The sequence below is a fragment of the Tunturiibacter empetritectus genome, from assembly GCF_013410875.1.
Taxonomy (GTDB): domain Bacteria; phylum Acidobacteriota; class Terriglobia; order Terriglobales; family Acidobacteriaceae; genus Edaphobacter; species Edaphobacter empetritectus.
In genome coordinates this window covers 861395-919065 of record NZ_JACCCU010000002.1, presented here as the reverse complement: position 1 = coordinate 919065, position 57671 = coordinate 861395, and the positions used below count along the sequence as shown (strand labels likewise).

The window sequence follows — 57671 nt, the reverse complement described above, 5'->3', positions numbered from 1 at the left end:
GACGGTGACGGGTAGCCATGCCCACAGGATTGGTGGGACGGCTTCGGGCTCCTGGGTTGGCCCGGCAGAGGTGGAAGGGGTGATAGAGCGGGAGAGGTCACCTAGCGCTTTGCCGAGTTTGCCGAAGGGGATGAGGCCGAGGAGAAATCCGGTGGCTGCGAAGATGGGCAGAAAGTAGCTCAGTACGTATCCGACACGATTCAGGCTGGTCCAGTGCATGGTGGTAGCCAGTTGCCATACTGGCGTCGTGACCCATGAGAATCGGATCGCGGCGATCGCGACCAAGAGGTACAGAAACAAACATTTGGCGCACCAGGTGGCGACTTTCAACATGGCCTAGATGTAGCACAGGCGCATCTTTTGTGGTGCAGAATTGTTGACGGCTGGTGTGGCTAAGGGGCTATACTGCGTGAAATGGCGCGGTCCGACGGACCTGGAGCGCCGGCGAGTGAGGTGAGTCTTCAGCGATTGCTTGAATGACAATGCGCTCGGGATTGGTTCCGGGGGCCCCCCCGGTGTTCCGCCTGGCGGCGGGGTAGAAGGGCACGCGATCTCTCGCTGGTGGCGTGGGCCGGGACGGGTGGTTCGGACAGCGCTGGATGATCTGGTTACTACGTTGTATCCGACCGATTGCAGGGCTTGTGGTGGGCCTCTGCTGACAGCTGGGCTGTCTCCTGTATGTGACAGATGTGTAGAGGGGGTTGAGGCGCAGTCGATGACGCTGTGCGTGCGTTGCGGCGAGGCGCTCGACATGGAAGGCGTGCGGTTCGCGGGGCAGTTTCCTGTGGAGGGGCTGGTGTGTTCGCCCTGCAGGATGGCGCCGCCGGAGTTCGAGCGAGCTGTGGCCTATGCGGTGTATCAGGATGAGCTGCGGGAGATGATTCACCTGCTGAAGTATGAGCGGATGGCTTCTATGGCTAGGCCGCTGGGGAGGTTCCTCGCGCGGGCGATTGAGATGCTTGAGGGCCAGGCTGGTGATGAGTTGCTGGTTGTTGCGGTGCCGTTGTTTCCCTCCAAGGAGCGCGAGCGAGGCTACAACCAGGCGGTTTTGATGGCGGATGCTGCGCTTGTGGAGTTGAAGAGGACTCGTCCGCAGTGGAAGCTGCGTTCGGCCCATGAGGTGATTCGCCGGGTGAAGGATACGCGGAGCCAGTTTGAGTTGACTCCGAAGGGGCGGAGACGAAATCTGCAGGGCGCGTTCAAGGTAGACGATCGCGCGGCGCTGGCTGGGCGCGAAGTTTTGCTGGTGGATGACATATATACAACTGGGGCTACAGCTCGGGCTTGTGCGCAGGTTTTGCGGCGGGCCGGGGCTAGCAAGGTTTGGGTGGCGACGGCATCGCGAGCCCAGGCGGAGATGGTCGCTTCCTGGGATTCCTCGGTTTCGTGGGCTTCGGCTTCGGCGGACGCGGGTTCTGGGGTTGCTGGCTCTGGCGTTGCGGCTTGGGATGCGGGTTAGTGGAGTTGAAGTGGTAGAGAAGCTTCGCGCGGAGTGCTAACAGTAGCTGGAACCGGAGGGCTTTGAGATGCAATCGGGGAAGATGCGGAAGCAGGGGCTGGGTGGAAAACGACACGCGGGGCACGGGGCTGGACACGCTTCCGGACGGGTTACGACGGAGCGCGAGGTGCGGGTTGGCGTGTTTCGTCAGCCGGCGATGCAGACCCCGGTGCTGGTGCTGAATGCTTCGTACGAGCCGATCAACATCTGCGGGGCGCGACGGGCGCTGGTGCTGGTGTTGAAGGGCGTTGCCAGGACCGAGGAGGAGCAGGGTGCGGTGCTGCATGCGGCGCGGATGCGGGTGGCGATGCCGAGCGTGATTCGGCTGCTGGAGTACCGCCGGATTCCGCACCAGACGCGGGCGCTAAGCCGCAAGAACATTCTTCTGCGCGACCGCAACTCGTGCCAGTACTGCAGCGTCATCCTGACCGCGGGGGAGTTGACGCTGGATCATGTCATTCCGCGGTCGCGTGGCGGGCTTTCGACGTGGGAGAATCTCGTTGCCTGCTGCCACAACTGCAACCGGCGCAAGGGCAACCAGATGCTGCATGAGCTGACGGACATGAAGCTGCAGCGGGAGCCAAGGCCGTTTTCTCTGCATACCTCCCGGCACATTATGCGCATGATCGGAAGCGCGGACGCGGCGTGGCGGAAGTACCTTTACTTCGAGGCTGAGCCGGCGGCCTAAGGTTGTAGCGTTGTCAGTTCTCCGTTTCCTTGTTACTTAGTCGATGTCAGGTCCCCCCTCCCCCCTTGGGGGTATCTTGCGACTAAAGTTATTGCAATCAATAATTTACACTGGATACCCGTCTGTAAAATATTGACGACAAAGTAGTTGTGGCTAAAATACTTGTAATCAATGGCTTAGCGGCTCTTTTCGAGTTGCGCAAAGAGGCCCCGAAGTATCATATCCGGGGCTTTTTCTTGCTTTGATTCCATTATAGTTGTTTCGATATAACTCATACGCCAAGCGGAAGTACTTGTTTTGTATGGGTTTGCAGTGTTTAGGACTTGACAACATTCCTGGGTCCGCATGATAGGTCACAAGGCCTATCGATGTTATGAAATCCGTTATCACTCCCGCTTGCACTTCCCGGGAAGGTTTTTTAGAGGAGTGCTCGGATAAGCGCAAATGACGATGATGCTGTTTCACTTACTCCTGAGTGCCGGACTAGTCAGGACGGTTTCCACTTCGATTGGGGCGGGGCACCCGGGCGGAGTAGGGTACTGCTTTGCACCTGTGCGCTCTATCCAGTTCGTTCAGTTCTTCTTCTAGTTTGCTTACGCCGACGGTTCTCAAGCAGGTGAGGCATATCGATTGAAGGTTGCCATCCTGGATGCGCCGGTGGGGGAAAAATGGTTCAGTTTTCTTATCCATCGTGTCTCCTGACTTCAAGAACGCGATGGGTGGGTGGTTCAGATTTCACTGTTTTTCCCAATTAATCTGCTGTTTTCGGGATATTTTCGGACTTCGGCAGGCGGACATCCCGGTAAAGCAGATGCACATCTTAGCGATGTTTGCGGTTGATTCAGGCACAGAGAAAGTGCATCCGCAAGGACGGAATGCGGGGGTCTCTCCACTGCGTCGCGCGATGAGACTGCGCGACTCTGGTCGAGATGACGTGGTTTGGGGGTGTCCCGTCTGGGGGCTGCCCGTTGAAACGGGGATGTGATAGTTTCAGCGGCAGGAGTTCGAATGTCTTATATCGAGAGTTATCAGTGCGACGTGTGCGGGGATAAGAAGGGCGAGGGTGGGGACTGGTGGCTGGCCTGGGTGGATTGTTTTCCGGGGGAGAAGCCGGAGGAGGATCAGCCTCTGATCAAGCTGACGCGGTGGCAACATCACCATGCGCACTCGGCTGGGGTGAAGCATTTGTGCGGTGCGCGGTGCGCGGGCACGCTGATGGATCGGTGGATGACGCAGCAGCATGCGGACCCTGATGCTCACTGCGAGACTTAGGCGGTTTTTTCCTCTAACTCGTGCGCCGTCTTGTCACGGAGTGTAGTGCGTCTTTGCGTTGATGTCGACGGTATGTGGAGCAAAACGGAATGCGGGGTCTCTCCACTGCGTCGCGCGACGATACTGCGCGGCTTCGGTTGAGATGACGGATCTTGGGGATGGGACGAGATAGCGATGGGTTGCTTCGGTTGGCTTTTCGGGTGGGGGAAGAACGGTATCGGCTGGAGTGTTGGGTTGAAAGGTTCGAACGGTATGGGTGGGTGGAAAGTATCGGGATCCTTCCCCTTCGGCTTCGCTCAGGGTCAGGATGACGACTTTAACTTTCGTTTTGATATCGACGGGTTTACTAAGAGCAAAAACGGAATGCGGGGGTCTCTCCACTGCGCCGCGTGATGAGGCTGCGTGGCTCCGGTCGAGATGACGAATTCTGGGGATGGGTCGAGATGATGAATCTTGAGGATGGGTCGAGGTGACGGATTGTAGGGCGGTCTTTGGATTGGGGGGAGATGGCGGCGGCTATTTTATTGGCCGATGGGCTCGTAGCCGGAGTTGGTGGTGGTGACCTGGAGTTTTTTTGCGGTGGCGTCGAGGACTGACCGCTCGACGTAGTTGGTGTTGTCGGGCAGGCTGGCAAAGCGTACGGCGAGGGTCACGACGTCCTTCGGTTCGTCCATGTAGGTGTTTACGTTCAGGGCGCTGATCTTCTTGTCCGAAGTGTCGAAGGAGATGGTCATCTGGTCGCCGGGTTGAGCGTAGTCCTTGAAGACGATCTTAGCGATGCCTGAGTCCGGGGAGGGGTTGATGGAGACTTTTCCTTCCTGAAAGGCCTGCTGCATGCGTTGGGCGTCGGGCGGCACGTACATGGCGAGCAGGATCTTGACCTGCCCCATGTAGTCCTTCATCTCTTCCTTCTTCTTGGCGATGATTCGTTGTTTGAAGCGTCCTCCGCTGGGGGCCTCCTGACGCTGGGGGCTCATGGGGGCCTTCTCCACCTTTCCGTCAGGACCGTACTGGCACATGGCCTGGGTGGCGGGTTTGGCTTCGCCCTTGAGCGTGAGCTGAGTGGTCTCGAGCCAGCGGTAGTGATGCAGCTTCTGCTGGTTTTCGGCGGTGGACTGCTTGAGGGCCGCCATCTTCGCCTGCAGATCGCCAAGGGCCTGGCCGTTTGCGGCGGTGGCGGAGAGAAGAGAGGCGAGCAGCGCTGCTGTGACGAGTACGGCCGGGTGACGATGCGATGGAGTGCCTGCGGTTGACCGGTTCATCGAGCACCTAATGGTTTACTTGGTCGCGGTTTTTTTGACGTGGGGAATGCGGGTGACTGAGCCGTCGGGCATGACGATGTATTTGTCGCCGGTAGCGTCTTCGATGTAGGCGTTCTTGCTGCCGGGGGCGAGAGTGACCTCGCGGGCGTCGGTCTGTCCGGGTGCGGTGAGGACGAAGTGTTTGCCGTCGCCTTCATCGACTACGGGGGATTTGGTGGGGAGCGGAGCCGGGGCGACCATGGCTGCGGGGGCTGGGCCAGGGGTGGGCGCGGGTGCGGCGGAGCTGGTGGGGGGCGCGCCGGTGTAGGCGGTCATCTGGCCGGTCTGGCGGAAGTGGACGTACTCTGGCCCCTTGATGCCGTTGACGCACTGCTGGTAGGCGTCGACGCCGACGGTCTGGCTGGTGGCGGTGGTGCTGGCGACGGCCTGGCTGTTGCGGTCGGTGCGCTGGGTGGCTCCGGTGGCGGCGGCGGTCTGGGCGCCGTTATTGTTGCCGCCCCACCAGCCGTAGTTGTTCTTGCGGGAGATGGCGCTGGTAGCTGCGCCGGTGATTCCGGTGATGCCGCCCTGGGCCATCTTGTCTTTATCTTGACCATGTTCACGGTCGTGAAGGGTTTTTTGTTCGTCGGTGAGCTGGCTGGAGGCCTGTTGGCGGCACTGGGTAAGCTGCTCCTGAGTGATGGGCATCATGTCCATGGTGATGCCGTCGGCGGGGCCAGCTGCGGGTGGCGCGGGTGCGGGCGCTGTCTGGGCGAGGGCGTAGCCCAGGGAGAGGGTGGCGATGCAGGTGGTTTTGAGAAGGAATTTGATTGGCACGGTGACCTCCCGGTGTGCGATCGTTCCCGACGATCAGACGCTGCAGGGGCCCGTGAATCAAAGGATACGGGAACAGAGTGATAGTAAACTCGGCGCGGTTGGTGGGCAAGCGAATCTTCGGTAACTTTGATTAATTCTTGTCCTGCCGGACGGGCCCACTTCGCGTGGGGCGGTCACTTCGCGACTTGTATACCCCTTCGGTTGGCGCTCCCGTTGGTCGCGAGAGATCCTGTGCCGACCATCGGGAGGCTTGGGCGGAGCTGGTATACAAGTCACGAAGTGACCGCTGCCCGCGCAGGGCGCTCGTCGGCAGGACATGCGTTATGGTTTAGGGTTCTGCGGGGGATTGGCGGGGGGCTGTGTGGTGTCCTTCTTGTCGGTAATGTCTTCGCCGTTGTAGATGATGCGCGCGGTGGCGTGGTACTGCTTGTAGTCGCTGTATTTGACGACGTTGCGCAGGTGGACGTCCTGCGAGAGGGCGCCCTCCTGGGCGACGAAGTGGAGGTTGCCCTCGGCCTTGGTGTAGGTGGGGAACCAGTACTTGCCGTCGATCTGCTCGTAGTAGGTGGTGAAAGGCGGGGATAGATCTTCGTGGCCCTTGCGCTTGTCCTGGGGAACGGTGATGCCGTTGACGAGGACGATCTGGAAGTCCTGCTGGTCGACCCAGACTTTGCCCTGGAAGTAGCGCTTGCCTTTTTCGAAGGTCTTGGGGGCGGCGGAGAAGACGTAGGTTTCGAGCTCGTCAATGTGCTGGCGGCCGAGGTAGGTGATGTCGTACTGGGGCAGGTCTTCGGTGGTGAGGATGAAGGGGAGGCGGTGCTCGATCTCTTCGAAGTCGGCGGGGGTCATTAGGACGCGCTCGAGGGTGTTCTGGGGGGCGAAGACGACGTGCTCGGCGCGCTTGCCGTCCTTGTCGAAGGTGATGTCGGTGACCTGCTGGTACTCGCCGTCGATGCGGTTGGTGTCTTCGGCGAGGGTGTCGACTTTGACGGTCTGGCGGAAGGTGTAGTTCTGGCGGGCGAGCTTGAAGAGGGTCTCTCGGGCGGCGAACTTGTCGATGATCTGCTGGGGGGTCATGCCGGCGGGGGGCGCGGGGTCAAGCTGGCCAAAGCCGGAGGGTTCCTGGGAGGCGGTGGAGGCGGGGGCGGCTCCGTCTGGATTTGCGACAGCTGCGATGGCTGCGGTGGACGGGGCCGATAGCAAGAGGGATAAGACGCTTGCAGCAAGAAAGTGATGGGTCGCGGAGGCAGAGGCGCGGCTGGGCTTCATGTGGAGAACTCCATGGGCGGGGCTGTCTGTTGTGTCGCCTGCGCTGCCCCGCACGCTTACTAAGACGCACGCTACTAAGAATAGACGCGATTTGGGGAGGTTTGGTGATGTGGCCTGGAGCGAGGGAGATGAGCGGGTTGATTGTGGTGAGGTGGGTGGAGCTTTCGCTGGCGGGCGGAGGCTTGTGGGCACTGTGGTGTCGCATGCAGGCTCGGGTGGCGGAGGGCAGGCGGGAGCGGCGGGAGCAGGAGGAGCTGCGCGCTTATGCAGGGCTGGATGTTCGGCTGGGGGCGGATGCGGAGATGCCTGAGCTGGCGGTGCGGGTGAGCCGGTTGATGGCGGAGAAGAGCGTCTTTCGCAGGACGGCGGTTCTGGTTCGTGATGCGGCGGGAGTGCTGGCGGTGGCGGCCAACGCGGGAATGGAGGAGACGACGGTGGGGTCGCTGAATGCGTGGGCGGAGGGGGTGGTGGAGGCGGAGCGCAGGGGTGGGATTGGCACACGGCGTGGGGAGGGCGGCCTGGGACGGCGGGTGAAGAACAATGCGTTTGCGGTGGTGTTTGAAGGGGGAAGGGGGCAGAGTGCGCGATTGGGGGAGGAGGCGCGGGGGGCGATCGTGGTTCCGCTGTGGACAACGAGCGGGAGAATGATGGGAGCGCTGGCGGTGGGGGCGGATGGGTTGCTGAGCGTGAGGCAGAGGGAGCTGGAAGAGGTGTTGTGGCCGCTGGAGGCGCTGGGAGTGAAGGTGGCGCGGGCGATGGAGAACGTTGCGCTGGCCGAGAAGCTGATGCGTGCGGAGAGGCTTGCGGGGGTGGGGATGCTGGCTGGAGGGATGGCGCATGCGCTGAGTAATCCGTTGACTGCGGTGCTGGGGTTTGCGGAGCTGATTGCGGGATCGACTGGCGAGGCGCGGGTGAAGGAGGATGCGGAGATCATCGTGCGGGAGGCGCTGCGGATGCGGCAGACGGTGGAGACGCTACTGGAGTTCTGGAAGCCGGTGGGGCAGGGCAATGAGCTGGTCGATCTGATGGAGCTGGTGCGGGAGCTGGCGGCGGCGTGTGGAGAGAAGCTTGAGGGCAGGGGGATTCGGCTGGTGGTGCAGGCCGATGGCGAGGTGCCCGAGGTGCGGGGGAACCGGCACAGGCTGCGGCAGTTGCTGGAACATCTGCTGAATAATGCGGCGCAGGCGCTGGCCGGGGTGCGGGGCGTGAAGCCGGAGGAGGAGATGGTGATCCGGATGTCCTTGAATTGTTCGGGGAACTCTTCGGGGGGATATTCAGGGAGCGGGTCGGGGAGCTTTTCAGGGGTTTCCTCCGGCGAGGTTTCCGAGGAGGCATCGGGGTTGGATGGGCGGAGGGTTCACTTGATTGTGAGTGATACAGGGCCGGGTTTTCGGGAACCGGGGAGGATCTTCGATCCGATTAATACGATGCAGGAGGCGGGCGATGGTGCGGGGATGGGCCTGAGTCTCTGCTACTCGATTGTGCAGGAGCATGGCGGGGAGATCAGCGCGTTCAATATGCATCCGCATGGGGCGGGGGTGGCGGTGGAGCTGCCGGTGAGGATGGGAAAAAAATCTGTGGTGGCGGAGGAGACGATTCGCCGCGCCGCTGTTGGGGGATAGCCTGTTTTGCCTGTGGTTTTTTGTGGTGCAGAACGTGGTGGGATGCGTGGTGGACGTGGTATCGACGTGGTGTTTTGCGTGGCGAATTTTGGGGTTGAAAAAGTGCCAGGTTTTCTGAATTTATTTTTTGGCGGGGTGTGAAAACTTTGATGGGGATTTTCTTCCGTGGTTCCCCTTTCGGTTCGATCTTTGAGTTGCGGCGTTAGACTGGCGCGATGAAGAAGTGTGCGGTTCGGGCGGGTGTTCCGGCTCTGTCGGGTGTTCTGGCTCTGGCAGTGGTTGGGATTTGGGGCTGGTGCGGTGGCAGGATGTTGGCGCAGGGATTTGGTCCTGACTCTGATTCACTGCCGGGTAGTGCTGCGGGAAGACGGCCGATGACGTTTGCGGATCTGCAACGGATGAAGCGGGTGAGCGATCCGCAGGTTTCGCCGTCGGGCAAGTGGGTGATGTTTTCTGCGACCGACGTTGATCTTGAGAAGAACACGAAGGTGAATCATCTGTGGGTGGTGCCGATGGCGGCTCCTGCTGCGGCTTCGGGAAAGAGTGAGGGCGCGGGTGTGGTTGCGAAAGAGCGGCAGGTCACGTTCTGGAAGGACGGCGAGTCGGGGGGACGATTCTCGCCGGATGGGAGACAGGTTGCGTTTGTGGCGACCGAAAGCACGACGGGGTTGTCGCAGATCTTTCTGGCGGCGTGGGATGACGCGACGGGGACGCTGGGGACGCCGAAGCGGCTGACGAATGTGAGCACGGAGGCGGATGGGCCGGTATGGTCGCCGAACTCGCAGCGGATCTTGTTTGCGTCGCGAGTGTATCCGGAGTGTAGTGATGAGGCCTCGTGGGTGGATGAGGATCTTTGCAACAAGAAGAAGGACGATGCGGCGGCGGCGAGTCCGGTGAAGGCCCAGGTCTTTGAGCATCTGCTGTACCGGCACTGGAACAGTTACCTCGGTCCGAAGCGGAGCCATGTGCTGGTAGTGTCTGCAGCCGATGGAAATGCTATTCGAGACCTGACTCCGCGGAGGGATATTGGAGAGGCGGAGTCGCCGACGTTTACCCTTGGCGGTCCGATGGGATACGCCTGGGCTCCAGGCTCGGAGGAGATTGCTTATGTAACTAATGTTGATCTTGTTCGGGCGGCGAGCACAAATAACGATGTGTTTACGCTGTTGCTGGATGACGCGAATGCGAAGCCGCGCCGGATTTCGGCATCGTTTGGTAGTGACGATGGGCCGTCTTACTCGCCGGATGGAAAGTACATTGCATTTCGCTCGCAGGAGCGGGCGGGGTATGAGAGCGATCGGTTTCGGCTGATGCTGTTTGACCGGCTGGCGGGGAAGGCGAAAGAGTTGCTGCCTAAGTTCGATCGTTGGATTGATGAGTACACCTGGGGGCCGGACTCGACCATCTACTTTGTCAGTGGGAACGCAGGCGAGGCGAGGATCTTTTGGACATCGCTGACGATCGGCGAGATTTCAGTGATTCGCGGGAGTGGTGAATATGGCGAGCTCAGTGTCAGGAAAGATTCTGGCAGCAGAGGGTTTTATCTGATTGCTACCAAGATGAAGGCGGACGCTCCAGCCACGCTTGTGCGAGTGCAGCCTGAAGATGGCGGCACAACTAACCCAAGTACATTTACAAGTCTCGGTGTGAGTTCTGAGGAATTTGCCACGGAGCGGGTTTTGATCTCCATGAATCAGCAGATTCTCTCCGGGCTCGAACTGCCGAAGATGAACTCGTTCTGGTTTACGGGTGCCGAGGGGGCTAAGGTACAGGGGTTTGTCATTCGGCCGCCGAACTTTAATGCTTCGCGGAAGTATCCGTTGAAGTTTTTGATTCATGGGGGGCCGCAGGGGGCGTGGGGAGATATGTGGAGCTACCGGTGGAATGCGGAGCTGATGGCGGCGAGTGGATATGTGGTGGTGATGGTGAATCCTCGCGGGTCGACCGGGTATGGGCAGGCGTTTATTGATGGTGTCAATGGCGATTGGGGTGGGAAGGCTTATGTCGATCTGATGAAGGGGCTGGACTATGCGGAGGCGCACTACTCCTTTATCGATAAGCGGCGGGAGTGTGCGTTGGGCGCGAGCTACGGCGGGTTTATGGCGAACTGGATTTTGACGCACACGAATCGGTTTGCCTGCATTGTGACGCATGATGGGATGTTCAATCCGGAGAGCGCGTACGGGACGACGGAGGAGCTTTGGTTTAACGAGTGGGAGTTCCGGCGACCAGAGGAGATTGCGCCGGGCCAGCCATGGAGGTATGCGGCGGGGCCGGTGGCGAACGATCCTTTCAGGAGATGGTCGCCGATGCTTGCGATTGAGAACGCGAAGACGCCTACGCTGGTGATTCACTCGCAGCGAGACTATCGGCTGGATGTGTCAGAGGGGTTTCAACTCTTTACGGCGCTGCAGCGGCTGAATGTTCCGAGCAGGATGCTTTATTTTCCGGATGAAGGGCACTGGGTGTTGAAGCCGCAGAACTCGAAGCTCTGGTATGAGACGGTGGGGGAGTGGTGCGACCGGTGGACGAAGACGAATCTGTATGCGGATTTAGTGCCAGACACAGAAGCACCGGTTGCGCCTGCCAAGGCAAAGGGAACGACGCGTGCGACGGCGGTTCCAGCGAACCCAACTACGCACTCTGCGCCTGTGGCTGCTGGGCCGGGGGTGGAGGATCTGCCGCAACGTGCTGTAGGCTCTGAGGATTTTACGGTTGCGATTGGCGCTCCGCAGGATGAGGTGAAGGCGGGGACGGATGCGAAGGTGACGATTGCGCTGAGGAATGTCTCGAATCACCAGATTGCGTTTGCGCACAAGCCTGGGGCGAACAATCCGGAGTTTTCTTACCGGATCGAGGTGAAGGACGCGAAGGGCCATGAGGTGGAGGGGACTGCGTATGGCCGGGAGGCGTTGCAGCACCAGCAGGAGGAGACGCGCATGGTGGAGTATGTGCAGCCTGGGAAGGCGGCGGTGCAGACGGCGCATCTGGAGAGGCTGGTGAATATGAATCGGCCGGGGCGATATACGGTGGTGGTGTTTCGCAAGGATGCGAAGAATGGTGCGGTGGTGCGGTCGAATGAGCTGACGATGAACGTGGTTCCCTGAAGGACAGTTCGCCTTTCGAAAAGGGTAGAGAGAGGCATACCCCAGGGGCTAAAGCCCGGTTCTGAGGCAGGGTGAGAGACCCAAGGCTGAAGCCTTGGGGTACCTCAAAGCAACGGCAAGTGCTCCGTTCTTCGATCAGGGTGTCAGAGAACGAAATCTTAAGATCGATGGATTTGCTTCGTGGTGTAGGGAGTGCAAACGCAGATTCCCTTCGGGAATGACAAACAAGGACGGCAAAGGCAAAGGCAATGCAACAGCGAGAGCTGAATACGGGGGTCTCTCCACTCCGCTTCACTCCGGTCAAGATGACGTTTTTCGGGCGGTTGAGTTTTTAATGGTAGAGGGAAGATGGAGTGATTGAGTTGGTGGAGAATGAGTTGAGGGGATTCGCGAATGGCGTTTGTGCGGCCGAAGAAGCGGGAGCCGGTGGGTGAGGCTGGGTTGTTCGAGTATGCGGTGGGGGCGCTGGCGCGGCGGATGCGGACGGTGCGGGATCTGCGGCGGTTGATGAAGGCTCGCGCGGAGGAGGGTGAGGCGGGCGAGCGGGCGATGGATGCGGTGATGGTGCGGCTGAAGGAGCTCGGCTATGTGAGTGACGAGAAGTTTGCGGAGGGCTATGCGCGGGTGCGGAAGGAGAACGAGAAGTTCGGGAAGAGGCGGGTGCAGCAGGATCTGATGATGAAGGGTGTGGAGAAGGAGTTGGTGGCCTCGACGCTGGAGTCGGCTTATGGCGAGGTGGATGAAGTGGAGCTGGCTCGGGAGTATATTTCGCGGAAGCGGATGAAGAAGCCTGGTGGGGAGAACGCTCAGAAGGAGACGGTGCGGACGATGAATCGGCTGATGCGGGCTGGGTTTTCTTCGAGTGCGATCTTTAAGGTGCTGCGGGAGTGGGATCTGCCGGAGGAGGCTCTGGCTGGAGTGGAGGAGGAGATGGATTGAAATGACAGGTCCTGCCGGACGGGCGCCCTGCGCGGGCGGCGGTCACTTCGTGACTTGTATACCGCTTCGCTTGGTGCTCCCGTTGGTCGCAAGCTGAATTTTGTGCCGACCAACGGGAGGAGGGAGTGTCTCATTCTGTCACGACAAGGTATACCCGTCACGAAGTGACCGCGCTCCGCGCAGGAGGCCCGTCCGGCAGGACCTATCTTTAATAGTCGCCGCGGAAGCTGTGGATGAGGCGCCGGTCGCGCTTGCTGGGGCGCTTGGAGGGGGCGGTGTAGGCGATGGGGCCGAGAAGTTTGCGCTCTTCGGCGGCTTTGCGGCGCGCCTCTTTACTGTCTTCGGTTTCGCGGTAGAGGGTTTGGGCTACGGCTGCAGAGCCGCGCTGCTGGCTTAGGGCGAGGACTTCTACTTCGAACTCGCCGCCTTCATTTTTGATACGGAGCATGTCGCCGATGCGGACTTCACGTGCAGGCTTGGCGGAGAGGTTGTTCGAGGTGATGCGGTTGAGGTCGCAGGCTTTGGAGGCTTGCTCGCGGGTCTTGAAGAAGCGGGCGGCCCAGAGCCACTTGTCGATACGGGTGCCAGTCATGGATCTATTTTCTTCTACTTCTGCAGGCAGGTGTTAGATGGCGCGGAGCATTCGCACGGGGAGATAGAAGAGCGCGGCGATGAGCTCGAAGGTGCCACCGACAACGATGCCGATGAGGCGGAAGGGTAGGAGGATCAGCCAGATTAGCGGATAGAGGAGGAGTGCCGCGAGGGCGAGGGGCCAGCAGACGATCATGAGGATCAAAAAGAGTAGAAGGTTGAGCATTGGTGTTTCTCTCCTGGGAGATTAAACGTGGTTCGTTGGGGAAAAGTTCCCTTGGGTAGATGATAGGAGGATGGCGGAGAGCGGGCTCGAGCGGGTGGTGGGGGTGGATTGGTCGGGCGATAAGGGGCCGGGGCAGCGGAGGAAGATCTGGGCTGGGGTTTGGACGGCTTCCTCTACGGGCGGCCGGGTGACGCTGGAGAGTGGGCGAACGCGGGAGGAGTTGGTGGCGTGGCTGGTGGAGATGAGCCGCGAGACTCCGCGGATGGTGGTGGGATTTGATTTTTCGTTTAGTTATCCGGAGTGGTTTTTGCGGGAGCTGGGGATTGGGTCGGCGCCTGAGTTCTGGGAGCTGGTGGCGAGTGGACGCGGGGAGGAGTGGCTGCATCGGGAGTGCGCGGATGTGCGGTTCTGGGGGAGGGTGGGGTCGAGGCGGCATGGGAAGAAGCCGGCGGAGTTCAGCGGAGAGCATGCGCACAGGATGTTGCGGAGGGCGGAGACGGTGTTGAAGGTGAGGGCGGAGATGACAGACCCGCTGCAGGTAGCGAAGATTGCGGGGATCGCGCCGAAGTCGGTGTTTCAGATTGGCGGGGCGGGGGCGGTAGGGACGGCTTCGCTGCGGGGGATGCCGGGGTTGCTGGTGTTGCGGGCGGCTGGGTTTCGGATCTGGCCTTATGATGAGCCTTCAGTGCGGAGTGCTCCTTTGGTGGTGGAGATTTATACGCGGTTGATGACGGGGGCGGTGACGAAGAGCTCGGAGGTGGCGCGGACGGCTTATCTCGCGAAGAAGCGGAGGGAGAGTGCGCTGTATGCGGGGCTGCCGCGGGGGGTGGTGGCGAAGGCGCGGGCTTTGGAGGATGCGTTCGACGCGCTGGTGACGGCGCTGGTGATGACGGAGCATCGCGGGGAGTTTGCGGAGCTGAGGAAGACGGAGGATGAGGTGTTTCGGATGGAGGGGCAGACGTGGGTGCCGGGGTTGGTCGGCTAGCGTTAGTGCTTGTGGTGGAGAGCGGTTCGCGCGTGGCGCGAATGCCTACATCTCAGAATCGAGATATGGGGCACCCTGCACCCGGTCGCGGCTACACTGAAGGCCAGCACTGAAGGGGCTGGGACTGGTATGAAAGCAAATCTGCTGACGCTTGCTGTCGTTATCTTTACGCTTGGTCTCCTTCTGGCTCATCCGTCGGAGGTGATCTGGAGTACGGCGAAGGTGATTGGAGCAGTGATCGCTGGGATATCGTTTCCGTTGTTTGTGCTGGCGCGGTGGCAGCTCGGCAGTTCGTTTTCGATCAAGGCGAAGGCTAGCCGGCTGGTAACGACGGGGCTGTACTCGCGGATTCGGAATCCGATTTATCTGTTTGGGGGATTGTTTACGGTGGGGGTCTCGCTCTTCTTTTCTGTATGGGGTCCGGTGGTGGTGGCGTTGGTGCTTGTGCCGATGCAGGTGGTGAGGGCTCGCAGGGAAGAACGGGTTTTGGCGGGGGCGTTTGGGGAGGAGTACGCGCGGTACAAGAGCAGGACGTGGTTTTGAGGCGCGGGCTCGCTGGTAGACTTTAAGGTCTATGACGAATCGTTCGGGCAGCCAGCGTTTTTTTTCGGGAACGCAAATCAGGGAAGATTTTTTGCGGTTTTTTGAGGGTAAGGTGTCGGATGCGACCGGACAGGGGCACCGGCGGGTGCACTCTTCTTCGCTGGTGCCGGTGAACGATCCTACGCTGCTGTTTACCAACGCGGGGATGAATCAGTTTAAGGATGTTTTTCTTGGGAACGAGAAGCGGGATTACACCCGGGCGGTGAGTTCGCAGAAGTGTGTGCGTGCGGGGGGCAAGCACAACGACCTGGAGAACGTCGGGTTTACTCGGCGTCACCATACGTTCTTTGAGATGCTGGGGAATTTTTCCTTTGGGGATTACTTCAAGAAAGATGCGATTGCTTATGCGTGGGAGCTGCTGACTTCGAATCACGATCATTGTTTTGGGATCGATCCTGCGCGGCTTTACGTGACGATCTTTGAAGGGGACGCGAAGGTTCCGCGGGATGATGAGGCGGAGAGGTTCTGGATTGAGATTGGGGTGCCGAAGGAGAGGATCTTTGGGATGGGGGCCAAGGATAACTTTTGGCAGATGGGGGATACGGGGCCTTGTGGGCCTTGTAGTGAGATCTTTTACGACATGGGGATGGGGGCTGCGGAGGAGGCGGGGGTTGATATGCCGTTTCCGCAGGATGAGCAGCGGTATGTCGAGGTTTGGAATCTGGTGTTCATGCAGTTTGACCGGAGTAGCGATGGGACGCTGACTCCGCTGCCTAAGCCTTCGATCGATACCGGGATGGGGCTGGAGCGAATTGCGGCGGTGTTGCAGGGTGTGCTGTCGAACTTTGAAACGGATCTGTTTACTCCGCTGATTGCTCGGGCGGAGGAGCTGACCGGGCATAAGGTCGAGCCGGAGCATGCTGTCGATGAGCGGTCGCGTGCGAGCTTGAGGATTATTGCGGACCATGCGCGGGCGGCTACGTTTTTGATCTCGGACGGTGTGCTGCCGGCGAATGAGGGCAGAGGGTATGTGCTGCGGAAGATTCTGCGGCGTGGGATTCGGCATGGACGGCTGCTGGGGCAGGAGAAGCCGTTTATGTATCAGATGGTGTTTGCGGTTCGGGATGAGATGCAGACGGCTTATCCGGAGTTGAAGGAGTCGGCTGAGCGGGCTAGCAAGGTTGTGCTGGCGGAGGAGGAGCAGTTTGCTCGGGTGATGGATGGTGCATCCCGTCGATTTAATGATTTGATCATCGAAACAAAGAAAGATGTATTGATTCCGATACTGTCGACTGCACCATATAAAGGCTTTCTTTACCACCAATACGAACTTTCGATTGCGAATCTGCACGCGGATCCGATAGCGGCTTTCAAATTAGAGCAAGACAAAGTTGCATTGAATGATCGTGATGCAATCAACTTGCTATATGACGTTGCCTTGAAGGCTTCTGAGAATCCAACCAACCTAATATCGATCAGCAGAAATATAGATGGCGCCAAAGCTTTTTCTATTTTTGAAACTTATGGTCTCCCCTTCGATTTCATGGTCGACGCCGCTCGAGACGCGATGATGTACATCGATCTGGTTGGGTTTGATGCGGCTAAGGAAGTGGAGCAGCAGCGGGCGCGGGCGAGTTGGAAGGGTGGGTCGCAGAAGTCGGCGGCGCCGGTTTATCGGGAGTTGCCGAAGACGGAGTTTGAAGGGTACTCGACGCTAAGGGTGGATGGGGCGAAGGTGTTGGCGCTGGTGAAAGACGGCGTTGGTGTGCCGGAGTTGAAGGGTGGCGAGACGGGTGAGGTGGTGCTCGATACTACGAGTTTCTATGCGGACTCGGGTGGGCAGGTTGGGGATGTGGGGTGGTTGTATTCGGGAGACCACAACCTGGTGGTGGCTGAGGTGAGTGGCGCGACCAAGCCGGTGCAGGGGGTGTTTGCGCATAAGGTGAGGGCGAATCAGACGATTGCGGCGGGCGATATGGTGGACACGGTTGTCGATGCGGCGACGCGGGCGGCTACGATACGGAACCATACGGGGACGCACCTGTTGCATGCGGCGTTGCGCGAGGTGCTGGGCAAGCATGTGAAGCAGGCGGGGTCGTTGAATGATGCGGCCAGATTGCGGTTTGATTTCTCGCACTTTACGGGTGTGGCCGAGGAGGAGCTGCGCGAGGTGGAGGAGATTGTGAATCGGCAGGTGATGGGGAATACGAAGGTGGAGACGCTGGTGGATGTGCCGATCGACGTGGCGGTGAATGAGTTGGGGGCGATGGCGCTGTTTGGCGAGAAGTATGGCGAGAAGGTTAGGGTGGTGAAGATCGGCGACTTTTCGACGGAGCTTTGCGGCGGGATTCATACGGGGGCTACGGGCGAGATTGGCGTGATCAAGGTGGTAGGGGAGGGGTCGGTGTCTTCGGGCGTGCGGCGGGTGGAGGCGGTGTCGGGTACGGGGGCGTTGGATGAGTTTCGGCGAGACTTCGATGTGGCGAAGGTGGTGGGGGCTTTCGTGGGTTCGGGGGTGGGGAGCTCGTCTGAGGGTGTTACGCCGGCGGAGGCTCTGCGTGCGCGGATTGCGGCGCAGGAGGAGGAGATGAAGAAGCTGCGGCGGGAGCTGGATACGGTTCGGATGAAGGCGGCGAGTTCATCTTTATCTGACGCTGGCGCGTCTGCCGTGGAGATGAAGGGCGTGAAGGTGCTGGCGCAGCGGGTGGATGGTGTGGAGAAGGCGCAGATGCGGGAGCTGGTGGATTCGCTGCGGATCAAGTTGGGAAGTGGCGTGGTCGTGCTGGGTGCGGCGGATTCTGCTGCAGGGAAGGTTTCGCTGATTGTGGGTGTGACGAAGGATCTGACGGCGCGGGTGCAGGCGGGGAAGATTGTTGGGTTGCTGGCGGCTCAGGTTGGTGGGAAGGGTGGCGGGCGGCCTGATCTGGCGGAGGCCGGCGGGAGCGATGTGGGGTCGCTTGATGCGGCGTTGAAGGGTGCGGCGGAGGTGGTGGGCGGGTTGCTGGGGTAAATCTCTGTGTCCTGCCAGACGGGCCCACTACGCGTGGGGCGGTCACTTCGTGACGCGTATACCTTGTCTCGGTGGGACAGGACCTGCTGGTCCTTCCTTCGGTCGGTGGTTAATGGTGGTGGAAGGTTTCTATGAGGAACCAGATGTTTAGTCCGGCTATGAGGAATGCTACGGCGTAGCTTAGGATTCTGGTTCGCGCGTGATTGACGAAGGGGCCCATTTTCACTGGGTTGCTGGTGAAAGTTACTAGTGGAAAGACGGCGAAGCTCAACTGCAGACTGAGGATGACCTGGCTTAGAAGTAACAGTTTTGTGACACCTCTGTCGCCGTAGAAGTAAGTGACGATGATGGTGGGGATGATCGCGAGAGACCGGGTGATGAGCCGGCGCAGCCAGGGAGCGAGGCGGATGTGGAGGAAGCCCTCCATGACGATCTGGCCGGCGAGGGTTCCGGTGATGGTGGAGTTTTGACCGGAGGCGAGGAGGGCGAGAGCGAACATGGTGCTGGCTCCGGCGAAGCCCAGCATGGGGGTGAGGAGCTTGTAGGCGTCGCCTATCTCGGCGACCTCGTAGTGGCCTGCGCGATGGAAGACGGCGGCGGCGAGGATGAGGATGGCAGCGTTGACGAAGAGGGCGAGCATGAGGGCGGTGGCGGAGTCGATGTTGGCAAAGCGGATGGCTTCGCGTTTGCCCTGCTCGGTGCGCGGATAGTTACGCGTCTGGACGATGGAGGAGTGGAGATAGAGGTTGTGCGGCATGACGGTGGCGCCGAGGATTCCGATGGCGATGTAGAGCATGTCGGGGTTGGTGATGATGGCGCGGGAGGGGATGAAGAGGTTGTGGGCGATGGGGAGCAGCTCTGGACGCGAGAGCAGGACTTCGACGCCGAAGAGAGCGGCGATGGTGCCGATGAGGGTGATGACGAGCGCTTCGAGATAGCGGAAGCCTCGGTTTTGCAGGAGCAGGATGAGTAGGACGTCGGCGCCGGTGATGAGGACGCCGAGGAGGAGTGGGATGTGGAAGAGGAGTTGGAGGGCGATGGCGGAGCCGATGACTTCGGCCAGGTCGCAGGCGGCTATTGCGATCTCGGCGAAGAGCCAGAGGAGGATGTTGGTGGGGCGGCTGTAGGTTTCGCGGCATGCCTGGGCGAGGTCGCGTTCGGTGGCGATGCCGAGTTTGAGGGAGAGGCTTTGGAGGAGGATCGCCATCAGGTTGGAGAGCATGATGACGAAGAGGAGGGTGTATCCGTACTTGGAGCCTCCGGCGAGGTCGGTGGCCCAGTTGCCGGGGTCCATGTAGCCGACGGAGATGAGAAAGCCGGGACCGAGAAAGCCGAAGAGGCGGCGCCAGAAACCGGGCGATTGCGTGAGGCGCACTGAGGAGAATGCCTCTGGGAGGGACGGACGCAGATCGCGGTCAGGTTCTTTGAGGGAGGGCATAGGCGGCATCGGTACGTGCGGTCTTATATGCAGTATGCCACATTGAGTTAACCGAGGTTACCTTTTTTTACGTCGCCTTGGTTCATGCGCTTCTTTGGATCCTGAGCTTGGCCGTACCCAGACCCTGATGGCGGCGGATTGGCCGAGGGTCACGGAGCCGTTGGGGGTCTTTAGTTGCATGGTGTTGTCGTAGTTGCGTTTCTGTACGCGGACGGCGACTTTGGGTCCGATTCCGAGCTCGTGAAGAAATTCGAGGAGGCTGGAGTCTCGTTCGTAGAGACTGGCGACGACGTAGTCGGTGTTCTCGGTGGCTTCGGAGAGGGCGACGAGGCCTCGGCGTTTGATCTGCGCGGGGGTCTCGGGGAGGACCTTGTTGCCGTGGGGGCAGTCGCCTTCTTCGCCGAGTCTTTCGATTAGCTTGGCTTCGAAGGCGGGGGAGATGGCGTGTTCGAGGCGCTCGGCTTCGGCGTGGATCTGGTGCCACTCCATGCCGAACATCTCGGAGAGCATGCGTTCGACGAGGTGATGACGGAGGGCGGTGCGGTGTGCCGCTTCGCGGCCCTTGGTGGTGAGTTTGAGGGCGCCTTCGCGGCCAGCTTCGATGTAGCCGTCTTCGCGGAGGCGCTTTACGGCCTTGGTGACGGCGGGTGCGGAGACCTCCAGCCACTGGGCGAGCAGGGCAGCGATGACGATGTGACCTTCGCTCTCGGCTTCAATGATTGCCTTGAGGTAGTCTTCTTTCGAGACTGTGATTTCCTGCGACATGATTGCAAGTTAACCATGGTAAGGGCGATTTGTCATCGCAGGAGATGACGCCTGGGGTGGGAATAACGGCAAACTGTGGGTGTTTGGTTTGGAAGGTTTGAACGGCATGGGTAGGTGGAAGACGTCGGGATCCTTCACTCCGTTCAGGATGACGGCAAGAACAGACTACGGGCCTTCCCGTTCGACTCGCTCAGGGTCAGGTGCTCAGGGGCATTGGCTATTTTGATTCTTGCTCGTCTTCGAGAAGCTGTCTGGCTTCTTCGAGGTTGAGGAGATTGCCGTCTACGACGATTTCGTAGACGCCTGCGTTATCCGGGACTGAGAAGACGCTTTCGACAGTGTGGCCGCGTTTGCGAATCGCTTCGACGAGAAGATCGATGTCTACCATGGGTGGAAGTTTACAGGATTCAAGTTCAGACGGGCAGGCGTTGTAAAGAACTAGGTTTCGGGTGCGCTAGAATTTGTCGCAGGGTGGAGCGGATGTTTGCTTGCTCAGACCTTGGCAACGGAGATTCGCGGTACTGGAGGGGACTTTGGATGTACATGCTCCGCATGAACCGATACATGGCGTGAAGGATTTTCTGCTGCATCTGTTGACGATTACGGTGGGGCTATTGATTGCGGTGGGGATCGAAGGCTGCGTAGAGCGGCATCGCGAGCACAAGCTGGCGAATGAGGCGCGGGCGACGATGCGGGAGGAGATTGAAGACAACTCGAAGGTGATGGAGGGCGCAGTAGCGGACGTGCAGAAGGAGAAGAGTCTGATGCAGAAGAATATGGATCTGCTGTCGCGGATTCAGGTGAACCCGAAGGATCAAGAGTCCGATGGGCCTAGTATCAATGCTTCGTTTTCGAATAAGAGTTTGAAAGGGACTGCGTGGAAGACGGCCCAGACGACCGGGGCGCTTGGTTATATGCCATACGCCGAGGCGCAGCGGTATGCAGACATCTATCAGGCGCAGGATGCGTTTCTAGCGGCGCAGGACAAGAACTGGGAAGATCAGTCGCAGTTACTGGGTGTGATTGGAAAGACGAACTTAGGTCACGGGCCTGTGACGCGGGAGCAGGCCAGTCTGATGATGGAGCGATTCGGGATATGGAAGGGACACCTGATGTATCTCGACTTGATGGCAAAGCTTACCTCTTTGAGTGATAAGGCTTTTCTGGAGGGGAAGGAGGGGCCGAAGTCGTTGCATGAGGATTTTGGCGGCGGGAAGTAGTGCTCCTTGGTGAAGGCTGAAAGCTGAAGACTTTTCTAAGGTCTGGGGGTATCGGGGGGTGTACCGGGCTTCTTTTCACGGGCGTTGCGGGGTGGGTTCTCTTAAACTTAGGCAGTCTGTCGATTTTTTGAAAAGACTATGGGCCTGAGAAAGACAAGGCGTGGTGTCTGGTGGGGTGCGGGTTGCGCGGTGGTGCTGAGCTGCGTGATGGTACAGGTTCTGCCTGCGAAGGCGGCGCGGCAGCGGCATGCGGAGTTGACGCTGTGGGAGCAGGCTGAGCGCGGGCGCGAGACGCTGGAGGCGATGCCGACGGGCACGCGGACCAGGGCAGATTATGCGCGGGCGATGGATGGATTTCGTGCGGTGTACCACGAGGCTCCGGGAGATGTGCATGCTCCCGACAGTGTGAATTCGGTGGCGGAGCTGCTGGCTGAGCAGGGGCGCGGGTTGCATGATGCGAAGAGTCTGAAGGCGGCGGTGGGGCAGTATGAGTTTTTGCGGACGCAGTATCCGGGCAGCTCGCTGCGGGTGGGGGCGTTGCTGGCGGAGGGGCAGATCTATGAGAACGATCTGCAGGATGCGGGCGCGGCGCGGGAGAGATATGCGCTGCTGGTGAAGCAGTATCCGCGGAATGAGATGGCGGAGGAGGCGAGGGCTGGGCTGGCTTCGTTGGAGCAGGGGATAGGGCGTAGGGATCAGGGTGTAGTGGGTGCGGCTCGGGGTGGGTCTTTCGGGACTTTCGGATCTTCCGGGACTTCGGTTTCTTCGGTTGCGAAGGAGGCTGGGGTCGGCGGGATGCTAGCGACGGATAGTGCGTCTGATGGGAGTGATGCCAAGGTTTTGGGTACAGGTTCTGGTACAGGTTCTGCGGGGCAGGCGGGAGTTGGGGAGAGACAGGGGGGCGCAGGTCAGGGGTTTGCGGCGCCGGGATTAGCTGCTGAGGATGGGGCGGTTGATGCTGCTTCGGGTTTGGCTTCGGGCTCCGATGCGGGAGCGCAGAGTGGGGCGCCGATGCATGTGGCGAAGGTTGTGCGGCGGGGACACATGGCGCAGGTGACGGGGATTCGTCACTGGTCCACGCCGAACTACACGCGGGTGGCGATTGATCTGGGTGACGATGTGACTTATGAAGCGGCGCGGGTGCCGCATCCGGATCGTATCTACTTTGATCTGCATGGAACGCGTCTGGCGCAGGAGCTGGTGGGTAAGAGTTTTGCGGTGACCGATGATGGTTTTCTGAAGAAGATTCGAGCGGCGCAGTTTTCAAACGATATGACGCGGGTGGTGCTGGATGTTAATGATGTGACGGAGTATTCGGCGTTTCTGCTGCCGAATCCTTATCGCTTAATTATTGATATCCATGGTGGGAGCAAGGCGGAGCCGGGTGCTCCGGCGGTGAGCGTGCCAATGCAGAGGGCGGCGGCTCCTGCGCCTTCGGTTCCGAATACGACGGCGGTGAGGTCGGGGAGTTCGTTCGATGTGGCGGCGGTGAGTGCACAGCCGGGCAGGGTGGAGGCGACGACGCAGCCTACGTCGCAGCCTATCTCGGCGGTGGTGTCGGATAGGAGTCAGTCAGATAGGGCTCAGGGTTCAGGGCTTGGTGTTCCGGGTGCTTCGGGGACGGGTACTTCAACTATGCCAGCAACAAGCTCTGCTGATGTGGCGGTGCCTGTGCCGAGCACCAAGAAGCTGCGGCACGGCAAAGGTGTGAGGGATGCCGATGCGGTTCCGGCGCGGGCGGCGTTGCCTACGGCGGATGGCGAGACCTCGATGGTTCGGGCGCTGGGGTTGAAGGTTGGGCGGATCGTGATCGATGCCGGGCATGGGGGGCATGACTCGGGGACGCTGGGCGTGGATGGGATTGAAGAAAAGGACGTGGTGCTGGATGTGGCGCTGCGGCTGGGGAAGCTGCTGCATGAGCGGCTGGGGTCGGAGATTATCTATACGCGATCGGATGATACGTTTATTCCGCTTGAGACGCGGACGGCGATTGCGAATAAGGCGCAGGCGGATCTATTTCTTTCGATCCATGCGAACTCGTCGGCGGATGCGAGTGCGCGGGGGGTGGAGACTTACTACTTGAACTTCTCTTCGTCGCCCGATGCGCTGGAGACGGCGGCGCGCGAGAATGCGGTGTCGGATCAGTCGATTCATCAACTGAGTGATTTGGTGAAGAAGATTGCGCTGAAGGACAAGATTGCGGAGTCGCGGGAGTTTGCAGGAGATGTAGAGCAGAGTCTGTATGGCGGACTGCAGAGGGGCAATGCGGGGCTGAAGGATCGCGGGGTGAAGAAGGCTCCGTTTGTGGTGCTGATCGGGGCGAATATGCCTTCGATTCTGGCGGAGATCTCGTTTGTGACGAATGCGAAGGATGCGCGGCAGCTACAGCAGCCGGAGTATCGGGAGCGGGTGGCGGAGAGTCTGTACAAGGGTGTCGCGAGGTATGCGGGTGGGTTGAGTGGGGCGAAGACGCCGACGGAGCGGGCTAGCGGGAACTAGGACGATTGCTGCATGGGGTAGAGAGTGCAAACGCAGATTCCCCATTCGGGAATGACAAACCAAAAGCTAGACGACTTCAACAACTGTGGTATTGCTTAGGGCTTGTTATTCGTCGCGCAGGGTCTTAGCAGGATCGATTCCGGCGATGCGCAGCGTTGGGACGGTGGTGGCGAGAAGTGTTATCGCGATGAGGGTGAAGACTACGGTGAGGAGGGTGGGCGCGTCGTAGACGTCAACTCCGTAGAGCACACTGTGCATGGCCCGCAAGGCTGCTGCGGAGAAGATTAAGCCCAGGAGGAGGCCTAATGCAGAGGCTCTTATACCAGGTGCGCCGATGTGGACCATGGCCTGGCGGATGGTGGAACCGAGAGCGATGCGGATGCCGATCTCGCGGGTTCGCTGCACGACGATGTTGGAGACAAGGGCAAAGATTCCTACGGCGCTGAGCAGCAAAGCGAGAGCCGACATGGTGCTGAGGAGGGCGACTTCGACGCGCTGGGTTGCGAGGGTTTTTGCGAGCAGGTCGCGCATGCTGTAGAAGCCGGAGAAGGGGAGGTTGGGATCGGCGCTGGCGAGGGCCTGCTGCATCTGCGCGGTGAGGCCTTCGATTGGGTAGGCGGTGCGGACGATCCAACTGGGTTGAAACCAGACGTGGACCATCGCGAGTTGTCTGGCTTCGATCTGTGCGGCAGGAACGTACATCGTCTCTTCGCCGGTGAGGGGCGCGACGGGATCGACTCCCGGCGCCATGGATACACTCTCCACCACTCCGACGATCCTTGTGTCTTTATTAAGGTAGCGGCCAACCGGATTTGCGCCATGGAAGAACTTGCGTGCGAACTCCTGGTTGACGATGGCCACATGCTGCGACTCGGCACGGTCTGCTTCGGTGAAGGATCGTCCTGCCATGACTGGAATCTGCAAGGCGGCGAAGTAATCAGGGGTGACATAGACCTCGTCGGCCATAGCCTTTTGGCCGGCTTCCTTGCCATCGCTCAGGGTAATCCCTCCCATAATCAGCGAGCGTTCATAGGGCAGGCTGAGGCCGACGGCGGCATGTTGCACGCCGGGAATCTGGCGCATGGCGGAGGTGCTTTCCTGAAGCAACTTTTGGAAGGCGGCCGCGTCGTGATAGTGGACGTCGTCGAGCGATGCCTTGGCGGTCATGACTCCCGTGGGGTTGAATCCGGGGGGCAGGGTCTGGAGGTGGACGAGGGTGCGGATGAGAAGGCCGGAGGCGGCGAGCAAGACTACGGTGAGGGCGACCTCGGCCACGATGAGGGCTTGACGGAGGCCGATGCGGTCGCCGCCGGTGGCGGAGCGGCTGGCGATGGCGGAGCGCAGATCGAGCTTTCGCATGACAAGGGCGGGAAGCATGCCGAAGAGCACGCTGGTGAACAGGGAGAGGAGAAGGGTGAAGGCGAGGACGCGGCCATCGAGGGGAATGCGGGCGACGGGCAAGAAGTGTTCGGGGAGGAGCAGGAGGAGGCCGCGGAGGGCGACGAAGCCGACAGCGACGCCTACGGCTCCGCCGATGAAGGCGAGGAGGAGATTTTCCACCCAGAGCTGCCGTTGAATCTGCCAGCGCGAGGCTCCGAGGGCGAGACGGGTTGCGACTTCGGGGGTGCGGCGCAGCATGCGGACCAGGGATAGGCCGGCGAGGTTGGCACAGGCGATGAGCAGGATGAATCCGGCGGCGAGCATGAGCGCCAGGACCTGCGGACGCAGGGTTGCGGTCTGTCCCTGTTGCAATGGCACGGAGTAGTAGGTCACCTGTGCGCCGGGGTTGTCGGCCAGTTCGTAGCGGTTGGAGCGGAGGGACCAGGCGCGACTAATCTCGGCATCGGCCTGCTGCCAAGTTGCGCCGTCGCGGAGGCGGGTGATGGCCTCGAAGTTAGTTCCTCCGCCTTCGCCGTCGCGGGCGGGTTGAAGCGCGGTGTAGAGGTCGGCGTTGAGGGGAGTGGTTGCGCCTTCAGGGAGCACCCCGATGACGGTGTAGGGCTCGCCCTTGAGGAGGATGGGTTGGCCTAGGATGCTGGCATTGGTGCCGAAGGCGCTGTGCCAGAGGTTGTAACTGAGGATGACGGTCTTCGGGCCGTGGGGGAGATCTTCGACGTTGGAGAAGTTGCGTCCGGCAATGGGGTGGATGGCCAGCACGTCGAGGTAGTGCTGGGAGATTCGGCCAGCATGTAGATATTGAATGTGGGAGCCGGCCTGGAGATTGACACCGGCTGCCCTGGAGCTGGAGACGGCGGAGAGGAGGGAGGGGACGTTGTCGCGCAGCAACTCCCATTGCTCGCCGTTGACGTGGTGACGCTCGTCGGAGGGTTTGGCTCCGGTGACGCGGGTGTAGATGGTGCCCATGCGCTCCGGCTGGGAGTAGGGCAGGCTCTTCAACATGAGGGCGTTGACCAGGGAGAAGATTGCGGTGTTAGCGCCGATGGAGAGTGCCAAGGTAAGGATCACCGTGACGGTGAAGCCAGGGTTGCGACTCAACTGGCGTACTGCAAACTTGAGGTTTTGAACGAAGGCTTCCATCGACGATCTCCTAGTGCAGCGCGGCAGGGATTTCTCTACAGCAATATTCCATCAACATACGTTGATGCGCCGAGGAAGTTCCAGCAAACGAAGACGGGTGTGGCTCTAGGCTTACGTTCGCGTGCTGGTGTAGTCTGACCAACGTATGGGTTTTCTCTCTCGGATACGGGTGGCGGCTGTGCTGGGGCTGGTGGTGATGGGTGCGTCAGTGATTTCGTTGGAGGGGCAGACGCCGAAGGTGATGCTGGCGGAGCCTCCGACGCCGCTGCTGCCGGAGTCGCTGCGGGGAGGGTCTGATCATGACGCTGGGACGGGTGCTCCTTCGTGGAGTGGGGCCGATGCGCCGGTGCTGGTCGAGGATGGAATTCGCCGGTATGAGCGGGGTGGGCCACAGGGTCCGGGTGCAAAGGGCATGGTGACGGTGTATCAGTTTGACGATGCGACGGGTGCGGCAGCGGCGTGTGACTATCTGCGGAAGAGCGGTTCCACAGTGGTGCGGAGTGGGGTGTCCGTTGTGGTCGCGGCTTTGAAGGGCAGTCCGGCTTCGACGGAGGCGGTTCTGCGAACGGTGGAGGTGGGGCTGCCGAAGGTGGGGGGTCCGAAGGGGATGTCTCCGCTGCTGCCGACTTACTTGCCGGTGAAGGATTTGGAGAAGGGCTCGGAGCGGTATGCTGTGGGGCCGCTGGGCTATCAGGCAATGGGTGGGGTGCTTCCGGCGGAGATGATTGGTTTCGACAAGGCAGCCGAGGTGGTGACGGCGAAGTACGAGGGGAAGGGTGTGCTAACGATGCTGCTCTACCCGACGCCTCAGATTGCAGGCGAGCATGGGCGACAGATTGAGGCGGAGATGAACCGGGAGGGCAGTGCGGCCGGGACGGTGAAGCTGAGGCGGGAGGGGCCGCTGGTGCTGCTGACGACAGGGGTCTGGGGTGCGGCCGAGGCGCAGAGGCTGGTGGAGGGGATTCATCTGCGGAGTGAGGTGACCTGGAACAAGCCGGTGCCTCCTGAATTCCATGCGGAGATCAAGAAGACGGTGAGTTTGCTGACGAGCATCCTGGTGTTCTGCGGGGTGGGGGCTTTGGCGGCTGTGATTCTGGCGCTGTTTCTGGGTGGCGGACGGGCGGCGATCAGGGTACTTCAGGGTAAGCCAGCGGCGACTGAGCCGGAGTTTCTTCGTATCGATCTGAGCGGAAGTGCGGCTCGGATTCATACGGAGGGGTCCGGGGTTGAGCATGGGGGATGATCGACGGGCTCGCAGATCTGCACTGGGGATGGTGCAGGCGAGGAGCTAAGCGTCTGATAGGATAGCGGTTTAGATTTTGGCGGTGGCGCTAAAAACGAAACTTAGGCGAATATAGGGGCCCCTGTTGGCAGGTTAGTAACCCCCGTAACCATTGAGGAATAAGGACTTACAGTAGTCAAGTTTTGGCCTTGACACGTCATATCGCCAAACTTAGTATTTCGCCAGAAAGTTCTGATGGCTTTGCCTCCGTTGGAACTATTCTCCCTAAAGAAGAGGCCACCTCGTTGCCGGGTGGCCTCTTCGCTTTTCCGGAGGGAATTTTCGTGCGTTCTCTTCCGAGAGAGTTGGTTACCAAAGTGGGATGGCTGTGGTGAGGAATCAGCCGGGGTGATGGCGTTGCGTCACGGTCGAGAATGAGGCTGCCGATGAAGATCGCAAGGGAACAAAAGGCTCTCTGCCGAGGCGCACTATGTCTCAGGGTCTACATCCGGTGCTGCAAGTAGTGATCGCTCTGGCGGCGCTCGCGATACTGGTGTGGCCTGCCGACGGAGCGAATTGGGTGGACTCGGATGGTGGAGAGTTTGACGGTGCTGGTCGCCGCGACCTGTGAGTGTGTGATCTCTGCGCTGTGAGTGTGGAATTGGGCTTGTCTGCTCTGATGGACGATGACGCGCGTGGATCTTTGGTCTTCGGTCAGCGAGTGGGGAACGATAGCTCCATCGAGACGTCTGCGCGGGCGTAGGGGGATGGCACTACGCGGTCTGGCGGGAGGCGTCTGAAACCGACCGCTTCGTAGAGGTGAATGGCTGGGGTTAGCTTGTGGTTGGTTTCGAGATAGAGCCGGGTTGCGCCTGAGGTCCTCGCTTCGTCCACGACGGTTTGGAGGAGGCGACGTCCGATTCCGGTTCCCTGGCAAGCTTGGGTAACGGCCATCTTGGCTACTTCGAACTCTCCGGGTTTCATCGCGACAAGAGCACAGCAGCCGACGGTCTCGCCGTTTTGAATGGCGAAGAAGATGCGGCCGCCATGATCGAGGATGGTTGCCTGTGGGTTGGAGAGGGAGTAAAGGTCCTTGGGTTCGAGGACGAACTCGCGGGTGATCCACTCTTCGTTGAGGCGGCGGAAGGCGATCTTGTCTTCCGGTTCGAACTCCCGGATCTTGAACTCCAGGGCTGTGTTGTTCATGAGACCTCCACTGAATCTTTTGTTCCGGAAAGGGTCACTGGCGGTGTGTCCTGCACTCAACGCTACGAGGAGTGGCGCGGGATGTCCAATAGCTGAAAGGTCGCGATCTATATGATTGAGATATGAATGAGCGCATCGAGCTGCGGCATCTGCGGTACTTCCTGGCGGTTGCGGAGACGCTTCACTTCAGCAAGGCGGCGAGACGTCTGGGGATGGCGCAGCCTCCGTTGAGCCAGCAGATCAAACGGCTGGAACAGATGCTTGGTCATGCGTTGTTTGAGCGGACGACACGCGGAGTGAAGCTGACGGCTGCCGGTCAGCTGCTTGCGAGACGTGCGAGGAGCACGATGGAGAAGGTGGACGAGGACCTTGCCCAGGTTAGGCGTTTGGGTCGCGGTGAGGAGGGAACGCTGACGGTGGGTTTCAGCGGCTCGGTGATGTTTACGGAGCTGCCGGCTGCTATTCAAAGTTTTCGGCGCCATTATCCGAAGGTGGAGTTGCGTCTTCGGGAGTTGGTGACGTCGGCGCAGATTGCCGCGTTGTTGAATGGGCAGATCGACTTGGCGTTTCTGCGGGATGGAGATCCGACCGAGGGGATTCGCATCACTACTTTGTTGAAGGAGAGGTATGTGGCGGTGTTGCCGGAGGCGCACCCGCTGGCCCAACGGAAGACGCTGGGCGTGAAGGCGTTGGAGGGCGAACCGTTCATCATGTTTGCGCGGCGGATGGGTCCGCTGGCCTATGACCGGACGATTGCGTGCTGCGAACGGAGCGGGTTTCGTCCGAACATCGTTCAAGATGCGCCGCAGTGGTTGACGCTAGTGCGCTTGGTGGCGGCGGGACTTGGGGTGACGCTGGCACCGGCTTGCGTGGCGAGGGTTGCGATGCCGGGGGCGGTGTATCGAGCGGTGACGGCTGCTTGCCGGACGACGATTGATCTTGGAGTAAAGACGGGTGCGGAGAGCGTTCTTGCGAGGAACTTCATCGAGATTGCGAATCAGCATCTGGTGGGTTGATCTCTGACGTTGGCAGCTTTTTGGTTACGGCTCATCGCCGGGCGAACTGAAGAGTTGGCGAATGGCCACGAAGCCGATAGAATAGAGAAACAGGCCGATGTAGCTCAGTTGGTAGAGCAACTGATTCGTAATCAGTAGGTCAGCGGTTCAACTCCGCTCATCGGCTCCACAATCCCTTTAAAGATGAATTATTTGGTAGGCTCTGCTCCTGCAGTTGGGGAGACGGTGCGATTTGAGGGCGTGCCTCCTCTTGGAGGAGCTTTGCCTTGGGTGCGGCCCGTGGCCAATCGCAAAAAGTGCCGAGGCGACCAAAAAATGCGAGGGCGCTTGAATCAATGCTATAAACACTGCACCTAGCTTTCTCCTTGGCAAGGGTCTGTGTTTTTTCAAGGTCACATGGGACTCGCCGGATTGAGTTGGCAGTAATTCTTCGGGTTGTGGGGCCCCGTATTTCAATTCAATGGAATGATAGTGAAATCAACAAGGAGAGAGCTATGTCAAACATGACGAAGTGGACCACTCAGCATTTGGTTGAGAAGGGGAACAAGCATGGGCTGAGCGGGGTTCATCCGGATTGGGGGATGCACCCGTCGTGGATCGCGGGAATCGAGGGTTTGGACGCTTATAACCGCTGGGTGTCCGAGGTGCTGATGCCGATCGTGTTCCAGTGGATCGACGAGAACTATGACGAGGTCTATGCGAGCGTACCGCCTGATTTGGAGGACGATGTGGGTGTTGTCATCGCATCTGCCTTCGAGATCGTGAAGGGCATGCAGAATTACACGGATGGAGAGAATAAAGCTCAAGAATTCGCTACAGCGCATGGGCACGGGCAGGTCGATCTCACGACAATCAACCCGGTATGGACCGATATCATCTCAAAGGTAAGAAACGACACGACGGCGGAATTTCAAAAGTACAAGGGTGTTCTCAAAGACACGATTTGATTGATCTTAGGTAGATCTGCGGTTGATCTGCGGTGAGGCCGCTCACAGGCATTTTTACAGGTTCCGATTGGCCGGCGCGATGTCGGTCGATTCTTCGCCCATGGGGACGCGGACCAGGGTGACGACGGTGATGTCGTCGTCCTGACCAAAGTGCACGGCGGCTTCGGCGGCGCGGGCGGCGTTGGGGAGTGCCGCGAAGAGTTCGCGCGTCCGGTCGAAGCCGTAGAGTTCGCCGGACTTGTTGCGGGCTTCTAGGAGTCCGTCGGTATAGAGGGCGAGGTGATCGTTGACCTGCAAAGGCAGGCGGCTATCCGGATAGGCGACGGTGGGAAACAGGCCGAGCGGGAACGACCCGGGGATGACTACCTCTCGATCGTTGAGGTAGGGAGGGGGGTGTCCGGCGCTGGCGAGGACGCAGTTGCCGTGGGGATCGAGACGCAGGGCCACGCACGTGGCAAAACCGCCATGCAGGCGGCCGGTCAGTCTCCGGTTCAACTCGGTCAATAGTTGAGCGGGGCTGTGAGTGTTTTCCACCAGGACGCGCACCAGTCCGACGATGAGTGAGACCGCGATGGCAGCCTTGAGGCCTTTTCCGCTGACATCGCCGAGGATGACAAGGGTGAAGTCGCCATCGAGGGGGATGATCTGGAAGAAGTCTCCGCCGACCTCAAGTGCGGGGCGATAGGCACTGGTGACGGCGAAGCCAGGGATCGAAGGGAAGGTTTCGGGGATGAGCACGTGCTGGAGTTCGCGGGCACTGCTCATCTCGTGCTCGAGAAGGCTGCGGCGGCGGCGGTCCTCCATGGAGGTGCGATAGACGGAGTAGAGCAGAGCGACGAGCAGGAAGATTCCGGCGAGCGTGGGCAGGGATACGGCGTTGCCGTAGAGGTGAAAGAGGGGGGCGCGTAGTTTGTCGGCGAGGGTCCAGTGGGTGAAGCGCTGTCCCTGGGGAGCTAGCCTCTGGACGACCTGAATCATGCCCCAGAGAAATGCTGCGATGACTAGTAAGCGACGGGCCAGATCCAGATGGCGGTGCTGTTTGATGGCGAGGGCGACGAGTGCAAGGGGAACTGCCGCGGTGATGAAGTAGATCCCTGTGAGCACCGCGTCCGCGATCTGAATGAGCCAGAACCAACTCACGCTCGCATCCAGGAGCGACAGAAGGCCATCGGAGATACTGGCTGCCAGGCTGATGATGGCAAAGCGACGGATGAGTTTTGTTAATGATGGGTTGTCGTCGAGGTGCAGAAGCCAGAGCAGCAGAAACCAGAGAGAGATGTCGCGAATCGAGGAGACGGGCGGTCCGAGCGCGTTTGATAAGCCTACGGGCCACGCGATACGCATTCCGTAGAGGACCAGCCGGAGGAGCGGGCTCAGGGCGAATCCGGTCATCCACAGGAGGGCTTTCTGCTGTCGATCTCGAAGCCAGGCGAAGAGGGCGAGGAGCCCGGCGATTCCGTAGAGGAGGTATTGGCTGAACGAAAATTGATTGGCGCGGAGCCACTGATAGTCGAGCGTGGTTTTATACGCGGCTACGGATTCGGGATAGCCGATGACGGGGGATCCCTCGAAGCCGCCGGATTGTCCTGAGTCCTCGGAGGTAAGAGGAGCCTTCCAGACGCGGATGGCGAGTGTGCCGTTTTCGTGCTCCGACCCAGACTCAGGGGTTGCCGGGTGGAGCGGGTAGGTAGCTGGTGCGTTTGAGGATCGATACCAGATGGGGTAGGGAGGGAACTTTCCGCTGCGGCCGATGGAACTGCCGTTCCAGAAGATCTCGTACACGTCGTCGAGGTGGGGCACGAGGAGGGCGAAGCTGGGTTGATCTCTTGGGGACGGGTTGAGCGACAGGTGCAGGCGGTACCATGCATAGCCGGTGTAACTCGTGTAGCCCTGCTCGCCCCAGGGTTTCTCTGCGGTGAGTTGTTCCCATTGGGAGTCATCGAAGGAGGGCGAGGCCCAGGTGGGATCGTCGCCCAGGTGGAAGCGCCAGGGGCCATCAAGTCGTGCGACGGCTCTGCCTAAGCCTTCAATCGCGAGAGTGGATGCGGGGGGCTGGCCGAGCGCGGGTGCCGGTGGAGATGCGACGAGGAAGGAGACGCTAAGCAGGTGTGCGGGCAGGCAGCACGAATGCGATAGACGCCAGGCAGGCCGAAGCATGTGGCCAGCATACGCCGGGTTTCCATGTGTGAGGAATCGAACGTACTCTGCAGATTCTTGCGATGTCTTTGGGGCGGAGCTTTTCTGGTTTGAATTGGAGTGAAAAATCGGTCTTGATTTTTATTGCATATTGCGATATAAATATTGCGATTTGTAATTGTCATGAGACTCAGCGACAAAATCCGTTATCTGCGTGAGGTTGAGGGCAGCCTTCGTGGTCTTAATCGCGCTATGACGCAACAGGAGCTGGTTCGGGCGATTCAACAAGAGAATGGTGCGGGTAAGAAGGCAGGCAACAGGGCAAACAAGGGAACTATCAGCCAGTCGTATCTGTCTCAGATTGAGAGTGGCGCGCGCCCGCACCTGACGAACACGACGCGGCTGCTGCTGGCGAAGTTCTTCAAAGTTCATCCCGGCTATCTCGTCGATGATCCAGAGGGTTATCACTCCGAGTTGATCTCCGACCTGCGAACGGCGGAAGACAAGCTCGACCTGTGGCTGGTCGGAGGCGTCGAACGCTTCCGTCGTGACCCGGCACTCTGCCAGGCTCTGCTGGCGCTGGCGAACCATAGCGATTCACGGCGCTGCTTTCTTCTGATCGAGAGCATTCTTGAGACGCCTGCTCTGCTGGATCGTCTGTTTCAGGTTCTTCGTCCTGAAGGCTCTTCGATGATGGCTCCACTAACTCAACCGGCTCCAAAGAAAGCCGCGAAACGGAGCACCAAATAATATGGACTCCTTCTATCTCATCTGTTTCTGTGTCGGCTTGGTGCTTAGCCTGATCTCGGTCGTTGGGGGTTTCGGCCATCTGCATATCGGCCGATTCCATATTGGCAATGTGGCTCACGGTCATGCCGCGCATGGGGCACATCGGGGATCAGGCTTGTCTGCGGTGAACGGCTTCACCATCACGGTGTTTCTGTGCTGGTTTGGCGGCGCCGGGTATCTGCTGCACCACTCGAGCATCTTCGGCGGCGTGCTGATTTTGCTGACTGCATTGATAAGCGGTGTCGCCGGGGCCGCGCTCATCTGGGCTGTTCTCTTCAAGCTGCTTCTTCCTCATGAGCGGATTCTGACTCCGGAAGAGACGGAGATGGCGGGCGTACTTGCCCAGGTGAGCGACTCCATTCGTGACGGGGATGGGATTGGCGAGATTATCTTTTCGCAGGCCGGGGCTCGTCGTGCGGCTGCTGCCCGGAGCGAAGACGGCAGCGCCATCGCGCGAGGAACGGAGGTTGTTGTTATTCGTTATGACCGCGGCGTTGCCTACGTCCGTCGATGGGACGAACTCGCGAATGGAATGCACGATGCGTTGTAGATCATGATTGTAATTTTTGTTGATCGTCGTTCCTGATCCGGGCGGCCTCACTTGCCGAGGCACATCACCCGCTCAACCCTCTCTTGAGGCAAGCACATTACACGCTCTCTCGTCCGTCTGGACAAAGGACTGGGACAAAGGAACGATATGCCGAACTCGGTCGTTATTATTGTTGGTCTGGTAGTTCTCGCCACTCTCGCATTGGCCCTTCTAATGGCTAAGATGTTTCGCAAGGCTGGTCCTAACGAAGCGATTATTGTCTATGGATTCCGCGGGCCGCGCGTCATCAAGGGCGGCGGCGCGGTGATCTTTCCGGTCGTGGAAAACTCTCGTCAACTTTCGCTGGAGCTGATGAGCTTTGACGTTGCGCCGCAGCAGGATCTCTACACCAAGCAGGGTGTCGCGGTGACTGTGGAGGCTGTTGCGCAGATCAAAGTTCGTTCGGACAAAGAGTCGATCCTCACTGCAGCGGAACAGTTTCTGACGAAGTCTCCTGACCAGCGCGAGGGTCTCATTCGACTGGTGATGGAGGGTCATCTGCGCGGCATTATTGGTCAGCTTACCGTTGAGCAGATTGTGAAAGAGCCGGAGATGGTGGCTGAACGGATGCGCTCTACTTGTATGGATGACATGAGCAAGATGGGGCTTGAGGTGATCTCTTTCACGATTCGCGAGGTGCGCGATAAGAACGAGTACATCACCAACATGGGCCGTCCAGATGTGGCTCGCATACGACGCGATGCCGAGATTGCTACGGCAGAGGCTGAGCGCGATACGGCGATTCGCCGCGCCATTGCACTACGCGAGGCAGCAGTCGCCAAGTCCTCGGCGGATCAGGATCGCGTGATCGCAGAGACAGCGTCGCTTGCAAAACAGGCGGAGGCTCAACGTGACCTTGATATCCAGAAGGCGCAGTTCATGGAGCAGAGCCGTCGCCAGGAGGCTCAGGCGGATAAGGCGTACGAACTCCAGACCAACGTCATGCAGCAGAAGGTCGTTGCCGAGCAGGTTCGCGTTCAGCAGGTTGAGAAGCAGGAGCAGGTGAAGGTGCAGGAGGCTGAGATTCTGCGTCATGAAAAGGAGCTGATTGCGACGGTGCTCAAGGGCTCTGAGATTGAGCGTCAGCGCATCGAGAATATCGCTCAGGCCGATAAGGCTCGCGTCATGATGGAGGCCGAGGGTCGTGCCGCAGCCACGAAGCTGCAGGGCGAGGCGGAGGCCAACATCATCTTTCAGAAGGGCGAGGCGGAGGCGAAAGCGATGAACGTAAAGGCCGAAGCTTACCAGGAGTGGACGCAGGCCGCCGTCGTCGACAAGCTCATCACCAACATGGCCGATGTGGTTCGGGCTATGGCGGAGCCTTTGAGTAAGGTCGACAAGATCACGATTGTTTCGACGGGGAACGATGGGGCGACCGGAGCCAGCAAGATCACGGGCGAGATGACGAAGATCGCTGCCCAGGTTCCTGCGCTCTTCGAGGCTCTCTCGGGCATGAACCTTCATGATCTAATGTCGAACGTCAAAGCGATGAAGCCTCGCGATGACAGCAACGGTCCACAAGCCTGACCTAACAGCCAGCGCGGAGAAAACTCTCTCCGCGCTGGACGCACTACCGCAGTAAAGGAGGAATCCCATGGCACTGCTTGAGCGTGTAGGAACACTTCTACGAGCCAACATCAACGACCTTATCGAGAGGGCGGAAGATCCTGAGAAGCTGGCGAAGCAACTCGTGCTGGATATGGAAAACCAGCTGCTCCAGGTCAAGACGCAGGTCGCTATCGCGATTGCCGACCAGCACCTTCTCGAGAAAAAGCTCAAGGAGTACGAGGTTGCTATAACCCAGTGGAATCGGAAGGCGGAGCTCGCGGTGCAGAAGCAACAGGACGATCTGGCCCGCGCTGCGTTGGAGCGCAGCCTGAGCAACCAACAGCTGACAGCAAACTTTGCGCAGCAGCTTGAAGATCAGAAGGCTGAGACAGAGACTCTTCGCAACGCCTTCAATCGGCTGCAGCAGAAGCTGTCCGAGACGCGCTCGGCTTGCGAGTTATTGATCGCTCAGCAACGCCGCGCCCGCACGGTAGGCAAGGCGAACGCTGCCCGCACGATCGCTGCCTCGCACCAGAGATCGACCGCCATGAACCGGCTGCGCTCGAGCATTCAGCGTGAGGAGGCCGACAACTTTGCCAGCCATGTGGTTCTTGAATCTCAATCTCTTGAAGAACGGCTCAACACTTTGGAAAAAGAGGATCAGATCGAGCGGCTGCTTGAAGATCTCAAGAGCAGGCAACCGCGTCTTAGCTAAAGGGGTTCGGACAGTTGAATTTCCGAATGTGAATTTGGTTTGAAGATCGGTGAACCCATTTGGGTACGAGTTATCCACCACTATTCGAGGGGGTTAGAAGGTTTTGGTCTTGATTGGCGCGGGTTTCGAAGGCATACTCCAGAGAGAGTTCGCAGGATGAACTTGTAAGACGGTGCCAACTGAGACACCACTGTGACCCGATATAGCCGTCAAGACGTAATCCGGATCCTTCACTTGCAGGCACGCCAGCTAACGGCGTGGGAGCGAGCGGGACTGATCTCTCCCACGGATGACTACTCTTTTGAAGCGCTGGGTCAGCTGCGCAGGCTGCGCGATCTGCAGGCGACGACAAAGATCTCTGCGAAAAATATACGAGTGTCGGTGGAGGCCATGCAGCGGCTAGGCGGAGTAGGGAATCCGCTGCTGGAGGCGAGCTTTGTGCGGCGCGGATCACGGTTGAGCTTTCGACATGGCGGTGCGCTGATGGATCCGCTGACGCAGCAGCTGGCCTTTGACTTTGAAACTGCGCCGGCGCGTCAGCTTCGTGTCGTGGGTAGTGGGGATGCCGGTTTGCGACAGGCGGCAGAGATCCAGGAGATGTTTTTGCGTGCGGTGCAGTTGGAGGAAAATCCGGCTACGATCCAGCAGGCTGCCGAGATCTATGCTGCGATTCTGGCGATGCGCCCGCAGCATGCGCCGGCGTTGATCAATCTTGGGACGATCCACTACAACCTGCGGCGGTTTGAGGATGCGGAAGGGCTCTATCGACAGGCGACGGTGGCCGACCCGGAGTATGCGCTTGCGTTCTTCGATCTGGGCAATGTGCTGGACGAGATGCAGCGTCTGGCTGAGGCGACGACCGCTTATCAGAAGGCTGTTGCTCTGGTTCCGCAGTATGCCGATGCACACTACAACCTTGCGCTGGCGTATGAGCGGCAGGGGCAGCGTCGAAGGGCGTTGCGACACTGGCTGGCTTATGTGCGGCTCGATCCGGTGGGACCGTGGGCCAATCATGCCAGAGAGCAGGCTCGGAAGATTTTGAATACCGAGAAGCTCTCGATCGTCACCCGGCGTGGGCGGTTGGTTAAGGTCGCGGGCTAGCGATTTGCTCTCTTCTTGATGAGCGACTAGACAGGTGCCTTTGCTCAATTAGTTGAGTGAATGGCTATTCAGTTGTGTGCTCAAGATGCTAGACTCGCCTTTTCCTGATACGGGCAGAGGTGAGTGGATGTCGCAGCAGGTTGGACCGATGGCGTTGACGCCGCTAGGGGATGACGAGCAGCTTTTTCGTAATACGATACGGCGCTTTGCGGTAGAACAAATCGGTCCGCTCGTACGCGGCATGGATGAGTCACAGCAGATGGATGCCGGACTTATCCGGAAACTCTTCGAACTTGGGTTGATGGGGATCGAGATTCCCGAGGAGTACGGTGGGGCAGGGGGCACGTTTTTCAATGCGATTCTCGCGGTCGAAGAGATCTCTGCGGTCGATCCGTCGGTCGGGGTTATGGTCGATGTGCAAAACACGCTGTGCATCAATGCGCTGGTGCGATGGGCGAATGAAGAGCAGAAGAAAAAATACCTGACGCGCCTTGCGACAGACACCATCGGATCGTATGCGCTCAGCGAAGCTTCGTCGGGGTCTGACGCCTTTGCGTTGCAGACGCGCGCGGTGAAGCGCGGGGACGATTATGTTCTCAACGGACAGAAGCTGTGGATCACGAATGCAAAAGAGGCAGGGCTGTTTATTGTCTTTGCGACGATCGATCCGGCAGCCGGTTACAAGGGGATTACGGCGTTTCTGGTTGAGAAGGGTGCAGCCGGATTTACGCTTGGGAAGAAGGAAGACAAGCTTGGTATTCGCGCGTCGAGTACCTGCGAACTCATCTTTAACGACTGCGTTGTGCCTGCGGCGCAGGTGCTGGGCGAGCCGGGCAAGGGATACAAGATCGCTATCGAGACGCTGAACGAAGGCCGTATCGGGATTGGCTCGCAGATGCTGGGGCTGGCCGAAGGTGCATGGGGCTATGCGGCGAAGTGGGCGAAGGAGCGCAAACAGTTCGGTAAGACCCTGGTGGAGTTTCAGGCGATGCAGTTTCAACTGGCCGAGATGGCGACGGAGATCGAAGCGGCGAAGCTGATGGTTTATAACGCGGCTCGACTGAAGGATGCGAGACTGGATTTTCTGAAGGAGGCGGCGATGTGCAAGTACTTCACGTCGCAGGTGGCGGAGCGCGTTGCCAGTTTAGCGGTCGAGATCTATGGGGGTTCGGGCTTTGTAAAGGACTACCCTGTCGAGAAGCTGTATCGCGACGCCAAGATCGGCAAGATCTATGAAGGGACGTCGTTCATGCAGTTAGCTACTATCGCTAAGTTGACGTTAGGCAAGGTTTAGCCTATCCGCGCGGACTCTGGCTCTGGTCGAGCAGGCTCTAATGCTTTACACTTGAATTAGAGCATTGGTATGACCACTTCATTACGATCCGAACAACGTGCTCCGCTGCCTTTTCTGGGGCTGGCTTGCGCAGTTGGTGTTTCGACGATCTACTACAACCAGCCGCTTCTGCTGGAGATGGGCCGTTCGTATGGCGTTACGGCTGGCCATGTGGGCTTTGTGGCGGTGGCGACCCAGGTGGGTTACGCGTGTGGTTTGCTAGCCTTCGTTCCGCTGGGCGATGTGCTGGAACGCCGCGCCCTGATGATGAAGATGTATGGTGCGGAGGCGGTTGCGCTTCTGCTGGTCGCGCTTGCCCCCGGACTGACCTGGCTTATCGTTGCGAGTGTGTTGCTTGGACTCTTTGCGTCGGTCACCCATGTTGCGCTTCCGATTGCGCCCGATCTGGTTTCGCATGAAAAGCGCGGTCGGGCTATCGGTACGGTGATGACTGGACTGCTGCTGGGTATTCTGCTGGCCCGCACTTTTGCGGGGTGGGTGAGCGGTATTCATGGCTGGCGCTGGGTCTTTGTGGTGGCGGCGGTGGTGAATGCGGCCTTTGTTCCGCTGATGGGGCGGGTGATGCCCAAGCTGCCCCCGAAGCAGCAGTTGCGCTACTCCGATGCGATGAAGTCGCTCTGGACGCTCTTTCGCACGCAGCCTCTGTTGAGAGAGTCCTCCGTTGTCGGGGCACTAGTCTTTGCGTCATTCAGCTGTTTTTGGACGACGCTGGCTTTTGTGCTGCATAGTCACTACGGGCTGGGCGCCGGGGTCGCGGGTACCTTCGGGGTGGTTGGCGCGGCGGGAGCGTTGGTCGCACCACTTGCAGGGAGGCTGTCCGATAGGCATGGGTCGCGATGGGTGATCTCGCTTGGGATGGGCCTGCTCACGTTTTCCTACGTTTTATTGTGGGTGGAAGAAGTAGCCGGGCTGCCGATCACGATCCATATCATCGCGCTGGCGGTCGGAGTGCTGGTGCTCGACGTAGGAGCGCAGATGACGCAGGTCGCCAATCAGACACGGATCTTCGGGCTGATGCCCTCTGCGCGCAGCCGGATCAATACGGTTTATATGACGGTGTACTTTAGCGGGGCGGCAGTGGGATCGGCTCTGGCGACTATCGCATGGGAGCACTGGAGGTGGAACGGAGTCTGTTGCCTGGCTATCGGCTTTATCGCGTTGGCGGGGCTGCGACATGCGACCGGAGGCCGCGATGCTGGAGCAGATTACCACCAGGTCAAAGAAGAAGATCTCTTGCTCGAGGCTTAAGTAAGCTCGGGAAGCTTAGAGGGGCGCAGACGCTTGGTACGGGTGGTGGGCGAGGCGGGGATCGAACCCACAACCCCGAGCTTAGAAGGCTCGTGCTCTATCCAATTGAGCTACTCGCCCGTATGCGTCTGTATTGATTGTATCGGGGAAGGCGACCCAGAGGGTTTGGAAAATTGGGGGCTAGCCCAAGGCAAGATCCTTGCTGCGCAACAGTGCGACGACAGCGTCCAAGGCCGAGGCCCAGTTCTGTTCTGCTGCCTGGGGGTCGTGACCGATGGCCTTCACGTACAGGCTGATGGCAAAACCCTCCTGCGGGCCGGTGAGATCGACGAGCGCAGGTCGGATGACGCAGTCGAGCATGGCATAGGGCTGATCGAGCGGAGCGGAGTGACGGGTCAAGCGATGCACCCTTTGCTCCATCTGGTGGTAGGAGGCGAAGAGAGATCGCTCGCGCCAGAGGATGTCGATGTAGCTGCCGAAGCCTGCCGGGGCGTCGTCGGAGGTTGCGTCGAGGTTTGCGCGGAGAGCGTCAAGCTCCTCTGCTTCGAGCGGCCATACATCGCACTTCGCGGTGAATACAGCGGATCGTGGGGCATTGAGCGCGCGCAGGGCATGCATCAGCGGGGGATGCTGCTCGACTTCGGGGAGATGGTCGAGGTCGTAAGGGTTCTCGCGGAGATCGATGAATCGGCGATTGCCGGAGGGATCGGATGGGTCAGACCAGGGAACCACGAGTACAGGATCGTCTGAAGAACATTCGGCGGACCAGTCAGAGAGCATTACGAACTATCTTATGCGTTGGCGAGCAGGAAGCGCAGCAGGGTGTGCTCGGCCCAGTAGCCATCGTAGCCACTGTCGGCATCGGGCCGCGCGAGGAAGGCGCAGTGACCTCCGTGATGGGTCGTGATCAGCTGGATACTCGGATTGGCCTCGAGTGTTTTGCAACTCTCATCGCTGATGCGGACAAAGGGATCGTCCAATGCATGAAGGATGAGTGTCGGCACGGCGATCTGGTCGATGACGCGGGCGGCAGCGGCGCGGTAGTAGTAGTCGTCCGCTCCAGTGAAACCTGAATAGAAGGCGGTGATACGGTCGTCCAACTCGCGCAGAGAACGGATCCCAGTGGCGAGAGTGGGATCGTAGACGTGAGGAAACAGCGCGACCTTGCGGCGATAACGGCTGAGAAGAGCGCGCAAGAACTTCAGCTCGTAGACCCGATTGTACGGGCGATGCAGAGCGTCAGCCGATGGGCCAAGATCGAGCGCGGGCGATACGCCGATGACGGAGTGCAGCTCTGGGGGAGCAGCAGAGCCAAGCTCGCCGGCAAGCTTGAGGACGAGATTTCCGCCCATCGAGTAACCGATCAAGGATACTGACCGCAGGCGGTGTTGTGCGACGAAGAAGTCCATCACGGCGAGTACGTCGTTGGAGAGACCGGAGTGATAGAGCGTCTGCGTGAGCGCTTCGGTGCCTCCGCAGTTACGCATGTTCATGCGGATGATGTTGCATCCGGCTCGCCAGAGCTTGTTCGAGTTGCCGATGACGTACTGTGAGTTCGAGGAGCCTTCCAGCCCATGGACGAGAATGGCTGTTGGGCGCGAGGAGCGAACCTCCTCGGGCTGCCAATGACAGTGGCAAAGAACCTGACTTGCGATCTGGCTGGGTGTGGCGGGCGAAACCTCGACGAGCGTTGCCTCGGGCGCGGGCAAACTGTTGAGTCGCGGCAGGTAGTTGCCCATGATCGTCTGCAGATGTCCGTTGATTATGAAACGTCGAGGCTGAAACTCTACGGCGTGGCTCTCGATGCTCTCGATCTCCGCTGTCGGCATTACTGCTTCTCCGACAGTGCCTGAATGCGGGCAAGAAATTGCGTAGCGTTGAGTGCGCCGGTGGGCTCGTCCTCGTGTTTGAAGTAGACGTAGACGTCGCGCTGCTGGGCGAGAGCTGCGAAACGTTGAGCAAAGGCATCCAACTCGATTGGCGAGTAGCCGCTGCTTCGCCGCAGCCGGTAACAGGTGTAGTCCTTCGCGGTGTGCACCTCCGGCGTGAGCAGGTCGTCGCTCTCGGCGATGCAGACTGCTGCGTTGTGCTCGCGTAAGACTGCATAGATCTTCTCGTCGAACCAGGACTCGTGACGGAATTCAAAGGCGATTAGCGGTGCGCTGCTTCCGTGGAGGGCAGAGAGAAAGAGGAAGGTGCTGAGAAGTTCGGCGTCAGCCTTGAAGTTCGGAGGAAGCTGGAAGAGCAGAAGGCCAAGTTTGCCGGACTGACGAACTGGTTCAAGGGCTGCCACAAACTGAGTTACCAGTTCTTCGCAACTGCGCAGCCGCTTGAGGTGGGTGATGCGTTGTGGGGCCTTGAAGCTGAAGCGAAACTCTGACGGCGTCGCGGCAAGCCAACTCTCGAGTATCTTCGCCGTCGGCAGGGCACGGAAGGTGTAGTTGACCTCCACCGAGGTAAGTTGCGAGGCGTAAAACTCCAGAAACTTTTTGGCGGGTGTGCCAGCAGGATAGAACTCCGGCTTCCAGGTGGGATAGGCCCAACCCGAGGTCCCGGCATAGAGGCGCGCCAGTGATTTAGGAGCGGCTACCGGGGCGGGCGTAGAGGGAGCTTTTGGCACGCGGGGCAAAGGTTGATCCGCAGGTTAAAGATTTGAGAAGTTTGGGGCGGCTAGTGGGTTTCGAACCCACGACATCCGCTGCCACAGAGCGGCGTTCTGCCACTGAACTATAGCCGCCGTATACTGGAATTATAGCACTGGCCGCCTGCGAGACAATCTCCCAGCCGGGCGGGGAGGGTCCGATGCCGTTTACCGCAAAGCCGGAGGTCTTGTCTCCTCGCCTGAAACGTGGCGGAAAAGCCTTTGATGACGAGAACCTGGACCTGCTTTCGCATGTTTTAGACGATTTCATCAGGATTCCCGGCACCTCGATCCGCTTCGGACTGGACGGCATTGTGGGGTTCATTCCAGGCATCGGTGATCTGATAGGCGGAATCGCCTCTTGCATCATTATCGTAGCGGCCTGGGTGCGCGGGGTTTCGTATGCCACCGTGGCGCGCATGGTCGCCAATGTTGCGATTGAGGTCGTGGTGGGGTCGGTTCCGGTTCTCGGCGATATGTTCGACATCGCCTGGCGCGCCAACCGGCGGAACTACGCTCTCCTTGTCGGCAGCGTGGATGAGCCGCGCAAGCATACGCTGCAGAGCTGGCTCTTTCTTGGAGTGCTCTGTCTTGTGTTAGCCGGGCTGATCATTTTGCCGCTCCTTCTGTTCACGTGGGTCTTTGACGGCCTCTTCCACGCGCTTCGGGACTGGCAGCCACGGCTTGTTTCGAACGCTTTGATCGCGGTAGCTGACTCGATGCGATAAACTAAAGGAAGTCGGGGCGTAGCGCAGTCTGGTAGCGCATCTGGTTTGGGACCAGAGGGTCGGGGGTTCGAATCCCTCCGCCCCGACCATTTTGAATACAATCCCGTCTACAACTTACTTTGCATTCTTTGGCGATGATGCGCTGGTGCTCGGCGACTCAGAGGCACGTCAAGGCAAAAAATGCAGGCACGATAAGATATGCGATTTTCGCGCGAGATTTCTGCATGAAGGACGACGATTGATAGCTTATGCGTTTGTGGGTTGAGCGGCAGGTTCTTTCTCGGCCGCATCCCACTTCAAGATTTTGAGATCAAGTACGAAGATCGCGTACATCACTGGTACCTGGAGCTTCGTGACCACGGTCGCGACCAGCAGCCCACCTATCTGCGCATAGCAGAGTGGCTTCCAAAGCGGACCGCCATGCGCTGCGAGAGGGACAAGCGCCAGCACGGTTGCGAACACTGTTATCAGCACCGGACGAAGGCGGAGAATACCAGCATCGATCAGAGCCAGTTCAAAGTCGTCGCCCGCGATGCGCCGTTCTTCGATGAAGTCGAAGAGGACAATGGAGTGGCTGACGATGACGCCGACAAGACTGGCGATGCCGAGAAATGCCATGAAGCCGAAGGGCTCGCCCATGACCCACAGCGCGGCGAAGGCGCCCACCATGCCATACGGCGCAGCGGCCAACACCAGCGTGGGTTTAATGGCGTTCTTGAATTGAAAGACAAGAGCCATGAAGATGGCGGCAACCGAGATCACCATCACCGTGGCGAGATTCCGGAAGCCATGCTTTGTCTTGTCATACTCGCCCCCGATCTGGATCTTGTAGCCGGGTGGCAGGGTCGCTTCCAGTGCCAGCAGTTTCGGCATGGCGATGTTCAGCACCTCCGAACTCAGGTGTCCGGCGACGGGGAAGCTGCGCACATTGATGGTGCGGAACTGCTCTAGCCGAACGATGCGGCCGGTCACCAGGTCGTGGTTGATATCCGAGATCTGCGCAAGCTTGATCTTGTTGCTGTCCTGCGAACCATAGACGTAGAGACTTTGGATATCCGAGAGCTGAGCACGTTCGTTCATGCGCAGGCGCGCTACGACCGGAATCTGCTTCTGACCCTCCTGCAGAACACCGACGGTAGATCCGCTAATGCCTGCCGTCGAAGAGTTCGCCACGTCCATGTTCGTGATCCCGGCAAGATTGGCGCGGTCTGGATCGATGGTGAGCGCAATCTGCGCATTCGCCTCTCCCCATTCATTGCGGGTGCGCTCCGCGATCGGAATGGAGCGCAAGATGTCCTCGACCCTGCCCGCAACAGCCTGCAACCCGCGGATGTCCTCCGGCTCCTGCTGAGCGCTCAGATCGGCGGTACTGGAGACGCGAATTTCAATGGGATAGTCCATGGGGTTGGTCAGCAACTGGCGTGCATCCAGACGCGCACCCGGAATGGACGCGGTCAGCGCCGGCTGCAGCGCCCTGATGAACTCCGGCGTCATCTCTTTGTCACGAACCTCAATCAGGATCTGCGCATAGTTCAATTGCTGTCCTTGCGGGGAAGCGGAGAACCAAAAGCGCGGGCCGCCGCCGCCGACAAAGGTCGTGATGTAACGCAACAGGTCGCGTTGTTTTAACGGGTGTTCGTGCTCTTTTGAGAATCGCGCCGCTTGCTCCCGAATGATCTGTTCCGCTTTGAGCGCGATCTCATTGGTCGCTCCAATGTTTGCATCGTTCGGCAGCCAGACGTCGATGTAAGACCAGTACTGAACGTCCTCCGGGAAGAAGGCAGTGGTGAGCCTCGAGAAGATCAAGACACCGGCGGCGAGAAACAAGAGCGAGGCGAAGAAGAACTTCCAACGATGCTCGATCGAGTACTTCGCAGCTCGCGCATAGAGGCCGAAGAAGCCGTGTTTGCGCTGCTCCTCCAAAGACTTCTCGCCGTTCTTTTCCGGGCGAAGCAGGTAGTAGCCAAGCATGGGCAGAAATGTCATCGAAACCAGACGTGAAGCAATCAGCGCTACGGTCATGACGATCGGTAGGCTAAAGAGAAATTCACCGGTACTGCCAGTAACCATCAGGAAGGGCAGGTAGGCCACGATGTTAGTGACTGTTGCATACATGATGGCGGTTGCAAGCTTGGTAGGGCCAAGCCATGCGGCGACGATGCTTGGGTGGCCTTCGGCGAGCGCATGTTTAATAGAGTCGCCTGCGATTACCGGGTCGTCGACCAACAGACCCAGTGCGATGATCAGAGTAGCGACTGAGACTTGTTGAATATCAATGCCGATCAGATACAAGACGCCAAAAGTCATGGCTAAGGTGATGGGAATGGAGATCGCCATCAGCAACGCTGAGCGCCACTCCCAGAAGCCGATCCACGACACCAGCACGACGAGAACAATTGCCTCATACAGCGAATCCATGAAGAGACTGATGTTTTCTTTCACCTGCAGCGGCTGATCGGAGGTGCGGGCGAAGATCAGATCGTCGGGGAGATATTGCTTCACGGCAGCGAGCTTCGTGTCCACGCTTCGGCCAAAGGCGTCGATCTGTTCAGCGTCTTTTACCTGAACCGCAATCGTAATCGCGCGGCTGCGGTGCCAGTGTCCTTGCTTATCCGCCCAGGTCAGGTAGTTTAGGTACCGCGCAGGGCTCTGATAAGCGCGAGATATCTCCACCAGATCGCGAAGGTAGACGGGACTCTGCGCGGCGGAGGAAGAAGAGCCGACAATCACATCGCCAATTTGTCGTGGGTCAGTGAACTTCCCTGACGGATCAATCTGAATGCTGGCAGGGCCGACCTCAAGCTGGCCTCCGGGTAGCGTAGTGTTGCGCGCTCCGAGTATGTCCTTCAGATTGGAAGGAGTCATGCCGTATTGGGCTAGCCGGTCCTGAGAGTAGTCCAGATAGATTTGTTCAGGAAGCACTCCTTTACGATCGATCTTGGCGACCTCAGGAGCTCCCTGTAGCGTTCTTCCTATGAGGTCGGTAAAGTCATCGAGTTCGCGATACGTGTACCTGTCTCCCGCCACTGCGGACAGCTGCGTCTCTGTGTCTTGGGGATTGCGGATGAAGGCCGCTGGCCACGCATCGGGGTGGATTTCGGAGCGGTGCAGCTTCTCCACCACTAATCGGTCTCCGGCTTCGCGAAGCTCTGCGTCAGTCAGGGTAGTGGCGACATCGACGCCGATGAAGCCGCTGCCTTCAAAAAAATGTGGGTCGAAGATCATCCTAGTCTGTGCTGCCGCTTCGATGAACGACACAAAAGAATCGTGCATCAGAGAAGCGGAGACCGACAAGGGAAATGCGTTGACAATCGTCACTCGTGGCTGCGGAGATCGTTTTGGTTCGGCAGCTCGCGTCTTTTCGATCGCACCGCGAATCGACCTCGCCCGCAAAGCAACCTCGACTTCATTCGCGGGGGGACTGGCTACAGTTAACATCAGAGCTGCGGTGTCACCAAAATCGCTGTTGAACTGAATGGGACCGGCACCCTGCGGCAAGCTGCTGTTGAGCGCATTCAGCTTCAGGTTCATATCAGTGAACTGCTTTTTGGGATCGCTCACCTGATCGTCAAGTTGGACATAGACCATCGACAGATTAGGAAAGCTGAAGGAGCGAATGCCGAAGTCAGAGGCTGACGGTGGCTTGATGAAGGAGTTCTGTGCCATTGTCTGCTCGACTTGCCGGGTGACCAGTTGTTCGACCTCCTGCGCGGTTGCGCCAGGCCACTGCGTGAATGCAACGGCCACACGCACCGGTATCTTCGGATCTTTGCGCTTTGCCATGTGCTGAAAGCCGTACCAACCCCATAGGCAGAGAGCGATCAGGATGACAAGCGAGAGCTGCCGGTTCTCCACGAAGAAGCGCGCCGTATTGTGGGTATGAGCAATGTACTCGGCTTCCGACTTGTGGCTCATGGCTTCGTGCACCCTTGATGACTGTTCCAGCGAGACGTGTTCGCCGGGAGTTTACGGTATGACGCGGACCTTATCGCCGCTCTTGATCAAAGTGACTCCGGTAGTGATGACTCTCTCTCCGGAGGTGAGTCCTCCCTTCACGACGATCATGTTTCCAGAGGTATCGCCGAGATCCACTGGCTGCAAACGTGCCGATACGAGATCTCCGCTGCCGTCGGCTGCCATGACGGCGAAGCCATCTGCGTGCGAGGGATCGCGGATGACTGCTGATAACGGAACGACCAGGGCGGGCTGTTGCAGACTTGCGCCATCCAGACTGAGCGAGGCGATCATACCCGACTTCAACTCATCTTTTTGATTTGGGATTGTGACTTCGACTGAGAATACGCGGCTCTTTGGGTCGGCGGCGGGCGAGATCGCACTGACCCGGCCTTCTACAGGATGCGATAGCGCGTCGGTGGCGATAATTAGATGCTGGCCCAGTCTGACCCGGCTGATGAGGATGTCGGGAACTCCAAAGACAGCTTTCACCGAGCTTGTATCCGCCAGTGTAAAACCATTGGTGGCTGGTCCCACCAGGCTTCCGAGATCGACGCTGCGCTTGACCAGCCATCCATTGAACGGCGCTCGCAGGGAGCAATAAGCGAGAGCAACCTTCGCCTCGCTGATCTGCGCTTGTGCGCCTGAAACGGAGGCAGTCGTGCTGTCCATCTGTGCTTTAGCGGAGTCGTAGTCGGGTTTGGTGGCGCTTTGCGTGGAGTAGAGAGAGGAGACTCGGTCGAAGCTCAGCTTGGCTTTTTCTTGTTCGGCTTGTCCACGTGCGAGTTGCGCCTGTGCCTGCTGCAACTTGTCGCTATAGTCCTGTTGGCTGACCAGCGCCAGCACCGTTCCTTTCGGAACCCAATCGCCCTGATCGACATTTCTCATGCCGCCACTTGGGCTCTTGACCTGATGGATGCGCTCGACGTAACCGTTCGATTTGAAGGACAAGTCGACCTGGGCATAGGGAACGATGTTGGCAGAATATTTTGTGCCGCTCTCTGCGGAGACTGACTGCACGACTGCCGTGTGCACTGGAAGGGGAAGTGTCGTCGCCGGATTTTCCTGTTTGCAGGCAGCGAGAGCTAGGACAAGAGAGTTCGCGAGAGCTGCGACCCAGAGACGACCCGGCTTGGCGAGGCGATTCATGTTTCACTCTTCTCCCAAGGCTTTTTCAAATTCTGCCTTCGCGTTCCAGAATGCGAGCAGGCTCTCTTCGTATTCGTGATTGGCATTCGCGACTGCGGCTTGCTGCTTCAAGACGTCGCGCAGCAGGACCGTCACCTGTCTGTACTGGTCATTCACTTCGCGTAACTTTTCGTTCGCGGCATCGCGGGCGGCCTGTGCGACCTCCAACATGGAACGGCTCTCGCTCAGTTTGCGGAAGGTATTGTCGACATCCAACAGCACCTGGGAGCTGGTGTGGTCCAACTGGTATTGGCTTTGCTGCACCTGAATGTCTTTTTCTTTCACATTGTCTTTGCGCCGGCCCCATTCGTATGGCTCCCAGGTCATCTTCAAACCGACGGAGAGGATATTTTGCGGCAGGATCTGGGTATTGATTGGAGTGAGGTATTGGAGTTGCGCGCCGATGCCGGGGATGTATTCGGCCTTTGCGAGGCTGCGGTCGTAACCGGCCTTCTCGACGTTGATCTTTGCTTCCTGTAACTCGGGCCGCTGCTGGAGAGCCGTCTTTCTAGCTGCCTTCAAATCCATCTCATCGGTTGAGGCCGGTGGAACGGGTTGAGTGCGAAAGGATGTATCGAGATCCCTCCCCAGCAGATCGTTGAAGTGTTCTTTCTGGGTCTGCAGATCGTCCCGGAGCGTGATTAGCTGATGTCTTGCCTGGGCCAGTTGTGCTTTCACCTGCAGGCTGTCCGATTTCAGGATGGACTCTTTGCTCAGATATTGCGTGGTGACTCGATCGGTTTCCTCGTATTCCTTTATCAGCGCCTGCTCGGACTCGAGAGCGCTCTCGGATTGAAGAATGGCGTAATAGCCTTGCTTTACATCCACCACGGTAGCCTGCCTCTTCTGCTTGTATTTTTCTCCTGCAAGATCGACGGAGAGCTGCTTCTCTCGCACCAAGAGATGTATTTGATAAAGCTGCGAGATTGGCTGAGCTACCGTTGCGATAGCGTAACCAGTCAATCCGCTCGAGAGACTGATCTGCTTATCCGTCGTTGGAACCGGTTGGTTGTCTATGGTCCCGAAGACGCCTTGCTTGAAGGTAAAGCTGGGAGAGTCGATATTTCCGGAGGCGAGCAGCTCTGTCTTGAGTTCGGGAAATCGATGAGTCTTGGCCTCGGCGACCTCCCATCCATATTTCGTAACGTCAAGCCTGGCTATTTGAACCGGCCGATTGTTTCCCAGCGCAATCTGAATCGCGTCAACCAGCGCAAGTTCCGGTGCCTGGTCTGAGGTGCTTTGGCCAAAGCCAGAGACGCCCCACAGAATGACCAGTGCGCTTGAAAAAAATCCGAGAGATCCTGTACGTCTTACTCGAATCGTCGCCATACAGAGAATTAAGAAGGATGTCAGCGTCCTCATTCCGGCCTGACTAAAGCCCATTTCTCCTCAAACCACCTCCGCCTCCGTTGCCTCCAAGATTGTTTAAGTCATCGAGGACGGTTTGCTTGTCCTGCGGCCGGAACGAGCCTTCATTCATCGTCTGCTCGATCTGTGCTTTGGCGGTCTTCATCGTCCTGAACTTTTCGAGCATGCCGCCACCGCTGGTTTTGATCGATTGAAGGGAGTTCAGGCTTTCCTGAAGTTGCTGCACTTGCGGAGGAGTTGGTTCGCCGTGCATCACAGCAGCGAAGATATCTCTGCCGAGTTTTTTCCCCGGCGTATCAGGTTCAGCAGAGGGCTCGGGCTGTTTCGTCGCCATCATGAGCTGAAAGTCCTGCCGCAGAGTGCTACGGTCCGGTTCCTTGACGGTAGCCATGGTCGCTCTTATTTTGGAGACGGCCAGGTAAGGGGTCATCAGGTCCACAGGCGCTCCAGGCTGCTGTTCGGCCTTCGCCGCCTTGAGTGTCGCAAGGTTCTCCTGCATCTCCTTCAACTGGGGGACGGTGATGCTTTCGTTCATGACGGCTGCTTTAAGATCTTCCTGAAACTTTTCCTTGACTGGGTTGGGTTCGTCCTGGGCTATGACGTACACCGAAGATGGGCACAGGAGTGCCGCCATGAGGAAGGCAGAGAAGGCGATTGTCTTGCGCGTGGTTTTCATAGATCCCGCTTTCTAGAGAATCTTCTGGATTGACTGGGGATTATTTCCTTGATCAGTGATTGAGCGGTAAGTCATCGGCGACGTGTGCCACGATCAAATAATGCTTCATTCTTTTGCTTATCGCTGCCTGCGCGAGCCCCGTGAGCCGCCGCCTCCGCGATTTTGCGATTGCTCTAGTTGATCTCCGCGTGCGCGCGATTGCGAATCATTCTGTAACTGGCCCATGGTGCTGGGAGGGTTCAAACTTCCCGGATTATTCTGTGCCTGAGACGGAGGCTGGTTCTGAGTTCCGCGTCCTGAAGTACGAGGGTTCGTCGGATCGGACCCTCTGCCAGTTGCTGGCGTAGTGTTTCCGGCTTGCGAGCCTGGGGTTGAAGATTGCGGCTGCTTCGGCTGATTGGCACTATTGGAGTTCTGCTTCTGCTGCCGCGTCTGGTTTGCGCCAGTGGATGGATCTACTGGAGTCCAGCTGCCGTTGTCGTACTTGCTCCAGTTTCCGCTGGAATCTTTCTTGTAGACGTTGCCATCGGCTCCCGCATAGACATTGTTGTTATTCGCATCCTTAGCCACGAAGCCACTGTTTCCATTGGCCCCGGAATATCCGGCGCCGGCGCTTCCCTTGGAGGTCTGGAAAGATCCCGCCGTTCCGTTGCTGTTCGTGACATGCTGCGCCTGGGCCCAGTTGTCGCCATTGGTCACTACGGAACTTCCCCATTGGCTGTACTGGTTGTGGCCCTGGGAGGTCGCGGCAGAGGTACCAGTCCAGGGATTATAGGTTGAGGCGTATGTATGACCGCCATAGGCATTTTGAGTTGTTACGGCCCGTCCATAAGTCCCAGTGGTGGGGTTGTACCAGGCCGCTGTTCCAGCTGAGCCATACGGTCCGTACACTGCGCGGCCCACTCCATAGGCTCCTGTGTAGGGGCTGTACACAGCAGCCACGCCGTAGGTATAGGGATACGGATAGTAGATTGGATGTGGTCCCCAATAAACATAGGGAGGGTAGTAGTAGCCTGTGCCATACACGACGGTGGATCCAACTGCCATCCCCACAACGAAGACTCCAAGATATCCGCTTGAATAGCTTGTCTGCACGGTCGTTACAGTCGGGTTTGAGACCACCACATATGTGACGTTGTACACAGGGGAGCTTGGTGGAATCGTGTAGATGACTGGAGGCACTGAATCCACGGTCTTCCACGGACCAGCGGGGTTTCGAGAGACAAACCAGACTCCCTGAAAACAAAGATAGTAGAGGTCCCCGACACGGATCACTTTATCGGGCGTGTTCACCGCGTAAGACATCGTTGTGGTTTCGATCTTATTGAATTGGGGCGGCCCCGCATAAGCGACTTTGACCTGCGCCTCCGCCTGGGCGCGATTTACGATTGCCGTAGTCGGTACTTGCGAGAGCAACACAGCGTCACTAGCCTCCTGCGTTCCTGGCACGGAGACAAGAACATCGTGGCACGGATTGCCCCTCGGGATCATTGCGAAGTCAGCTGGAAGAGAATCGCCTGCATAGCTCCATGAACCATCCAGTCTGGCGGCTCGAAACCATCGTCCAGAGATCAAGACGTAGATCTGGCCGTCGGGCTGATGAACGAAGACCTTATTCTCTGTATTCGTTGCATAGCTGAGACTAGTGCCGGGGATCTTTGAGTAGACCGGCTTACCCCTGAAGGCAAGCAACTCGGCCGGCTTTTCTGTGAACAAAACCTGAGGAGCAGCCAAACCATTGGAGCGCGGCGGCACGGCTTTCAAAACCTCGTCCCAGTTCTGCTGAGCGGGCAACTTGGCTATGTCCGGGGGCAGCTTCATGGTTGCGGCCCAAGGTCCATGCAGATCTTTTGCTTTCAGCCAAGTCTTGCCACTTAGTAAGTAGTAGTCGGATTTATCAAAGAAGAGATCCCAATTGGTGTTGACGACATACTCCAACGTTGTGCCTTGAATTGGAGCCAGTATTGGTTTTCCATCGACCAGGAGCATGATCGCTGGCGCCGTGGCGACGAGAATTAATGGCGCCTGGGTGCTGGCAGCAACCGTCCGCACAGGCTCGTTTACCTTCGCAAGACTGGCGATCATACGCGGCAGTCCAATCGTGAACGTCATGGTTGGATAGAGTTGGTGGGCACGCTGCTGCATTTGCGCTTCCTGCGCTGCATTGAGCGAAGGAAAGCGTGCATCGAGTACCTGAATATCGTTCACATAGACAGTTTGCGCACTTACGTTGGCGATGGTATCGGCGCGCCAGGAGACAACACCCAGAATAGGCTTCTGTCCTTTGTCTGTCACGGAGATCGCAGTATCCGCAACCATCGTGCGATATTTTTGCCAGGCCTTAAGCTGGGGCTGATAGACGACGAGGTGCACGCCGTTCCGGTCAAAGACCCGTGGCCAGGAAGGAGCAGAAGCTGGGGGGCCGATCGGCTTGCTGGTGGCCGGAGATGCCGGTAGCGCCAAGGAGGAGATTGCACCACCCAGAAGGCAAATCGCAACGGCGGTAATTGTAAGACCCTTTGGTTCTCTCAAAAGTGGCCTACTTTAACGTTCGAAAGTGAGTAGTATCTGGCCTGTTTTTGTGCGAAACCGATTGTAACCCCATAACTTTTATTTCCAAGGATTTTTTTTGAAGGGCCACTAGGAAAGCGGTTGAGCTAAGACGTTACCTCTTTAGTCTGCAAAAGGTCTGGAGAAGGATAAGTAAAAATGCCAATAAATTTATTTGCAAGAAATCAGATTCACTCTTAGAATTGACGCGTTTCCGAAACATAATTGCGCATCTGGGCTCAAGTACTGTCGGAGCAATCTGGCTAGCTCTTTTTGAGGCACAAATGAAACTTATGCGACGACTTTCGGCACTATCCCTTTTGCTCGTGTCTCTCAACGTTGTCGCTCAAGCTCCTCTAGCGCAAAGCTCCGCAGCGCCGCAGACGCTTCCGACATTCACCTTTACGAAGGATATGACGGTCTACGTGAGCGACTTCGAACTGGACGCGCAGAATGTTCAGGTAGATAAGGGGTCGGTGATAGATCAAGTAAGGCCGGGAATTCTGGAAAGACCTTCGAAGAAGGAGCAACGAGATCCGGAGGCCCAGGCAAAGAAGTTGGTCGACACGATGTCGAAGAGCATCGTCAGCGATCTCCAAAAGGCCGGTTACAAAGCTCAAAGATTGACAGACGATGATCCGAAGCCAACGGCTGGCGCCTGGGTGCACGGTGTGTTTACCCAGGTGGATGAAGGGAGCCGTATCCACCGCGCGGTCATCGGCTTTGGATCCGGCAAGACGACAATGGAGCTAGTTGTAACACTCTCGGATCTGGCGAGCCCCAAAAAGCCGCTCTATGAAAGCTCGGAAGAGGGAGCGAGCAAGAAGAAGCCTGGCGCGGTTATTACACTGAACCCTTACGTAGCCGCTGCTAAATTCGTTATGGAAAAGAATGCGCCAGAGAAGACGGTCAAGAGTACCGCCTCGGCGATTACAAAAGAGATCGTGCAGCATCTGCAACCAAGTCCTAGCTTGCCGGCGATGTAACTTGCCAACCGGGACGATGAATCGCGTGAAGCGATAGCATGCAGCAGTAGCGCGACTCGACCTATGAGTTACAAAAAATGGGAGTGTTGATGGATATTAGGGGCCATCAAGATTAAGCGTATAAAGATTGCCCGTACGAGTTCGTGATCGCACGATTGGCACGCTCTCCGGCGTCAAGCCACAGAAGAAATAGTCTTCCGTATCTCCCCCGCTGAAGTTTGACAGGTTCGCAATTTGTTCCAGCCGACCACCTGGAATCGAAACACGGTAGATCGGCTGCATCTCGGCCGAGGACGCATGAAAGAAGATGGTTTTACTATCTGACGACCAAACTGGATCCGCGACCGTGGTCTCTGCGATCGTCCGCCAAGTTTTCGACTCGGTATCAAAGAGCGCAAGCTTCCGCTGATCCAGCGAGATTGCGGCTATATAACGTCCGTCTGGCGACCATCGCGGACTGAACCATCCTTCGGATCCAGTTACCGTCGACACCGCCTGAGTTCTCAGATCGAATATCTGAATGGCTCGCGGCCCATCCTCTTTTCCCATCATATCGGTCACGCGCCCAAAGGCGATCTGCTGCCCATCCGCAGACCAGGATGGGTCTGCCGCATTACGGCTCTCCCGCAGTAGTCTCTCTGGAGCTCCACCGTCCGCAGGCACCAGGTAGATCTGCCACGCTTTACCTGACTCCTTCGCCATGATTGCCAGTTTCTTTCCATCGGGCGACCAATGGGCGAGAAATACCTGCAAAGAATCTGGGGTTATCTGGATCAACTCTGATCCATCAGCCTTCGCCCTCCATAGTCTTCCGGACGCGTCGGTCCAAAGAACCCACTGCCGATCGTGCGAGTATTCAACCCTGTTTGCTTCTGCCAGAAATCCTGGTAAGGGTACAAATTCATGTCGGCTGGCGTCGTAGTGCTGAAGAAGCGATTGGGTCTCAAGCCCAAGGAAGAAGATCCTATGCCCGATCCGCGAGGTCACAGGTCCGACAAAACTCAACGGACCATTTGTCACGCGTTTCGGTTCACCAATACTTTTTCCGTCAAGTCGCCAAAGATCGCTGCTTCCTCCACGATCCGACTGAAAGACAAAGTACTTCCCATCCCCGGTCCAGATGCCACAGCACTCCGACGAAGGCTTGGTCCAATTGCTAAGAATTGGACGGACTGACTTACCATCGCTCGACGCCTCCCAGAGCCCCAGCGTATGTTGTATCGGATCGAGCAGTGTAAATCTCAGTACCTTGCCGTCAGGCGACCAGCGCAACCAGAAGGCTCGTTCCGGCAGTTTCGCGAACAGGGAAGAGGTGCCGTCCTGAAGTTTGTTCACCAACAACTCGTCTCCCGTGGCGTAGAGGATGCTCTTGCCATCAGGCATCCATGTCGCATCGTGAGCCACAACATTCGCTACCCGCAGCGGACTGCCTCCACCCACGGGAACCGTCCATAGCGATTGCTCTGACTCCGGCGATACATGACTTCGCAGCAGCAGCATCGACCCATCGGGAGACAGGTCTCCAAGCGTGGCGGAGGCAAGCTCGCTTGGCAGTGGAAGGTTCTGTACCGCCCCAGTGCGCACATCCACCTGCGCCAGAACCGACCTGCCACCTGAAATTACCGGAATATAGATGCGTAGTCCATCCGTTGCTGAGGCAGGAAGGCTCTCCATTGCCTGCACTCCCGGCGCTATCCGTCCGATCCGGGTTAGGCGTTCCACACGCGGCAGAGGTGCAGTGCTTCGAGAGCCATAATAAAACCCAGCCAAACCCGCTAAAACGGCCATGGGAACCAACATCGCGAGCCATAGCCAGGATCCAAAGCCCCTCTGGTGCGTGGGTGATAGATCGAATTCGTTGGAAGATGGAGAGACTTGAATTGAAGGAGAAGTCCCCGGCGATTTCTCCAAGACAACTCGTGCAGCACCCGATTCTGCACTGAACTCATGGTTCATTGATTCGGCTGCTAAAGATCCGTTCAGTGCCGTAACGGGCGCGACGAAGCGATAACCCCGTTTTGCCAGTGTCTCTACAAATCGCGGATTATCTGCTGTGTCGCCTAACGCATCCCGGATCTTATTGATCGCGGTGCCCAGCGAGTGATCAAAGTCGACGACTACGTTCTTGCCCCACACCCGAAGCTGCAGCTCTTCTCTGGTGACAATCTCACCATGTTTCTCCAGCAGTATTGCCAGCACCTTGAAAGGCTGACTTTGAAGCTTGATCTTCCGGCCCGCCTTCCACAGCTCGCCGGTCTGGAGGTCGGCCTCATAAACTCCAAATCCGAACCTAGAGGCGATTTCCGGGTGAGACAGCATAACGAGGAACCCTGTAATCAAACTTTATCACGCGGTGATCCAAGCAGATTGCACCTGCGATCTAAGCAAAGTTGGAGTCACTTGCCTGTTGATGCAAAGCAACTATGTGCTTTCAAAATGAGTGACTTACTCGATGACAAAAGATTGATTGAAAAAGGACAGCCAGAAGATGGCCATGAACGCAAAGAAACGTTCATCGTTCTCCCTCGAGTCTTGACAACCAATCGACTACACGCAATTTAGGCAGCACCTTTGGAGGCTTCACCATGCACACGGATCTCGATCGACGTCAGCCGGCCCTCGCCAGCAAGCTACTGGTTTTATTCCTTTGTCTGCTTTTCTTGCCAGTCCTAAGCCTGAGAGCTCAGACAGACACCGGTCGAGTCACCGGTATCGTCACAGATCCTTCCGGTGCCGTTGTCCCAGGTACCACGCTCAAACTCACCAATATTGACACTGGCATTAATCTCACGGTCACTGCAGGGAGCGACGGCAACTTCACGTTCTCCGCCGTCCCTCGCGGCAACTATCGCGTCGAAGCCAGCCATGCCGGATTTCAGACCATCGATCAGACCTTCGCTCTCCAGGTCTCTCAGGTCCAAACCGTCGAGTTCAAGCTACCCATCGGCTCCTCCAGCCAGACTGTCGAAGTTACCGATGCCGCACCGGTCGTCAATCTGTCCACCTCGTCCACCGGAGCGGTCATTGAGGGCAAACAGGTCACCGATCTCCCACTCAACGGCCGAAACTTTACCACTCTTGCCAATCTGATCCCCGGTGTAACCCGCGGAGCCTTCAACTCCGACGCCAGCGGACGCAACGCGAACGTCGAAACCTTCCGCTACTCAGACTCTGGCGGCGGCGCGCTATCGGCCAACGGACTCCGGCAGCAGTCCAATAACTTCATCCTCGATGGCGTCGACAACAACGAATCCCTCGTCAACTCCATCGTCTTCTTCACGCCGCCCGAAGCCATCCAGGAGTTCCGCGTCACCACCTCCGTCGCCCCCGCCGAATTTGGTCGCGCCGGCGGAGCCATTCTCCAGAACTCCGTCAAATCCGGAACTAACAGCATTCACGGCTCGGCCTTTGGCTACTTCCG

At 58.5% G+C, this 57671-nt stretch carries 47 protein-coding genes and 4 tRNA genes (2 of these 51 running past the window's edge); 27 read left to right on the top strand and 24 right to left on the bottom strand.

Annotated elements, in window-relative coordinates:
• Positions 1-219 carry the start of a hypothetical protein gene (locus HDF08_RS15970; RefSeq protein ID WP_179639589.1) on the bottom strand. It extends 273 nt beyond the left edge of the window, so 219 of the gene's 492 nt are visible here — the first part of the coding sequence; the start codon lies at positions 217-219; its stop codon lies beyond the left edge, outside the window.
• Between the two features lie 253 nt (positions 220-472).
• On the opposite strand from HDF08_RS15970, the gene HDF08_RS15965 reads away from it, so the two are divergent.
• The 3 genes from HDF08_RS15965 (at position 473) to HDF08_RS15955 (ending at position 3458) form a co-directional block, all read left to right on the top strand.
• Positions 473-1459 (top strand): ComF family protein, encoded by a 987-nt coding sequence (locus HDF08_RS15965; protein ID WP_179639588.1) that lies wholly within the window; start codon positions 473-475, stop codon positions 1457-1459.
• Positions 1460-1526: 67 nt separating this feature from the next.
• Positions 1527-2186 carry an HNH endonuclease gene (locus HDF08_RS15960; protein WP_179639587.1) on the top strand — a complete coding sequence of 220 codons (660 nt, stop codon included), beginning with the start codon at positions 1527-1529 and terminating at the stop codon, positions 2184-2186.
• Between the two features lie 1008 nt (positions 2187-3194).
• Entirely contained in the window at positions 3195-3458 is a 264-nt protein-coding gene (locus HDF08_RS15955) for a hypothetical protein (RefSeq protein WP_179639586.1), read from the top strand.
• Positions 3459-3491: 33 nt separating this feature from the next.
• On the opposite strand, the gene HDF08_RS15950 is transcribed toward HDF08_RS15955, so the two are convergent.
• The 4 genes from HDF08_RS15950 to HDF08_RS15935 all read right to left on the bottom strand — a co-directional run bounded on the left by HDF08_RS15950 (position 3492) and on the right by HDF08_RS15935 (position 6805).
• On the bottom strand, positions 3492-3839 hold the full coding sequence (locus HDF08_RS15950; protein ID WP_179639585.1) for a hypothetical protein: 348 nt from the start codon (positions 3837-3839) through the stop codon (positions 3492-3494).
• A gap of 140 nt (positions 3840-3979) precedes the next feature.
• On the bottom strand, positions 3980-4720 hold the full coding sequence (locus tag HDF08_RS15945; protein WP_179639584.1) for a hypothetical protein: 741 nt from the start codon (positions 4718-4720) through the stop codon (positions 3980-3982).
• Between the two features lie 15 nt (positions 4721-4735).
• Complete coding sequence (locus HDF08_RS15940) at positions 4736-5536, bottom strand: hypothetical protein (protein ID WP_179639583.1); 801 nt, start codon at positions 5534-5536, stop codon at positions 4736-4738.
• Between the two features lie 321 nt (positions 5537-5857).
• Positions 5858-6805: an outer membrane lipoprotein-sorting protein gene (locus tag HDF08_RS15935; RefSeq protein ID WP_218884728.1), complete on the bottom strand. Its 948-nt coding sequence runs from the start codon at positions 6803-6805 to the stop codon at positions 5858-5860.
• Positions 6806-6933: 128 nt separating this feature from the next.
• Between HDF08_RS15935 and HDF08_RS21990 the strand changes: the two genes are divergently transcribed.
• The 3 genes from HDF08_RS21990 to HDF08_RS15920 all read left to right on the top strand — a co-directional run bounded on the left by HDF08_RS21990 (position 6934) and on the right by HDF08_RS15920 (position 12473).
• Positions 6934-8427, top strand: a complete 1494-nt coding sequence (locus HDF08_RS21990) for a sensor histidine kinase (protein ID WP_179639582.1) — start codon at positions 6934-6936, stop codon at positions 8425-8427.
• A 215-nt stretch (positions 8428-8642) separates the two neighbouring features.
• A complete protein-coding gene (locus tag HDF08_RS15925) occupies positions 8643-11534 on the top strand; it encodes a S9 family peptidase (RefSeq protein ID WP_257031180.1) in 2892 nt (963 codons plus the stop codon).
• Between the two features lie 393 nt (positions 11535-11927).
• Complete coding sequence (locus HDF08_RS15920) at positions 11928-12473, top strand: regulatory protein RecX (protein WP_179639581.1); 546 nt, start codon at positions 11928-11930, stop codon at positions 12471-12473.
• 208 nt (positions 12474-12681) lie between these two features.
• Here the strand turns inward: HDF08_RS15920 and HDF08_RS15915 are convergent, their stop codons facing one another.
• A complete protein-coding gene (locus HDF08_RS15915; RefSeq protein ID WP_179639580.1) occupies positions 12682-13065 on the bottom strand; it encodes an RNA-binding S4 domain-containing protein in 384 nt (127 codons plus the stop codon).
• Between the two features lie 33 nt (positions 13066-13098).
• Entirely contained in the window at positions 13099-13290 is a 192-nt protein-coding gene (locus HDF08_RS15910) for a hypothetical protein (protein ID WP_179639579.1), read from the bottom strand.
• Positions 13291-13360: 70 nt separating this feature from the next.
• Here HDF08_RS15910 and HDF08_RS15905 point away from each other — a divergent pair, with 70 nt between their 5' ends.
• From HDF08_RS15905 to alaS, 3 genes are all read left to right on the top strand, one after another.
• Positions 13361-14275: a hypothetical protein gene (locus tag HDF08_RS15905; RefSeq protein ID WP_179639578.1), complete on the top strand. Its 915-nt coding sequence runs from the start codon at positions 13361-13363 to the stop codon at positions 14273-14275.
• Positions 14276-14404: 129 nt separating this feature from the next.
• Entirely contained in the window at positions 14405-14818 is a 414-nt protein-coding gene (locus HDF08_RS15900) for a methyltransferase family protein (RefSeq protein ID WP_179639577.1), read from the top strand.
• A gap of 31 nt (positions 14819-14849) precedes the next feature.
• Entirely contained in the window at positions 14850-17828 is a 2979-nt protein-coding gene (alaS, locus tag HDF08_RS21780; protein WP_257031179.1) for an alanine--tRNA ligase, read from the top strand.
• Positions 17829-17937: 109 nt separating this feature from the next.
• On the opposite strand, the gene HDF08_RS15885 is transcribed toward alaS, so the two are convergent.
• The 3 genes from HDF08_RS15885 to HDF08_RS15875 all read right to left on the bottom strand — a co-directional run bounded on the left by HDF08_RS15885 (position 17938) and on the right by HDF08_RS15875 (position 20419).
• Complete coding sequence (locus HDF08_RS15885) at positions 17938-19266, bottom strand: Nramp family divalent metal transporter (RefSeq protein WP_257031178.1); 1329 nt, start codon at positions 19264-19266, stop codon at positions 17938-17940.
• Positions 19267-19323: 57 nt separating this feature from the next.
• Complete coding sequence (locus HDF08_RS15880) at positions 19324-20031, bottom strand: metal-dependent transcriptional regulator (protein WP_179639575.1); 708 nt, start codon at positions 20029-20031, stop codon at positions 19324-19326.
• 217 nt (positions 20032-20248) lie between these two features.
• Positions 20249-20419 carry a hypothetical protein gene (locus HDF08_RS15875; protein ID WP_179639574.1) on the bottom strand — a complete coding sequence of 57 codons (171 nt, stop codon included), beginning with the start codon at positions 20417-20419 and terminating at the stop codon, positions 20249-20251.
• Positions 20420-20564: 145 nt separating this feature from the next.
• Here HDF08_RS15875 and HDF08_RS15870 point away from each other — a divergent pair, with 145 nt between their 5' ends.
• Entirely contained in the window at positions 20565-21251 is a 687-nt protein-coding gene (locus HDF08_RS15870; RefSeq protein WP_179639573.1) for a hypothetical protein, read from the top strand.
• A gap of 138 nt (positions 21252-21389) precedes the next feature.
• Positions 21390-23750 carry an N-acetylmuramoyl-L-alanine amidase gene (locus tag HDF08_RS15865; RefSeq protein ID WP_257031177.1) on the top strand — a complete coding sequence of 787 codons (2361 nt, stop codon included), beginning with the start codon at positions 21390-21392 and terminating at the stop codon, positions 23748-23750.
• A 105-nt stretch (positions 23751-23855) separates the two neighbouring features.
• Here HDF08_RS15865 and HDF08_RS15860 read toward each other — a convergent pair whose 3' ends face one another.
• The gene (locus tag HDF08_RS15860; RefSeq protein WP_179639572.1) at positions 23856-26288 is read right to left on the bottom strand and encodes an ABC transporter permease; all 2433 of its coding nucleotides are present in this window, start codon (positions 26286-26288) and stop codon (positions 23856-23858) included.
• Between the two features lie 145 nt (positions 26289-26433).
• Between HDF08_RS15860 and HDF08_RS15855 the strand changes: the two genes are divergently transcribed.
• Positions 26434-27531 carry a DUF6599 family protein gene (locus HDF08_RS15855; RefSeq protein ID WP_179639571.1) on the top strand — a complete coding sequence of 366 codons (1098 nt, stop codon included), beginning with the start codon at positions 26434-26436 and terminating at the stop codon, positions 27529-27531.
• A gap of 469 nt (positions 27532-28000) precedes the next feature.
• On the top strand, positions 28001-28141 hold the full coding sequence (locus tag HDF08_RS15850) for a hypothetical protein (RefSeq protein ID WP_179639570.1): 141 nt from the start codon (positions 28001-28003) through the stop codon (positions 28139-28141).
• Positions 28142-28224: 83 nt separating this feature from the next.
• On the opposite strand, the gene HDF08_RS15845 is transcribed toward HDF08_RS15850, so the two are convergent.
• Entirely contained in the window at positions 28225-28716 is a 492-nt protein-coding gene (locus tag HDF08_RS15845) for a GNAT family N-acetyltransferase (protein ID WP_179639569.1), read from the bottom strand.
• A 122-nt stretch (positions 28717-28838) separates the two neighbouring features.
• On the opposite strand from HDF08_RS15845, the gene HDF08_RS15840 reads away from it, so the two are divergent.
• From HDF08_RS15840 to HDF08_RS15830, 3 genes are all read left to right on the top strand, one after another.
• Positions 28839-29732, top strand: a complete 894-nt coding sequence (locus HDF08_RS15840) for a LysR substrate-binding domain-containing protein (RefSeq protein WP_179639568.1) — start codon at positions 28839-28841, stop codon at positions 29730-29732.
• Between the two features lie 93 nt (positions 29733-29825).
• Positions 29826-29901 (top strand) — tRNA-Thr (locus HDF08_RS15835).
• Between the two features lie 325 nt (positions 29902-30226).
• Complete coding sequence (locus tag HDF08_RS15830) at positions 30227-30679, top strand: hypothetical protein (RefSeq protein WP_179639567.1); 453 nt, start codon at positions 30227-30229, stop codon at positions 30677-30679.
• 54 nt (positions 30680-30733) lie between these two features.
• Here the strand turns inward: HDF08_RS15830 and HDF08_RS15825 are convergent, their stop codons facing one another.
• Positions 30734-32836 (bottom strand): PP2C family protein-serine/threonine phosphatase, encoded by a 2103-nt coding sequence (locus tag HDF08_RS15825; RefSeq protein WP_179639566.1) that lies wholly within the window; start codon positions 32834-32836, stop codon positions 30734-30736.
• A 162-nt stretch (positions 32837-32998) separates the two neighbouring features.
• Between HDF08_RS15825 and HDF08_RS15820 the strand changes: the two genes are divergently transcribed.
• From HDF08_RS15820 to HDF08_RS15790, 7 genes are all read left to right on the top strand, one after another.
• Positions 32999-33565 (top strand): helix-turn-helix domain-containing protein, encoded by a 567-nt coding sequence (locus tag HDF08_RS15820; protein WP_179639565.1) that lies wholly within the window; start codon positions 32999-33001, stop codon positions 33563-33565.
• 1 nt (position 33566) lies between these two features.
• Complete coding sequence (locus HDF08_RS15815; protein WP_179639564.1) at positions 33567-34154, top strand: NfeD family membrane protein; 588 nt, start codon at positions 33567-33569, stop codon at positions 34152-34154.
• A 147-nt stretch (positions 34155-34301) separates the two neighbouring features.
• The gene (locus HDF08_RS15810) at positions 34302-35720 is read left to right on the top strand and encodes a flotillin family protein (protein ID WP_179639563.1); all 1419 of its coding nucleotides are present in this window, start codon (positions 34302-34304) and stop codon (positions 35718-35720) included.
• Positions 35721-35787: 67 nt separating this feature from the next.
• Entirely contained in the window at positions 35788-36456 is a 669-nt protein-coding gene (locus HDF08_RS15805) for a PspA/IM30 family protein (protein WP_179639562.1), read from the top strand.
• 234 nt (positions 36457-36690) lie between these two features.
• On the top strand, positions 36691-37557 hold the full coding sequence (locus HDF08_RS15800) for a tetratricopeptide repeat protein (protein ID WP_179639561.1): 867 nt from the start codon (positions 36691-36693) through the stop codon (positions 37555-37557).
• A 127-nt stretch (positions 37558-37684) separates the two neighbouring features.
• The gene (locus HDF08_RS15795; protein WP_179639560.1) at positions 37685-38851 is read left to right on the top strand and encodes an acyl-CoA dehydrogenase; all 1167 of its coding nucleotides are present in this window, start codon (positions 37685-37687) and stop codon (positions 38849-38851) included.
• A gap of 69 nt (positions 38852-38920) precedes the next feature.
• Positions 38921-40159, top strand: coding sequence for an MFS transporter (locus HDF08_RS15790; protein ID WP_179639559.1), 1239 nt, complete (start codon positions 38921-38923; stop codon positions 40157-40159).
• Positions 40160-40202: 43 nt separating this feature from the next.
• On the opposite strand, the gene HDF08_RS15785 is transcribed toward HDF08_RS15790, so the two are convergent.
• From HDF08_RS15785 to HDF08_RS15765, 5 genes are all read right to left on the bottom strand, one after another.
• Positions 40203-40279 (bottom strand) — tRNA-Arg (locus HDF08_RS15785).
• A 60-nt stretch (positions 40280-40339) separates the two neighbouring features.
• Positions 40340-40939 carry a hypothetical protein gene (locus HDF08_RS15780; protein WP_179639558.1) on the bottom strand — a complete coding sequence of 200 codons (600 nt, stop codon included), beginning with the start codon at positions 40937-40939 and terminating at the stop codon, positions 40340-40342.
• Positions 40940-40950: 11 nt separating this feature from the next.
• The gene (locus HDF08_RS15775) at positions 40951-41988 is read right to left on the bottom strand and encodes a YheT family hydrolase (protein WP_179639557.1); all 1038 of its coding nucleotides are present in this window, start codon (positions 41986-41988) and stop codon (positions 40951-40953) included.
• Positions 41988-42779, bottom strand: a complete 792-nt coding sequence (locus HDF08_RS15770) for a DUF72 domain-containing protein (protein WP_373563207.1) — start codon at positions 42777-42779, stop codon at positions 41988-41990. The genes HDF08_RS15775 and HDF08_RS15770 overlap by 1 nt, the downstream gene beginning before the upstream one ends.
• A gap of 42 nt (positions 42780-42821) precedes the next feature.
• A tRNA-His gene (locus HDF08_RS15765) sits at positions 42822-42896 on the bottom strand.
• Between the two features lie 65 nt (positions 42897-42961).
• On the opposite strand from HDF08_RS15765, the gene HDF08_RS15760 reads away from it, so the two are divergent.
• Both HDF08_RS15760 and HDF08_RS15755 read left to right on the top strand, forming a co-directional pair.
• The gene (locus HDF08_RS15760; protein WP_179639556.1) at positions 42962-43528 is read left to right on the top strand and encodes a DUF4112 domain-containing protein; all 567 of its coding nucleotides are present in this window, start codon (positions 42962-42964) and stop codon (positions 43526-43528) included.
• Positions 43529-43540: 12 nt separating this feature from the next.
• A tRNA-Pro gene (locus HDF08_RS15755) sits at positions 43541-43617 on the top strand.
• Between the two features lie 157 nt (positions 43618-43774).
• Here HDF08_RS15755 and HDF08_RS15750 read toward each other — a convergent pair.
• The 5 genes from HDF08_RS15750 to HDF08_RS15730 form a co-directional block, all read right to left on the bottom strand.
• A complete protein-coding gene (locus HDF08_RS15750) occupies positions 43775-47443 on the bottom strand; it encodes an efflux RND transporter permease subunit (protein WP_179639555.1) in 3669 nt (1222 codons plus the stop codon).
• Between the two features lie 51 nt (positions 47444-47494).
• Positions 47495-48631: an efflux RND transporter periplasmic adaptor subunit gene (locus HDF08_RS15745; RefSeq protein WP_179639554.1), complete on the bottom strand. Its 1137-nt coding sequence runs from the start codon at positions 48629-48631 to the stop codon at positions 47495-47497.
• A 3-nt stretch (positions 48632-48634) separates the two neighbouring features.
• On the bottom strand, positions 48635-50053 hold the full coding sequence (locus HDF08_RS15740) for a TolC family protein (RefSeq protein WP_257031176.1): 1419 nt from the start codon (positions 50051-50053) through the stop codon (positions 48635-48637).
• The gene (locus tag HDF08_RS15735; protein WP_179639553.1) at positions 50043-50714 is read right to left on the bottom strand and encodes a hypothetical protein; all 672 of its coding nucleotides are present in this window, start codon (positions 50712-50714) and stop codon (positions 50043-50045) included. Before HDF08_RS15735 ends, HDF08_RS15740 begins: the two co-directional genes overlap by 11 nt.
• Positions 50715-50831: 117 nt before the next feature.
• Entirely contained in the window at positions 50832-53246 is a 2415-nt protein-coding gene (locus HDF08_RS15730; RefSeq protein WP_179639552.1) for a dermokine domain-containing protein, read from the bottom strand.
• A gap of 311 nt (positions 53247-53557) precedes the next feature.
• Here HDF08_RS15730 and HDF08_RS15725 point away from each other — a divergent pair, with 311 nt between their 5' ends.
• A complete protein-coding gene (locus HDF08_RS15725) occupies positions 53558-54250 on the top strand; it encodes a DUF4410 domain-containing protein (protein ID WP_257031175.1) in 693 nt (230 codons plus the stop codon).
• Between the two features lie 96 nt (positions 54251-54346).
• Here the strand turns inward: HDF08_RS15725 and HDF08_RS15720 are convergent, their stop codons facing one another.
• Positions 54347-56569: a winged helix-turn-helix domain-containing protein gene (locus HDF08_RS15720; protein ID WP_179639550.1), complete on the bottom strand. Its 2223-nt coding sequence runs from the start codon at positions 56567-56569 to the stop codon at positions 54347-54349.
• A 266-nt stretch (positions 56570-56835) separates the two neighbouring features.
• Here HDF08_RS15720 and HDF08_RS15715 point away from each other — a divergent pair, with 266 nt between their 5' ends.
• A protein-coding gene (locus HDF08_RS15715; RefSeq protein ID WP_179639549.1) for a TonB-dependent receptor crosses the window boundary here: on the top strand, positions 56836-57671 show its start. 2662 nt of this gene lie beyond the right edge of the window; only the first 836 of its 3498 coding nucleotides appear in the window; the start codon lies at positions 56836-56838; its stop codon lies off the right edge, out of view.

Excerpts from the sequence above, each read along its gene's own strand:
- HDF08_RS15905 (WP_179639578.1), top strand. The coding sequence starts at position 13,361 with ATGGCGGAGAGCGGGCTCGAGCGGGTGGTGGGGGTGGATTGGTCGGGC.
- HDF08_RS15935 (WP_218884728.1), bottom strand. The coding sequence starts at position 6,805 with ATGAAGCCCAGCCGCGCCTCTGCCTCCGCGACCCATCACTTTCTTGCT.
- HDF08_RS15780 (WP_179639558.1), bottom strand. The coding sequence starts at position 40,939 with ATGCTCTCTGACTGGTCCGCCGAATGTTCTTCAGACGATCCTGTACTC.
- HDF08_RS15810 (WP_179639563.1), top strand. The coding sequence starts at position 34,302 with ATGCCGAACTCGGTCGTTATTATTGTTGGTCTGGTAGTTCTCGCCACT.
- HDF08_RS15825 (WP_179639566.1), bottom strand. The coding sequence starts at position 32,836 with ATGCTTCGGCCTGCCTGGCGTCTATCGCATTCGTGCTGCCTGCCCGCA.
- HDF08_RS15735 (WP_179639553.1), bottom strand. The coding sequence starts at position 50,714 with ATGAAAACCACGCGCAAGACAATCGCCTTCTCTGCCTTCCTCATGGCG.
- HDF08_RS15720 (WP_179639550.1), bottom strand. The coding sequence starts at position 56,569 with ATGCTGTCTCACCCGGAAATCGCCTCTAGGTTCGGATTTGGAGTTTAT.
- HDF08_RS15875 (WP_179639574.1), bottom strand. The coding sequence starts at position 20,419 with ATGGTAGACATCGATCTTCTCGTCGAAGCGATTCGCAAACGCGGCCAC.
- HDF08_RS15745 (WP_179639554.1), bottom strand. The coding sequence starts at position 48,631 with ATGAATCGCCTCGCCAAGCCGGGTCGTCTCTGGGTCGCAGCTCTCGCG.
- HDF08_RS15815 (WP_179639564.1), top strand. The coding sequence starts at position 33,567 with ATGGACTCCTTCTATCTCATCTGTTTCTGTGTCGGCTTGGTGCTTAGC.
- alaS (WP_257031179.1), top strand. The coding sequence starts at position 14,850 with ATGACGAATCGTTCGGGCAGCCAGCGTTTTTTTTCGGGAACGCAAATC.
- HDF08_RS15830 (WP_179639567.1), top strand. The coding sequence starts at position 30,227 with ATGTCAAACATGACGAAGTGGACCACTCAGCATTTGGTTGAGAAGGGG.
- HDF08_RS15900 (WP_179639577.1), top strand. The coding sequence starts at position 14,405 with ATGAAAGCAAATCTGCTGACGCTTGCTGTCGTTATCTTTACGCTTGGT.
- HDF08_RS15955 (WP_179639586.1), top strand. The coding sequence starts at position 3,195 with ATGTCTTATATCGAGAGTTATCAGTGCGACGTGTGCGGGGATAAGAAG.
- HDF08_RS15865 (WP_257031177.1), top strand. The coding sequence starts at position 21,390 with ATGGGCCTGAGAAAGACAAGGCGTGGTGTCTGGTGGGGTGCGGGTTGC.
- HDF08_RS15750 (WP_179639555.1), bottom strand. The coding sequence starts at position 47,443 with ATGAGCCACAAGTCGGAAGCCGAGTACATTGCTCATACCCACAATACG.
- HDF08_RS15915 (WP_179639580.1), bottom strand. The coding sequence starts at position 13,065 with ATGACTGGCACCCGTATCGACAAGTGGCTCTGGGCCGCCCGCTTCTTC.
- HDF08_RS15925 (WP_257031180.1), top strand. The coding sequence starts at position 8,643 with ATGAAGAAGTGTGCGGTTCGGGCGGGTGTTCCGGCTCTGTCGGGTGTT.
- HDF08_RS15775 (WP_179639557.1), bottom strand. The coding sequence starts at position 41,988 with ATGCCGACAGCGGAGATCGAGAGCATCGAGAGCCACGCCGTAGAGTTT.
- HDF08_RS15725 (WP_257031175.1), top strand. The coding sequence starts at position 53,558 with ATGCGACGACTTTCGGCACTATCCCTTTTGCTCGTGTCTCTCAACGTT.
- HDF08_RS21990 (WP_179639582.1), top strand. The coding sequence starts at position 6,934 with ATGAGCGGGTTGATTGTGGTGAGGTGGGTGGAGCTTTCGCTGGCGGGC.
- HDF08_RS15840 (WP_179639568.1), top strand. The coding sequence starts at position 28,839 with ATGAATGAGCGCATCGAGCTGCGGCATCTGCGGTACTTCCTGGCGGTT.
- HDF08_RS15945 (WP_179639584.1), bottom strand. The coding sequence starts at position 4,720 with ATGAACCGGTCAACCGCAGGCACTCCATCGCATCGTCACCCGGCCGTA.
- HDF08_RS15885 (WP_257031178.1), bottom strand. The coding sequence starts at position 19,266 with ATGCCCTCCCTCAAAGAACCTGACCGCGATCTGCGTCCGTCCCTCCCA.
- HDF08_RS15860 (WP_179639572.1), bottom strand. The coding sequence starts at position 26,288 with ATGGAAGCCTTCGTTCAAAACCTCAAGTTTGCAGTACGCCAGTTGAGT.
- HDF08_RS15960 (WP_179639587.1), top strand. The coding sequence starts at position 1,527 with ATGCAATCGGGGAAGATGCGGAAGCAGGGGCTGGGTGGAAAACGACAC.
- HDF08_RS15740 (WP_257031176.1), bottom strand. The coding sequence starts at position 50,053 with ATGGGCTTTAGTCAGGCCGGAATGAGGACGCTGACATCCTTCTTAATT.
- HDF08_RS15760 (WP_179639556.1), top strand. The coding sequence starts at position 42,962 with ATGCCGTTTACCGCAAAGCCGGAGGTCTTGTCTCCTCGCCTGAAACGT.
- HDF08_RS15820 (WP_179639565.1), top strand. The coding sequence starts at position 32,999 with ATGAGACTCAGCGACAAAATCCGTTATCTGCGTGAGGTTGAGGGCAGC.
- HDF08_RS15790 (WP_179639559.1), top strand. The coding sequence starts at position 38,921 with ATGACCACTTCATTACGATCCGAACAACGTGCTCCGCTGCCTTTTCTG.
- HDF08_RS15805 (WP_179639562.1), top strand. The coding sequence starts at position 35,788 with ATGGCACTGCTTGAGCGTGTAGGAACACTTCTACGAGCCAACATCAAC.
- HDF08_RS15795 (WP_179639560.1), top strand. The coding sequence starts at position 37,685 with ATGTCGCAGCAGGTTGGACCGATGGCGTTGACGCCGCTAGGGGATGAC.
- HDF08_RS15920 (WP_179639581.1), top strand. The coding sequence starts at position 11,928 with ATGGCGTTTGTGCGGCCGAAGAAGCGGGAGCCGGTGGGTGAGGCTGGG.
- HDF08_RS15910 (WP_179639579.1), bottom strand. The coding sequence starts at position 13,290 with ATGCTCAACCTTCTACTCTTTTTGATCCTCATGATCGTCTGCTGGCCC.
- HDF08_RS15850 (WP_179639570.1), top strand. The coding sequence starts at position 28,001 with ATGTCTCAGGGTCTACATCCGGTGCTGCAAGTAGTGATCGCTCTGGCG.
- HDF08_RS15880 (WP_179639575.1), bottom strand. The coding sequence starts at position 20,031 with ATGTCGCAGGAAATCACAGTCTCGAAAGAAGACTACCTCAAGGCAATC.
- HDF08_RS15845 (WP_179639569.1), bottom strand. The coding sequence starts at position 28,716 with ATGAACAACACAGCCCTGGAGTTCAAGATCCGGGAGTTCGAACCGGAA.
- HDF08_RS15855 (WP_179639571.1), top strand. The coding sequence starts at position 26,434 with ATGGGTTTTCTCTCTCGGATACGGGTGGCGGCTGTGCTGGGGCTGGTG.